The sequence below is a fragment of the Psychrobacillus psychrotolerans genome (assembly GCF_900115805.1).
In the GTDB taxonomy this organism is placed as follows: Bacteria; Bacillota; Bacilli; order Bacillales_A; family Planococcaceae; genus Psychrobacillus; species Psychrobacillus psychrotolerans.
Genome location: NZ_FOXU01000003.1, coordinates 230,687 through 288,357, shown reverse-complemented (window position 1 = coordinate 288,357; position 57,671 = coordinate 230,687). Strand labels below are relative to the sequence as shown.

58 protein-coding genes and 3 other annotated features (2 of these 61 running past the window's edge) are annotated in these 57,671 nt (G+C 36.7%); of the genes, 5 read left to right on the top strand and 53 right to left on the bottom strand.

What is annotated here, in order from left to right:
- A protein-coding gene (aspS, locus tag BM260_RS09145) for an aspartate--tRNA ligase (RefSeq protein ID WP_175496249.1) crosses the window boundary here: on the bottom strand, positions 1 to 1,003 show its 5' portion. It extends 770 nt beyond the left edge of the window; only the first 1,003 of its 1,773 coding nucleotides appear in the window; its start codon is at positions 1,001 to 1,003; the stop codon falls past the left edge of the window.
- The gene (gene hisS / locus BM260_RS09140) at positions 1,000 to 2,289 is read right to left on the bottom strand and encodes a histidine--tRNA ligase (RefSeq protein ID WP_093537084.1); all 1,290 of its coding nucleotides are present in this window, start codon (positions 2,287 to 2,289) and stop codon (positions 1,000 to 1,002) included. Before hisS ends, aspS begins: the two co-directional genes overlap by 4 nt.
- 55 nt (positions 2,290 to 2,344) lie before the next feature.
- Positions 2,345 to 2,582, bottom strand: a binding site (T-box leader).
- Between the two features lie 113 nt (positions 2,583 to 2,695).
- Between hisS and BM260_RS09135 the strand changes: the two genes are divergently transcribed.
- Positions 2,696 to 4,237: an SH3 domain-containing protein gene (locus tag BM260_RS09135; RefSeq protein WP_093537037.1), complete on the top strand. Its 1,542-nt coding sequence runs from the start codon at positions 2,696 to 2,698 to the stop codon at positions 4,235 to 4,237.
- Between the two features lie 311 nt (positions 4,238 to 4,548).
- Here BM260_RS09135 and dtd read toward each other — a convergent pair whose 3' ends face one another.
- The 7 genes from dtd to BM260_RS09100 all read right to left on the bottom strand — a co-directional run bounded on the left by dtd (position 4,549) and on the right by BM260_RS09100 (position 13,401).
- On the bottom strand, positions 4,549 to 4,986 hold the full coding sequence (gene dtd / locus BM260_RS09130) for a D-aminoacyl-tRNA deacylase (protein WP_093537036.1): 438 nt from the start codon (positions 4,984 to 4,986) through the stop codon (positions 4,549 to 4,551).
- 15 nt (positions 4,987 to 5,001) lie between these two features.
- On the bottom strand, positions 5,002 to 7,194 hold the full coding sequence (locus BM260_RS09125) for a RelA/SpoT family protein (RefSeq protein ID WP_093537035.1): 2,193 nt from the start codon (positions 7,192 to 7,194) through the stop codon (positions 5,002 to 5,004).
- 131 nt (positions 7,195 to 7,325) lie between these two features.
- Entirely contained in the window at positions 7,326 to 7,838 is a 513-nt protein-coding gene (locus tag BM260_RS09120) for an adenine phosphoribosyltransferase (protein WP_093537034.1), read from the bottom strand.
- On the bottom strand, positions 7,829 to 10,183 hold the full coding sequence (gene recJ, locus BM260_RS09115; RefSeq protein WP_093537033.1) for a single-stranded-DNA-specific exonuclease RecJ: 2,355 nt from the start codon (positions 10,181 to 10,183) through the stop codon (positions 7,829 to 7,831). Before recJ ends, BM260_RS09120 begins: the two co-directional genes overlap by 10 nt.
- A 114-nt stretch (positions 10,184 to 10,297) precedes the next feature.
- Positions 10,298 to 10,648, bottom strand: coding sequence for a LapA family protein (locus BM260_RS09110; RefSeq protein ID WP_093537032.1), 351 nt, complete (start codon positions 10,646 to 10,648; stop codon positions 10,298 to 10,300).
- A gap of 85 nt (positions 10,649 to 10,733) precedes the next feature.
- Positions 10,734 to 13,010 (bottom strand): protein translocase subunit SecDF, encoded by a 2,277-nt coding sequence (secDF, locus tag BM260_RS09105; RefSeq protein WP_093537031.1) that lies wholly within the window; start codon positions 13,008 to 13,010, stop codon positions 10,734 to 10,736.
- Positions 13,011 to 13,086: 76 nt separating this feature from the next.
- Entirely contained in the window at positions 13,087 to 13,401 is a 315-nt protein-coding gene (locus tag BM260_RS09100; RefSeq protein WP_093537030.1) for a post-transcriptional regulator, read from the bottom strand.
- Positions 13,402 to 13,493: 92 nt separating this feature from the next.
- Between BM260_RS09100 and BM260_RS09095 the strand changes: the two genes are divergently transcribed.
- A complete protein-coding gene (locus tag BM260_RS09095) occupies positions 13,494 to 15,020 on the top strand; it encodes a putative polysaccharide biosynthesis protein (protein WP_093537029.1) in 1,527 nt (508 codons plus the stop codon).
- Between the two features lie 7 nt (positions 15,021 to 15,027).
- Here the strand turns inward: BM260_RS09095 and BM260_RS09090 are convergent, their stop codons facing one another.
- The 8 genes from BM260_RS09090 to safA form a co-directional block, all read right to left on the bottom strand.
- Positions 15,028 to 15,669 carry a DUF421 domain-containing protein gene (locus tag BM260_RS09090; RefSeq protein ID WP_093537028.1) on the bottom strand — a complete coding sequence of 214 codons (642 nt, stop codon included), beginning with the start codon at positions 15,667 to 15,669 and terminating at the stop codon, positions 15,028 to 15,030.
- A gap of 241 nt (positions 15,670 to 15,910) precedes the next feature.
- The gene (gene yajC, locus BM260_RS09085) at positions 15,911 to 16,180 is read right to left on the bottom strand and encodes a preprotein translocase subunit YajC (protein WP_093537027.1); all 270 of its coding nucleotides are present in this window, start codon (positions 16,178 to 16,180) and stop codon (positions 15,911 to 15,913) included.
- 45 nt (positions 16,181 to 16,225) lie between these two features.
- Positions 16,226 to 17,365 carry a tRNA guanosine(34) transglycosylase Tgt gene (gene tgt / locus BM260_RS09080; protein ID WP_093537026.1) on the bottom strand — a complete coding sequence of 380 codons (1,140 nt, stop codon included), beginning with the start codon at positions 17,363 to 17,365 and terminating at the stop codon, positions 16,226 to 16,228.
- The gene (queA, locus tag BM260_RS09075) at positions 17,366 to 18,406 is read right to left on the bottom strand and encodes a tRNA preQ1(34) S-adenosylmethionine ribosyltransferase-isomerase QueA (RefSeq protein WP_093537025.1); all 1,041 of its coding nucleotides are present in this window, start codon (positions 18,404 to 18,406) and stop codon (positions 17,366 to 17,368) included.
- Positions 18,407 to 18,423: 17 nt separating this feature from the next.
- Positions 18,424 to 19,434: a Holliday junction branch migration DNA helicase RuvB gene (gene ruvB, locus BM260_RS09070; protein ID WP_093537024.1), complete on the bottom strand. Its 1,011-nt coding sequence runs from the start codon at positions 19,432 to 19,434 to the stop codon at positions 18,424 to 18,426.
- Between the two features lie 23 nt (positions 19,435 to 19,457).
- Positions 19,458 to 20,078, bottom strand: a complete 621-nt coding sequence (gene ruvA / locus BM260_RS09065) for a Holliday junction branch migration protein RuvA (protein ID WP_093537023.1) — start codon at positions 20,076 to 20,078, stop codon at positions 19,458 to 19,460.
- A gap of 93 nt (positions 20,079 to 20,171) precedes the next feature.
- Complete coding sequence (locus BM260_RS09060; protein WP_175496244.1) at positions 20,172 to 21,020, bottom strand: phosphotransferase; 849 nt, start codon at positions 21,018 to 21,020, stop codon at positions 20,172 to 20,174.
- Positions 21,021 to 21,023: 3 nt separating this feature from the next.
- The gene (gene safA, locus BM260_RS09055) at positions 21,024 to 21,833 is read right to left on the bottom strand and encodes a SafA/ExsA family spore coat assembly protein (RefSeq protein WP_093537021.1); all 810 of its coding nucleotides are present in this window, start codon (positions 21,831 to 21,833) and stop codon (positions 21,024 to 21,026) included.
- Positions 21,834 to 21,969: 136 nt separating this feature from the next.
- Here safA and BM260_RS09050 point away from each other — a divergent pair, with 136 nt between their 5' ends.
- Entirely contained in the window at positions 21,970 to 22,500 is a 531-nt protein-coding gene (locus BM260_RS09050) for a transcription repressor NadR (RefSeq protein ID WP_093537020.1), read from the top strand.
- A gap of 190 nt (positions 22,501 to 22,690) precedes the next feature.
- On the opposite strand, the gene pheA is transcribed toward BM260_RS09050, so the two are convergent.
- The 31 genes from pheA to BM260_RS08895 form a co-directional block, all read right to left on the bottom strand.
- Positions 22,691 to 23,569 carry a prephenate dehydratase gene (gene pheA, locus BM260_RS09045; protein WP_093537019.1) on the bottom strand — a complete coding sequence of 293 codons (879 nt, stop codon included), beginning with the start codon at positions 23,567 to 23,569 and terminating at the stop codon, positions 22,691 to 22,693.
- Between the two features lie 13 nt (positions 23,570 to 23,582).
- On the bottom strand, positions 23,583 to 24,038 hold the full coding sequence (locus BM260_RS09040; RefSeq protein ID WP_093537018.1) for an ACT domain-containing protein: 456 nt from the start codon (positions 24,036 to 24,038) through the stop codon (positions 23,583 to 23,585).
- 18 nt (positions 24,039 to 24,056) lie between these two features.
- Positions 24,057 to 25,346 carry a GTPase ObgE gene (gene obgE, locus BM260_RS09035; RefSeq protein WP_093537017.1) on the bottom strand — a complete coding sequence of 430 codons (1,290 nt, stop codon included), beginning with the start codon at positions 25,344 to 25,346 and terminating at the stop codon, positions 24,057 to 24,059.
- A 5-nt stretch (positions 25,347 to 25,351) separates the two neighbouring features.
- Entirely contained in the window at positions 25,352 to 25,885 is a 534-nt protein-coding gene (locus BM260_RS09030; RefSeq protein ID WP_175496243.1) for a Spo0B domain-containing protein, read from the bottom strand.
- 139 nt (positions 25,886 to 26,024) lie between these two features.
- Complete coding sequence (gene rpmA / locus BM260_RS09025) at positions 26,025 to 26,315, bottom strand: 50S ribosomal protein L27 (protein WP_090564003.1); 291 nt, start codon at positions 26,313 to 26,315, stop codon at positions 26,025 to 26,027.
- 12 nt (positions 26,316 to 26,327) lie between these two features.
- Positions 26,328 to 26,663 carry a ribosomal-processing cysteine protease Prp gene (locus BM260_RS09020; RefSeq protein ID WP_093537015.1) on the bottom strand — a complete coding sequence of 112 codons (336 nt, stop codon included), beginning with the start codon at positions 26,661 to 26,663 and terminating at the stop codon, positions 26,328 to 26,330.
- Position 26,664: 1 nt separating this feature from the next.
- Positions 26,665 to 26,973 carry a 50S ribosomal protein L21 gene (rplU, locus tag BM260_RS09015; protein ID WP_093060533.1) on the bottom strand — a complete coding sequence of 103 codons (309 nt, stop codon included), beginning with the start codon at positions 26,971 to 26,973 and terminating at the stop codon, positions 26,665 to 26,667.
- A 12-nt stretch (positions 26,974 to 26,985) separates the two neighbouring features.
- Positions 26,986 to 27,065, bottom strand: a sequence feature (ribosomal protein L21 leader region).
- Between the two features lie 51 nt (positions 27,066 to 27,116).
- Positions 27,117 to 27,680, bottom strand: coding sequence for a metalloprotease (locus BM260_RS09010; RefSeq protein WP_407691708.1), 564 nt, complete (start codon positions 27,678 to 27,680; stop codon positions 27,117 to 27,119).
- Between the two features lie 25 nt (positions 27,681 to 27,705).
- Positions 27,706 to 28,251, bottom strand: a complete 546-nt coding sequence (locus BM260_RS09005) for a hypothetical protein (RefSeq protein WP_093537013.1) — start codon at positions 28,249 to 28,251, stop codon at positions 27,706 to 27,708.
- 164 nt (positions 28,252 to 28,415) lie between these two features.
- A complete protein-coding gene (gene minD / locus BM260_RS09000; RefSeq protein WP_093537012.1) occupies positions 28,416 to 29,216 on the bottom strand; it encodes a septum site-determining protein MinD in 801 nt (266 codons plus the stop codon).
- Position 29,217: 1 nt separating this feature from the next.
- The gene (gene minC, locus BM260_RS08995; RefSeq protein WP_093537011.1) at positions 29,218 to 29,889 is read right to left on the bottom strand and encodes a septum site-determining protein MinC; all 672 of its coding nucleotides are present in this window, start codon (positions 29,887 to 29,889) and stop codon (positions 29,218 to 29,220) included.
- Between the two features lie 35 nt (positions 29,890 to 29,924).
- Positions 29,925 to 30,452, bottom strand: coding sequence for a rod shape-determining protein MreD (mreD, locus tag BM260_RS08990; RefSeq protein ID WP_093537010.1), 528 nt, complete (start codon positions 30,450 to 30,452; stop codon positions 29,925 to 29,927).
- Positions 30,449 to 31,351, bottom strand: a complete 903-nt coding sequence (gene mreC, locus BM260_RS08985) for a rod shape-determining protein MreC (RefSeq protein WP_093537009.1) — start codon at positions 31,349 to 31,351, stop codon at positions 30,449 to 30,451. The genes mreD and mreC overlap by 4 nt, the downstream gene beginning before the upstream one ends.
- Before the next feature lie 13 nt (positions 31,352 to 31,364).
- The gene (locus BM260_RS08980) at positions 31,365 to 32,384 is read right to left on the bottom strand and encodes a rod shape-determining protein (protein WP_093537008.1); all 1,020 of its coding nucleotides are present in this window, start codon (positions 32,382 to 32,384) and stop codon (positions 31,365 to 31,367) included.
- 95 nt (positions 32,385 to 32,479) lie between these two features.
- A complete protein-coding gene (radC, locus tag BM260_RS08975; RefSeq protein WP_093537007.1) occupies positions 32,480 to 33,178 on the bottom strand; it encodes a RadC family protein in 699 nt (232 codons plus the stop codon).
- Positions 33,175 to 33,777: a Maf family protein gene (locus BM260_RS08970; protein WP_093537006.1), complete on the bottom strand. Its 603-nt coding sequence runs from the start codon at positions 33,775 to 33,777 to the stop codon at positions 33,175 to 33,177. The genes radC and BM260_RS08970 overlap by 4 nt, the downstream gene beginning before the upstream one ends.
- A 94-nt stretch (positions 33,778 to 33,871) precedes the next feature.
- Positions 33,872 to 34,513 carry a hypothetical protein gene (locus BM260_RS08965; protein ID WP_093537005.1) on the bottom strand — a complete coding sequence of 214 codons (642 nt, stop codon included), beginning with the start codon at positions 34,511 to 34,513 and terminating at the stop codon, positions 33,872 to 33,874.
- An 85-nt stretch (positions 34,514 to 34,598) separates the two neighbouring features.
- Positions 34,599 to 35,354: a prepilin peptidase gene (locus BM260_RS08960; protein ID WP_093537004.1), complete on the bottom strand. Its 756-nt coding sequence runs from the start codon at positions 35,352 to 35,354 to the stop codon at positions 34,599 to 34,601.
- Between the two features lie 33 nt (positions 35,355 to 35,387).
- On the bottom strand, positions 35,388 to 36,074 hold the full coding sequence (locus BM260_RS08955) for a hypothetical protein (protein WP_093537003.1): 687 nt from the start codon (positions 36,072 to 36,074) through the stop codon (positions 35,388 to 35,390).
- Entirely contained in the window at positions 36,067 to 36,663 is a 597-nt protein-coding gene (locus tag BM260_RS08950) for a PilN domain-containing protein (protein ID WP_093537002.1), read from the bottom strand. The genes BM260_RS08955 and BM260_RS08950 overlap by 8 nt, the downstream gene beginning before the upstream one ends.
- Positions 36,663 to 37,637 carry a type IV pilus biogenesis protein PilM gene (gene pilM / locus BM260_RS08945; protein WP_093537001.1) on the bottom strand — a complete coding sequence of 325 codons (975 nt, stop codon included), beginning with the start codon at positions 37,635 to 37,637 and terminating at the stop codon, positions 36,663 to 36,665. The genes BM260_RS08950 and pilM overlap by 1 nt, the downstream gene beginning before the upstream one ends.
- 134 nt (positions 37,638 to 37,771) lie before the next feature.
- Entirely contained in the window at positions 37,772 to 38,305 is a 534-nt protein-coding gene (locus BM260_RS08940) for a competence type IV pilus major pilin ComGC (protein ID WP_322788072.1), read from the bottom strand.
- Positions 38,306 to 38,338: 33 nt separating this feature from the next.
- Entirely contained in the window at positions 38,339 to 39,544 is a 1,206-nt protein-coding gene (locus tag BM260_RS08935) for a type II secretion system F family protein (protein WP_093537000.1), read from the bottom strand.
- Entirely contained in the window at positions 39,544 to 40,584 is a 1,041-nt protein-coding gene (locus BM260_RS08930) for a type IV pilus twitching motility protein PilT (protein WP_093536999.1), read from the bottom strand. The genes BM260_RS08935 and BM260_RS08930 overlap by 1 nt, the downstream gene beginning before the upstream one ends.
- 12 nt (positions 40,585 to 40,596) lie before the next feature.
- Complete coding sequence (locus tag BM260_RS08925; protein ID WP_093536998.1) at positions 40,597 to 42,261, bottom strand: GspE/PulE family protein; 1,665 nt, start codon at positions 42,259 to 42,261, stop codon at positions 40,597 to 40,599.
- 21 nt (positions 42,262 to 42,282) lie between these two features.
- The gene (locus tag BM260_RS08920) at positions 42,283 to 43,650 is read right to left on the bottom strand and encodes a VanW family protein (RefSeq protein WP_175496242.1); all 1,368 of its coding nucleotides are present in this window, start codon (positions 43,648 to 43,650) and stop codon (positions 42,283 to 42,285) included.
- Positions 43,651 to 43,958: 308 nt separating this feature from the next.
- Entirely contained in the window at positions 43,959 to 45,602 is a 1,644-nt protein-coding gene (locus BM260_RS08915; RefSeq protein ID WP_093536996.1) for a PilX N-terminal domain-containing pilus assembly protein, read from the bottom strand.
- 2 nt (positions 45,603 to 45,604) lie between these two features.
- Complete coding sequence (locus BM260_RS08910) at positions 45,605 to 46,027, bottom strand: PilW family protein (protein ID WP_093536995.1); 423 nt, start codon at positions 46,025 to 46,027, stop codon at positions 45,605 to 45,607.
- A 3-nt stretch (positions 46,028 to 46,030) separates the two neighbouring features.
- Positions 46,031 to 46,519: a type IV pilus modification PilV family protein gene (locus tag BM260_RS08905; protein ID WP_139219908.1), complete on the bottom strand. Its 489-nt coding sequence runs from the start codon at positions 46,517 to 46,519 to the stop codon at positions 46,031 to 46,033.
- 81 nt (positions 46,520 to 46,600) lie between these two features.
- Positions 46,601 to 48,304 (bottom strand): sensor domain-containing diguanylate cyclase, encoded by a 1,704-nt coding sequence (locus tag BM260_RS08900; protein WP_093536993.1) that lies wholly within the window; start codon positions 48,302 to 48,304, stop codon positions 46,601 to 46,603.
- A gap of 95 nt (positions 48,305 to 48,399) precedes the next feature.
- Entirely contained in the window at positions 48,400 to 49,623 is a 1,224-nt protein-coding gene (locus BM260_RS08895; RefSeq protein WP_245762677.1) for a bifunctional folylpolyglutamate synthase/dihydrofolate synthase, read from the bottom strand.
- Between the two features lie 86 nt (positions 49,624 to 49,709).
- On the opposite strand from BM260_RS08895, the gene BM260_RS08890 reads away from it, so the two are divergent.
- Both BM260_RS08890 and BM260_RS08885 read left to right on the top strand, forming a co-directional pair.
- The gene (locus BM260_RS08890) at positions 49,710 to 50,588 is read left to right on the top strand and encodes an ATP-grasp domain-containing protein (protein ID WP_093536991.1); all 879 of its coding nucleotides are present in this window, start codon (positions 49,710 to 49,712) and stop codon (positions 50,586 to 50,588) included.
- Positions 50,585 to 51,397: an ATP-grasp domain-containing protein gene (locus BM260_RS08885; RefSeq protein ID WP_093536990.1), complete on the top strand. Its 813-nt coding sequence runs from the start codon at positions 50,585 to 50,587 to the stop codon at positions 51,395 to 51,397. The genes BM260_RS08890 and BM260_RS08885 overlap by 4 nt, the downstream gene beginning before the upstream one ends.
- Before the next feature lie 168 nt (positions 51,398 to 51,565).
- Here BM260_RS08885 and BM260_RS08880 read toward each other — a convergent pair whose 3' ends face one another.
- The 5 genes from BM260_RS08880 to BM260_RS08855 form a co-directional block, all read right to left on the bottom strand.
- Positions 51,566 to 54,208 carry a valine--tRNA ligase gene (locus tag BM260_RS08880; protein ID WP_093536989.1) on the bottom strand — a complete coding sequence of 881 codons (2,643 nt, stop codon included), beginning with the start codon at positions 54,206 to 54,208 and terminating at the stop codon, positions 51,566 to 51,568.
- Between the two features lie 45 nt (positions 54,209 to 54,253).
- Positions 54,254 to 54,479: a binding site (T-box leader), on the bottom strand.
- 223 nt (positions 54,480 to 54,702) lie between these two features.
- Positions 54,703 to 55,293, bottom strand: coding sequence for a hypothetical protein (locus BM260_RS08870; protein WP_093536987.1), 591 nt, complete (start codon positions 55,291 to 55,293; stop codon positions 54,703 to 54,705).
- Positions 55,294 to 55,361: 68 nt separating this feature from the next.
- Positions 55,362 to 55,940, bottom strand: coding sequence for a 5' nucleotidase, NT5C type (locus BM260_RS08865; RefSeq protein ID WP_093536986.1), 579 nt, complete (start codon positions 55,938 to 55,940; stop codon positions 55,362 to 55,364).
- Positions 55,941 to 55,964: 24 nt separating this feature from the next.
- Positions 55,965 to 57,056: a bifunctional diaminohydroxyphosphoribosylaminopyrimidine deaminase/5-amino-6-(5-phosphoribosylamino)uracil reductase RibD gene (ribD, locus tag BM260_RS08860; protein ID WP_093536985.1), complete on the bottom strand. Its 1,092-nt coding sequence runs from the start codon at positions 57,054 to 57,056 to the stop codon at positions 55,965 to 55,967.
- Positions 57,049 to 57,671: the 3' portion of a GTP cyclohydrolase II gene (locus BM260_RS08855; RefSeq protein WP_093536984.1), read on the bottom strand. It continues 136 nt past the right edge of the window; the window shows 623 of its 759 coding nt (coding positions 137-759); its start codon lies beyond the right edge, outside the window; the stop codon is at positions 57,049 to 57,051. Before BM260_RS08855 ends, ribD begins: the two co-directional genes overlap by 8 nt.

Here is a 57,671-nt window from a genome sequence, read left to right as displayed (position 1 = left end):
AATTTGCTGCAGCACCTTTAACATTTATCGCTTTTACTTGTCCTCCTGTTTCCACGGCGGATGAGAACACTTTGAACGAACTATCTTTCACTATTTCCGAAAGATCTACTAGTTCTAGACCAAAACGAACATCGGGTTTGTCTGATCCAAAGCGATTAATCGCCTCATCATAATTCATCCGATTGAACGGGATAGTAACATCAACGTTTTTAACGTCCTTCATAATTTTTTTCATCATACGTTCGTTCATTTCCAATATTTCATCCATTGATAGGAAACTCATTTCCATATCAATTTGTGTGAATTCTGGTTGACGATCCGCACGTAAATCCTCATCACGGAAACAGCGAGCAATTTGATAGTATTTTTCAAATCCACCAACCATTAATAGCTGTTTAAATAGCTGTGGTGATTGAGGAAGCGCGTAAAATTCTCCATCATGGACACGACTTGGCACTAAATAGTCACGTGCTCCTTCAGGGGTAGATTTAGTTAAAATTGGTGTTTCTACTTCTAAAAATCCTTCTTCGTCTAAGAAGCGTCTTACTGTTTTAGTAATATCTGAGCGCATTTTGAATGTATCATACATTACCGGTCTTCTTAAGTCTAAGTAGCGATATTTTAAACGGATATCTTCACCGACGTCCGTTTGGTTCTCTATCGCAAAAGGAGGGTTTTTTGATTCATTAATGATGCGAGCTTCCGTTGCATGTACTTCAATTGCCCCGGAAGAAATATTTTTGTTTACTTGATTGGCTGCTCTAGCAACTACTGCACCTGTAATTTCAACGATAAATTCATTACGCAATTTATCTGCAATTTGAATAGCTGATTCGGAAATCTCAGGATTGAAGACCACTTGTACTAGCCCTGTACGATCACGTAGATCCACAAATATTAATCCACCTAAATCTCTTCGTTTTTGTACCCATCCGATTAGTTGGACTGTTTCACCGATTTGTTGTTCGTTTAGTTGCCCACTTGTATGTGTTCTTTTCATTATTCCTCTGCCTCCAACTGTGTTGAACTAGTTTTGATTTGATCTATTAATGAACTCAAAGGAATTAAGTTTTGAGTACCAGTTGCCAGATCCTTTAACATAACACTTTCTTTTTCTAATTCATCATCACCAATTACAATTACATATTTTGCTCTTAAGCGATCAGCAGACTTCATTTGTGTTTTCATTTTACGGTCTAAATAATCCATCTCAGCTGTGATTTTTTTCTGTCTTAGTTGATAAGTCAATTCGACTGCTTTTTTCTTAGCAGCTTCCCCTAATCCAATCACATATACGTCTAGAGTCGATTGTTCAGACCACTCATTGTTTTCTGCCTCAATAGCTAACAACAGTCTCTCAATACTCATAGCAAATCCGATGCCAGGAGCATTTGGTCCACCTAACTCTTCTACAAGTCCGTTGTATCTTCCGCCACCTGCTAGTGTAGTGATTGCCCCAAATCCTTCGGCCGCGCTCATAATTTCAAATGCCGTGTGGTTATAATAATCCAAACCACGTACCAAGTTAGGATCTATTTCAAATGGGATATTTAAGATTGATAAGTATTCCTTCACTTTATCGAAGTAAGCAGCAGATTCTTCATTTAGAAAATCTGCCAAAGAAGGGGCTGTTTCCATTAACGGATGATTTCGATCTACTTTACAATCCAATATTCGAAGTGGATTTTTTTGTAATCTATTTTGACAATCTGAACAAAACTCTGCTATATGTGGCTCGAAGTGACTAACTAGTGCAGTTTTATGTGACACTCTGCTATCTGTATCTCCAAGTGAATTAATCACTAACTTAAGCTTTTTTAAACCTGCATTTTGATAGACAGACATTGCCAATGAAATAACTTCCGCATCAATTGCAGGATCTGCACTTCCTATTGCTTCTATTCCAAACTGTACAAATTGGCGATATCTTCCTGCCTGTTGTCGTTCATAACGGAACATTGGTCCCATATAGTAAAGTTTCACTGGCTGATCTGCGTAACCAAACATTTTATGTTCTACAAATGCTCTTACCGCAGACGCTGTACCTTCTGGTCGCAATGTAAGCGATCGATTCCCTCTGTCTTGGAATGTATACATTTCTTTTTGAACGATATCCGTTGTATCTCCAACACTTCTAGTAAATAATTCAGTATGTTCAAAAACAGGGGTTCTAATCTCTTTATACTGATACATTCTACATTGTTCTCTAATTAGTTCTTCAACTGCTTGCCACTTGCCTGTTTCTGATGGCAAGATGTCTTGTGTTCCTCTTGGTACTTTAATATCCATGGTAACTGCCCCTTTCAATAACATATAAAAAAGCCCTCATCCCCTGCTAAAAATAGCAAGGGACGAGAGCTTATATAAGCTTCCGCGGTTCCACCCTAGTTGGTCAAAAATATTGACCCTCTCAATTCTGGATAACGACCAGTTCCGTTTCTGCCTACTAAAGAAAAATCTCTTTCGACAAAAATCCTCTCGAATGTTGTTCACTGAATGCGTATGTAGGAAAGATTTCAGCCACGTCTTTCCTTCTCTTGTCATCCGTTTTAGACAGCTACTTTTTCGGTCATCGGTTTGTTTTAGTTTTTGATTATACTTTATCTTAATGACGTACGACAAATAAGTCAACCCTTTTGAAGAAAAGGTAGAATTTTTAGCTAAGACTATTTACAATGGGTATAGAGGTGATCCAATGAACACTAAAATAATACATAGAATAACTGTTATTTTTTTATCTACATTACTACTTCTACCATACGTACAAGCTGATGCACAGGAGAATGAAGTGACTGTTAATGTCGCATCTTTAAAAGTACGAACAGGTCCGGGTCTTACATATGACACTATTGGTACTGTTACAAAAAACGACAAGTTAGACATAATAGGTAAAGAAAATGATTGGCTTCAAATTAATTTTGGAGGCACTACTGGATGGGTTGCTAGTTGGTACACAACGAAAGAATCGCTTAAATTAAGTAATAAGCAGATTGTGTCTAAAGTAAATCAATTGAATGTCCGTACCGAACCTACTACTTCTTCTGCAGTTATTGGTCAATTAAAAGAAGGTGATACTTCAAATGCATATCAATCTCAAGAGGATTGGGTAGAAATAGACTATCAGGGTCAAAAAGGCTGGGTCAATCAATCCTATATTACTGTTACGGAGCAAACGATAAAAGAAGATACGCCCTTGCCTTCTGGCAAAAACATATTTGAGGTTTCAGTCAATACCTTAAACGTTCGTTCAAAAGCAGATTTAACATCAAAAACAATTGGCCAGGTTAATAAAGGAGACCAATTTGCAGTTATTAACTCTGATCATAACTGGGTGCAAGTAGAACTGAAAAATGGCGATAAAGGTTGGTTGTATAGTTTTTATGGGACTTTCTCTAGTTCAGCAACAACTGGAACCGAGAAAGAAAATGGCACTATTACTATTCTCTATAACGGGACAAACCTTCGTTCTGATAGTACTACTAGTAGTGAGGTAGTCACCAGGGCCGATGCTGGTACGACATTTCCAGTAGCTGAAAAAACCAATGATTGGTATAAAGTTATGGTAGGTGATCAAACTGCGTATGTTGCAAGCTGGGTAGTTTCAGCGTCATCCACCACATCTAATCTGAAGAAGGATCCCGAAAACAAAGTCAAAACGGATAAAAAGAAAGCTGATCGTAAAAAAGGTACATTAAAAGGTCTGACTATTGTAGTCGATGCTGGCCATGGCGGGAATGATCGCGGGACAACCGGGGCACTTGGAACGGATGAAAAAGATATTACGTTGATGACTTCAGAGTTATTATCATCCAAATTACAAGCAGCTGGCGCTAATGTAATTTTAACAAGGGAATCAGACGAATATGTAGATCTTCGAAAACGAGTTTCAATTGGTCATCAAGTAGATGCAGATGCATTTATTAGCTTACACTATGATGCTATCGATAATAGTTCGATTAGGGGCTTCACGACCTATTATATGCATAGTTATCAAAAAGAATTGGCTACGTATGTCCATGATGGACTTGGTAATATGATTTCCTTAAAGGATAGAGGGACCCAGCCGGGTGACTATTTAGTATTACGTGAAAACAAGCAAAAAGCTATATTAATAGAATTAGGTTATTTGAGTAACGCTTCTGAAGAACGGAATGTCACTACACAAAACTATAGAGAACAAGCGACACACGGCATTTATAATGGCATCATTAATTACTTTAATGCTCAGTTGGATTAACTCTTAGGTCATAAACTGTTTCTATCGTTTTAGATGAGCTTTGGACAGACGTTTTGCTATATGATTACCGAGTGATTTTAAAGTGCTATTGGTTGTGACGTTCGTTTGCCACAACCAATAGCACTTTTGTTCTGTAATCAGTTGAGCTATCACAACGACGAGTTAGTGACGGCGATAGCTCATCGCTCACCCCAGGAAAGCGTCAACCTTTAACAGTAATCACAATGTTATTCATTATATACTTTCTAATTCTTAAAAAAAGTTGTACAAATTACTCCTAGTTAGAGTAATTTATACAACTTTTTTGTTTTTTAAGCTTCTAACATAATCGTTACTGGACCATCATTCGTAAACGTGACGTCCATCATTGCGCCAAATACGCCCGTTTCTACTTTTAGCCCTTTTGCTAGTAGTTTGTTATTGAAAAGTTCCCATAATGGTTTTGCCATTTCAGGTCGAGCTGCATCGGTAAAGCTTGGTCTTCTGCCTTTTCTTGTGTCCGCATATAAAGTGAACTGGGAAACTGACAAAATACTTCCTTGTACTTGTTCTATAGAGTGATTCATTTTACCTTCGGCATCCTCAAATAAACGGAGACCTACCACTTTCTCCACTAAATAATTTATTTCTTTTTCAGTGTCTGTTGTAGTAATACCAACTAACAATAAATAACCGTTTTCTATCTTTCCAGTAACTTGTCCATCTACAGTCACACTTGCATTTTTGCAACGCTGCAACAATACCTTCATGAAAATAAACTCCCTTTAATTGATAATTCTTTGCACCGAATATATATCAGGCAATTGTTTTATACGATCGGCTACCCTATTTAAGTGGGCCGTATTGGAAATTAGGATGGTTAAATGAATAATTGCAATATCATTTTCTGATTTACCGTTCACTGCTGCAATATTCGTTTTAGATTCATTTACCACTTGTAATACCTCATTCAACAAGCCTGAGCGGTCGTATGCCGACACTTCTATGTCCACTTGATACTCTTTTTTCATTGGAGAGTCAGATTTTACCCATTCTACTTCAATGATACGGGAAACTGTGTCATCGTTGTGTACATTTGGACAATCCGCACGATGGACCGAAACCCCACGACCTTTCGTGATAAATCCGACGATATCATCACCTGGAACTGGGCTACAGCATCTGGATAAGCGAATGAGCATATTCTCAATTCCCTTAACAATCACACCTGATTCTGTTGTTTTGTTAACCGTTGGTGTTTGCATTTCAGTTGTTATTTTCTCTAAAGCTTCTTCTTGATCACGAATTTTCCGCATTTTTTCTGCTAGACGATTCACCACTTGCTGTGCAGTAATACCATTAAAGCCAACAGCTGCATATAAATCTTCTTCGCCAGCAAATGCGTATTTATCACATACACGCTTTATGTTTTCAGCTGTTAGTACTTCTTTTAGATCAAATTCTTGTGATTTAATCTCTTTCTCTACTTGTTCTTTTCCTTTAATAACATTCTCATCACGCAATTGTTTCTTAAAGAACTGCTTGATCTTATTTTTCGCTTGCGATGATTGAGCAATTTTAATCCAGTCTCTACTTGGACCAAAGGACTGTTTGGAAGTTAGAACTTCGATGATATCGCCTGTTTTTAGTTTCGTGTCTAGTGGCACCATTTTACCATTCACTTTTGCACCAATAGTTTTGTTTCCAACTTCTGAATGCACTCGATAAGCAAAATCTATTGGAACCGAACTAGCCGGAAGCTCTACTACGTCCCCTTTTGGTGTGAAAACATAGACCATATCAGAGAATAGGTCAAACTTTAAAGATTCCATAAATTCTTCTGCATTCGAAGATTCATGTTGATATTCTAAAATTTCTCTAAACCATGTTAATTGTGAATCAATTGTCTTTTTATCAGCTTCTACTTTTTTACCTTCTTTATAAGCCCAGTGAGCAGCCACACCGAATTCTGCAATATTATGCATTTCTTCTGTGCGGATTTGAACTTCTAAAGGCTCTCCGTTCGGGCCAATGACAGTCGTATGTAATGATTGATATAAATTTTGTTTAGGCATAGCAATATAGTCTTTAAAACGACCAGGCATTGGTTTCCACAGCGTATGAATAACTCCTAGAACAGCATAACAATCTTTAATACTATCTACAATAATACGCATAGCAAGTAAATCATATATTTCATTGAATTGTTTGTTTTGAACGACCATTTTCCGATAAATACTATAAATATGCTTTGGACGACCAGAAATATCAGCTTCCACTTCCATTTCAGCTAACTGTTTACTAATATCTTCCATGACATTACTTAAATAAGATTCCCGCTCCGTACGTTTTTTCTTCATAAAATTAACAATACGATAATATTGTTGAGGATTTAAATACCGTAAAGAAGTATCTTCTAGCTCCCATTTCACAGCGGAAATTCCCAATCTGTGCGCTAAAGGTGCAAAAATTTCTAAAGTTTCGTTGGAGATTCTACGTTGTTTTTCTTCTGGGAGATGTTTCAAAGTACGCATATTATGTAAACGATCCGCAAGCTTAATAAGAATAATACGAATGTCCTGTGCCATCGCTATGAACATTTTTCGATGATTTTCAGCTTGTTGTTCTTCTTTGGACATGTACTTAATCTTACCTAATTTAGTAACGCCCTCTACTAACAAAGCGACTTCTTCGTTAAATTGCTCCACAATATCATCACGTGTATATTCTGTATCTTCTACGACATCATGTAAAAAACCAGCAGCAACGGTTTCTGGATCCATTTGAAGATCAGCAAGAATACCAGCTACTTGAATAGGATGCAGAATATATGGTTCACCCGAATTTCGGAATTGTTCTCTATGAGCATGCTCTGCTAATTCGTAAGCTTTCTTTACAAAGTTCACATGCTCTTCATTCATATAAGTAAAGAGTGTTTCAAACACATCTTCTGCTGTCTTCACTTGATCTTTTGCCATGCCAATTCACCTGATTTCGTTTTATATTTCTAAAATAGTTTATAAGCTATATTGTATAAAAAAAAAGAGGGACTTGTAAAGTCCACCCTAAATAAGCTTGCCTGATGCAAACATATATATTCACAAAATGATCAATATTGCATCAATGTGCAAATATCATAATTCTCTAATTTGTTGCGACCTTCTAAGTATGTAAGTTCTATTAAAAATGCACAACCTACAACTAAACCGCCTAATTCTTCTACTAATCGAATTGTAGCATCTATTGTACCGCCTGTCGCTAATAAATCATCAACGATTAACACACGTTGTCCTGGTTTTACAGCGTCCTTATGCATAGTTAGAACATCTTTTCCATACTCTAAGCCATATTCTGCACGGATTACTTCACGAGGAAGCTTCCCCTCTTTACGAACAGGTGCAAACCCAACGCCAAGTGCATAAGCAACTGGACAGCCAGTGATAAATCCACGTGCTTCAGGTCCTACGATAACTTCAGCATTCACTTTTTTTGCATATTCAACAATTTGATCCGTTGCGTATTTATATGCCTCTCCATTATCCATAATTGAAGTAATATCTTTAAAACTAATACCTGGCTTCGGCCAATCTTCAACTGTTGTTACATACTGCTTCAAATCCATACTTGCTCCTCCTCAGGAACGGTTTGTACTGCTATTCGCTCTTCAAACCATTGTTTCAGCTCCACATATGGCGCATATAATAATTTTTGTTCTAGATCCATCTGTTTCTCACGCTGTTTGTATGAAGGCGCCTCAGATAAATCCTTTTTCACTGGACTTTCATTGAGCACCATCATCCCATTGTCTATTCTAACAAAACTAAGTTCAAAAAACACCCTCGACATAAAATTAAATGTATTTTGACTCCATCCTGTATGTTTAGACAATTCATGAATATGCTGTTTCAATGCAAATGTTTTTCTTTTTGTAAGGAAAGAAAAATACCATTTAAATTGATCTCTCGTCGGTAAGCCTTCAAAGTACGAAGACTCGTTCGTAAAGAAGTGTGCATATATTCTTTTCCACGAATGAGATTGGATTAGTTTGACCAGTGATTCTTCCTCTTCCGGTAAATCTAAGAGCACTACATATTTCGCTTGTACCGGCTGCTCCAGTATTTCACTCATCAGATATAATCTATGATCAATGATTGTACTAAAGTGCTTAATCGTATCCTCATTAAAAGCAACATATACGGTATCCTCTAAAGGAATAAGGGGTTGCCATCGAGTCACCTGGCGAATACCTCTAATATCAAAAAGCTGCCACTCATCTGTTTTTATATCCTGTATCATCAATTGCGCTTTTTTACGTCCATTCCATTCATTGATCTGTAAATCCCCAATAAAAGAAAGTTTAGTCGTTGGAGCTATTTCGTCCGCTAATTGCCCTTTTCCAAATCCAATTGCATCTAAAAGGATAGCACCTTGTTTTAATTCCATTTTCAAATGATTTTGTGCTGAGCCTATTTTCCGCACAGTTGAAACTTCTACATTTTCTATGCAGTAGACTGGTTTTGCAAAACCCATTCCGAATGGAGCTAGTTTTTTTAGAGACTCAATGGATTCTGTCGATATTTCATCCATTTCTAATGGAACATCAATGGAAATAGTTGGTATTAATTCATCTTCCGATAAACTTACTTTCGCTTGTTCGTTTAATCTTAAACGAAACTCTTCCACATTTTCTAAAGGTAATGTCATACCGGCTGCCATAGGATGTCCACCAAAATGAGAGACAATATCTTGGTTTTTAGCAAGCTCTTTATACATATGGAATCCTTCAATACTGCGTGCTGACCCTTTAGCAATCTTTTTATCTTCATCAAATCCTAGCACTATAGCAGGTCTATAATACTTCTCCACTAATTTGGAAGCAACAATACCTAAGACACCAGGATTCCATCCTATTTTCCCTACTACTATGACACTTGCTCCATCCAGAGGGGGAAATAGTTCAAGTTGCTCCATTGCTTCATCTGTAATTTGCTTGACGATTGTTTGACGTTCTTTATTTTTTTCATTGAGCATATTAGCCATCGCTAGTGCATGATTAGGATTTTCAGTTAAAAACATATCTACACCAGGCGCTGCTTCACCTAGTCGTCCTACTGCATTAATACGTGGCCCAAACATAAATCCTACTGTTTCTTCATCGATTGAACGAAGATCTACTCCACTTACATTTGCCAAAGCTTCAATGGCTACAGAGTCTGTATGTTGCATCTGTTTTAAGCCTTGTTGAACTAAATAACGATTTTCTCCTGTCAATGAAACAAGGTCCGCTATTGTGCCAATGGCTACTAGATAATAGAATTCCTTAGGAATTTCCCCTAGTAAAGCATGAGCTACTTTAAAGGCTACACCTACTCCTGCTAAATGTGGGAAAGGATAGGTTGTCTCCTTTAAACTCGGATGTATTATAATATCTGCTATTGGCAAAATCTCACCAGGTTCATGGTGGTCAGTAACAATAACATCCATCCCTAATCCTTTTGCAAACTCAATAGGTTGTATACCTGAAATACCATTATCAACAGTAATGATTAGTTTTACACCTTCATCATATGCTTCTTGGAACAAACGCTCACTTGGTCCATAGCCATCTATAAATCTATTTGGAATCTTATAGATGACATCAGCACCTAGTGACTCTAGCGCTTTAACCATGATCGTTGTGCTAGTAATACCGTCCGCATCATAATCACCATAGACCATTATACGTTCTTCTGATTCCACTGATTGATGAACACGTGCTACTAACGCTTCCATGCCTGGAAACAAAAATGGATTGTGTAATTGGTTTTCCGATACTTGTAAAAATGATTTTGCATCTTCTATATTTTCAAACCCTCTAGAGGCTAATACTTTTGCACAAACACTCGGTATAGAAAGCTCTTTTTCTAACATTTCTACTACTTCTATATTAGGCCTTGAAACTTGCCATATTTTCTGAGATTCGATCATATTATTCACTTCCTTATAATCTATTATACCTCATCTGAGGTATATACGTTGTGAAAAAGGTGTTTGCAAGGATCTAAAGAAAAACCTTCTGACAGATGTCAAAAGGTTTTAGAGTTATATAGTTGAATTTTCATCTTTCACTGTCACTGGCTCTTCAAAAAACTCAACTGGCTTTTCTTTGTAAGCTACTACCTCATTTTGTAAAACACCGATGGTAGCATCTTTCTTTTCAATATCCTTCTCCAAGTGCTTCACTTGCCGCGATAATATGAACGACCGATAAATGGCAACGGACCCACTTAGTAACGCTCCTAATAATGCTGAGCCTAAAATCACAAGGATAAGTGGCCATTGTGCTGTTCCAAAAACATAGTTGACTGGAACAGTGTCGACATTGTATATAGCAAATAAGGCAATAATAATAGCGAATATTAAACCGAATAATAATGACCATTGAAATTTCATATTGACCCTCCTTTTTTTACTCATTTATAAAAAAATGGAACAGAGTATAGTAAAGTTATACCCTGCTCCATATTATACTAAAACATTAAACGATAGGCTCATCAGAACCCCATTTTTTCTCTTCTTTTTTCACTTCTATGCCGCCACTTTTACGCATTTCTTTCACTTTCAAATCAAACCAGATTTGCACAGCAATGTAGATAGAAGAATATGTTCCAGCTAGTAAGCCGATTAATAGAGCGATGGAGAAATTGCGAATCCCTTCCGCACCGAATATCAATAGAGCTACAACTACTAAAATTACAGTAAGCACTGTATTTACAGAACGTCCAAGAGTTTGTCGTAGTGATTTATTGACAATCGTTGCAAGTTCATCTTCTGATGTAATCTTTTCATGACGGTGTAGGTTTTCTCGAATACGGTCAAATGTAACAATCGTATCGTTTATTGAATAACCAACAATTGTTAATACCGCTGCGATAAATGTAATATCTACCTCTAAACGAAGGATACTAAATATAGCAACCATTAAGAATGCATCATGTAATAAAGATACAATCGAGGCTACACCCATTCTCCACTCAAAACGGAAAGCAACATAAATGATAATTCCAAGAGCAGCAAACATTAATGCTTTTAACGCATTTTTGACAAGCTCTTGACCAACAGTAGGTGAAACCGTACTCACTGATGGTTCCTTACCAAACTGCTCATTCATCTCTATTTTTAGTGTTTTAATTTCTTCTTGTGTAAAGTCATCTTTGTATCTTACTACTGCACTATCCCCATTTTCCCCAGAGATGACAATATCATCTGATGGTAAACCAATGCTTTCAATTTTCTCTTCTACTAGCTCTTGAGTTAAAGGCTGCGTTGACTCAATTTGAACACGAGTACCAGAAGAAAAATCTATACCAAGATTTAACTTGAAAACACTCAAAATGATAATACCAGCAATAGTCAATGTTATAGAAGCAATATAGAAGATTTTACGACTATGAACAAAATCAAAACGGTCAAATTTTGTTGTTAAGTCAAGTGTATCCACTTCTTCTTCTGGAGCATGCATTCTTTTCTTCGGAATACCAAACCAACCTGGTTTATTATCGAAGTAACCACTATGAACTAGTAAACCTAGTAACACTCGAGAAGCCCAAACCGCTGTGATAAAGATAACTAAAATACTAATTATTAACAGTGTCGCAAATCCTTTTACAGAACTTGTACCAAAGATGAATAATACCGACGCTGCTAATAATGTAGTAATATTAGCATCGAAAATCGCGGTAAAGGATTCTTTTGCACCCGCATCAAATGCTTTCTTCACTGATTTACCAACACGTAATTCTTCTCTTACCCGCTCATAGGTTAGGATATTGGCATCTACCGCCATACCTACCCCTAGTACAATTGCCGCGATTCCTGGAAGTGTTAACACACCATTAATCCAGTCAAAAATAACAAGGATTAAGAAAATGTATACTACTAAAGATATAACCGCAATAACACCAGGTAAACGATAATACCCAATCATGAAGATGAAAATTGCCGCAATACCAATAATACTCGCTAAAATGGTACTTTTTAATGCTTCTTCCCCGAATTGTGCACCTACTGAAGTAGAGTAGATTTCTTCAAGTTCAACCGGAAGAGCACCAGCATTTAAAATTCCTGATAAATGTTTTGTTTCATCAACTGTAAAAGCACCTGAAATTTCTACACTATCTGAGCTGATACGTTGGGATACTCGTGGAGCTGAAGTGAACTTTTGTTCTTTTTCAGGCTTCAATGCTTCCGCTTTGTACGAGTCCACACCTTCTTCAAAGTCTAACCAAATAACTAATACATTATCAGGTGCTGGCTTAGCAGCAATTTCTGAAGTAATTTCTGCAAATTTATTTGCATCTTTTAATTCTAGCGTAACAATAGGTTGTCCTTGCTGATCGAAAGCTGCCTTTGCTCCGCTTTCTTTCAAGTCCATCCCGTCTAGCATTATATTATCATCTGAATCTCGGAACGTTAAATTCGCTTGTGTAGAAAGTAAATCTCTGGCTGAGTTTTGATCTTCCACCCCAGCAAGCTGGACACGAATTCTGTTGCCATCTTCAATTTGAATACTAGGTTCACTTACACCTAATACATCAATACGACTTGTAAGTGCTGAAGCTGTATCTGCTACAACATCTTCCGTTATTTCTTGCCCGTCTTTTAATTCGTTTACTTGATAAAGAACTTCAAAACCACCCTGAAGATCTAAACCGAGTTTAATATTGTTCAAAACCCCTGTAACTGTTGGACTGATTGTACCTGCAAAAATAACAAGTAGTAATAAAAACGCAACTATGCGCCCTCTAGTTTTCATATGTAAATTTCCTCCTCAAAAAAAGCAACAACTTTATTATGAAACACGTTGCGCTTACTGTCAAATACCCGTCCATTTACTTTTCTTCAAAATCTGAATTTAATAACATTCGTAATTCATCTTGATTAATCTCAGCAAACCAATTAGAAGTCCGCTGATTATCAATTTGTTCAAATGTCATAAACTCTGCCGGAGAAATAGTTAGAATATCATTGATGATCTGATATAAAGGCAATAAAGATATATCCTTCTTCCTCCACTTCTTCGTCACACAATATTTCCAAATATCTTTTTCCGAAACTGTTTCGTATTGATACACGAAAAACTCATTTCTTTTACTTTCTATAGCTGGTAGTACGTGCGCAAATATTTCTTCATAATTATTTTCCATAATATCGCACCTCTTTTATAGAATAATGTACTAAGCAATAAGCATATTGTTATTGTATACGAAGTTCCTGTATTTGAGAAGGAAGTGTTTAATTGTCTACATTTTTAAAAGGTTCAATTTTGCTGATGATTTCCATTTTTTTGTCCAAGTTTTTAGGTTTTATTTACCGTATGCAGTTTGTTCGCTTAACTGGTGAAGAAACAGTTGGTATTTATATGACTGCATATCCAGCTTTTATTTTTTTCCTTTCTTTGGTACAACTTGGTATTCCGATTGCTATGGCTAAAATTATTGCAGAGCTCCGCGCAAGAAATGCCACAAAAGATTATTTCGCCGTTATGCGAACATCTGTTATTGTCACAGTAATTTCCATCTTAATATTCACACCACTATTTATTTTTGTCACTCCTTATATTTCGGGTAACTTATTAAAAAATGATGCAATTACTATGACATTATTCGTATCCATCGCAATAGTTCCGATTGCTGCCGCTGGCGGAATATTAAAAGGGTTTTTCCAAGGGATTGCTCGATTAGAAGAAACAGCTGTGGCCCAATTAATGGAGCAAATCGTTCGAATTGTTTTAATCAGTTTTGCGCTTCCCTTCTTTTTAACTGCTGCTTCACCACAAGAAGCTTCTGCTTATGCAATGCTCTTAGCTCTTATCGCAGAACTTATCGCACTGCTCTATTTGAAATGGAAGTATGACAGATGGAAATCTAAACAAAATACTACGAAATCTTCTAAAACGTATCCATTGTCTCCACTCTTTGCAATTGCCTTACCGTCTTCTGGTAGTCGACTATTCGGATCTTTCACATGGTTTTTAGAACCAATTATTTTTATCAAAGCTTTAGCTATTACTGGAGTTACAGCAGTGGCCGCCACTACTCTTTACGGTGTCATTTCAGGTGTTTTAGTCCCTTTGCTATTGTTTCCTTCTTTCATCCCGTACGCACTTTCTATTGTTCTAATACCAGCTGTTAGTGATGCATTTGCTCGGGGTAATTTTAAACTATTAAAAGAAAGAATTCATCTGTCCTTAAAGTTTTCTACTTTAACTGGCTGTTATGCAGCTACACTATTTTATCTACATGGTGGTGAACTGGTAGAGGCATTATTTCATGTTGAAAATGCTACTGTTTATATGAAAATTCTATCTCCAATTTTTTTCTTTTATTATATTCAAAGTCCTTTGTTTTCAATTTTGCAGGCATTAGACAATTCAAAGGCCGCATTTCTCAATTCTCTTTATGGTGGTGTAGGGAAACTACTACTACTATTTTTTCTTGCTTCTCAAGTTGCTATTCAAGAAAAAGGTGCGATTGTTGCGATTGGATTTGGAGTATTAATTACTTCCTTTTTACATATCGCTTCTTTAAAAGAAAAAAAAGAAGCACAAATTGGCTTCTCATTTTTTGTCATTCCTTACGCTGTGTTTTTGTTGACGATCATTTCCAGACCGTTAATATATTCTATTGGAAGTCGACCTTTACTTATCGATTGCCTAATTACTATGCTATATTTAACAATCGCTTTAGTACTGTTTAGACAGATAAAACGTAAAGAATTAAGTGTTATTTTCAAGATTGCCAAAAGTTCTAAAAATAGATTTTGATAAATCGCTATTTAAATGAAGTTTTAAGCTGAATATAGAGCTCTTCGTTTTCATAACTACAGTAAAATATTTTTTTATAACTCATAATTTGCAGTTGTTCAAGTTGTTGGATTAACCATTTTTCATTTTTCCCAATATGCTCTAAATGTCTCTGTTGTATTTCGCCATCGATGATGAGCGGAAATACATATTGTTCCCCTTCTTTTTTAAAGACGGATAAGTTCCCTGATGACTCCAGAAATGCATAGGAGACAGTCTGAATAGATCCAATTTGTTGTTCTCGTAATTGTTGAAGGAGATCATCCAAATTATAGCGTTGTTTTCTCATTTCTTTTTCAACAATTATTCCCTCTCGTATAAGAATGGAAGGTTCACCTTCCATGACATCACGAAATTTCTTACTTTTTAATGAAAAGTAGGAAACGCCCATCTGGATGAAAAATAGCATAAGTACCGGGACAATTGCATTAATAAAACTACTGTGAGGATCATCCAATGAAAAGCCTGCAACCTCAGCTATTAAAAGAAAAACAACTAAGTCAAAAATACTTAACTCACCAACTTCTCGTTTTCCCATCAAACGAAAAATCAGTAAAATAAACCAATACAAAATAAATGTCCGAATTATAATTATGAGTATGTCCTGCACATAATCACCTCATTATTACCTTGCCCAAAGAAAAAGAACTTACTCATAAAAATGAGTAAGTTCTTTTTTTATGTATTTTAGTAAAGATAAGCAATTAAGTATCTAAGCCTAGAATACTGCGAATTTATGTGGTGTATTCAGGCATTGCAGCATTTGTTTAGTGCTTCAGGATTTTGAGTAAACAAGGTACTCTTTTACTCAAAATCCTTCCAGTGCCTATCATAGACCGATTCACTATTTATTATACTTTCGACTCTGAAACTACTCGTCCTACTGCTACGCGCTCAAATTGTAAACGCGTTCCATCTGCAACTGTAACGAAGATCGTTTGATCATCTACTGCATCAACTTTTGCGTGTAACCCACCAACTGTAATGATATCGTCTCCACGTTTAAGATTGTTTTGCATTTGTGAAGTTGTTTTTTGGCGCTTTTGTGCTGGACGAATGATGAAGAACCACATTACTGCGAACATAGCAATAATTGGTAACAAACCTACTAATGTATCCATGTATTTATTTCCCCCCTTTTAACTCTATCTTCTAGTATACAAGAATCAGAAGTTTTTTGCATTTGGTTTGTTATACCCATATTCTTCAAAAAATTCTTCTTTAAAATCTAGAAGACGGTCCTCTCGTATTGCCTGTCTTACATTCTCCATTAATTTCATTAGGAAATGCAGGTTATGATACGATGCTAGACGCAATCCGAATGTTTCATCCGCTTTAAATAAATGGCGAATATAAGCACGCGAATAATTTTTACATGTGTAGCAATCGCATTTTTCATCGATCGGTCCAAAATCGCGAGCGAACTTAGCACCTTTAATAACTAAACGACCTTGATGAGTAAAGAATGTACCATTTCTTGCAATACGAGTTGGTAACACACAGTCAAACATATCCACACCATGAATGGACCCATCGATTAATGAATCGGGAGAACCAACTCCCATCAAATAACGAGGTTTATTTTCAGGCATCATTGGCGTAGTAAATTCAAGGACACGATTCATCACATCTTTTGGTTCTCCAACCGATAATCCACCAATGGCATACCCAGGGAAATCAAGAGAAACTAAATCTTTTGCAGATTGACGGCGTAATTCTTCAAATTCTCCACCTTGAATAATTCCAAATAGCCCTTGCTTGTCTGTATTCGTATGCGCAGTTAAACAACGCTCTGCCCAACGTGATGTACGCTCCACAGATGCTTTCATGTATTCAAACGATGCAGGAAAAGGTGGACATTCATCAAAGGCCATCATAATATCAGAACCTAAATCATTTTGAATTTCCATGGACTTTTCAGGACTCAAGAACAATTTGTCGCCGTTCAGGTGATTGCGGAAATGAACGCCTTCCTCTTCAATTTTACGCATATCACTTAAACTAAATACCTGGAATCCACCGGAATCTGTAAGAATTGCACGGTCCCAGTTCATAAATTTATGAAGTCCGCCTGCCTCACGAATAATTTCGTTTCCTGGACGCAACCATAGGTGATAGGTGTTACTTAGAATAATTCCAGCATTCATCTCTTTAATCTCTTCTGGAGCCATTGTTTTTACTGTTGCTTGTGTACCCACTGGCATAAATGCAGGAGTCTCAAATGATCCGTGAGGTGTGTGTACGACGCCTAATCGAGCACCTGTTTGTTTGTCTTTTTTTATAAGTTCATACGTAACTGCTGTCATTTAATAATTCCTTCCTTTTATAAACATTGCATCTCCAAAACTGAAAAAGCGATACTTTAAGTCAACGGCTTCTTTATAGGCACTTAACATAAACTCTCTAGAAGTAAGTGCACTAACAAGCATGACTAAAGTAGATTTAGGTAAGTGGAAATTCGTAATCATTCCATCTATACATTTAAAGTCATAACCAGGATAAATGAAAATCGACGTCCAGCCACTATCAGCTTGAAGTTGTCCTTCAAATTTAGTTGCTACTGTTTCCAATGTTCTCGTCGAGGTAGTTCCGACTGCTACAATCTTTCCACCTGCGGCTTTCACTTGGTTAATAGTATCTGCTGTTTCCCCAGTAATTCGATAAAACTCCGAATGCATTTCATGATCATCGATTGAATCTACGCTAACTGGTCGGAAAGTTCCGAGACCAACATGTAATGTCACAAAGGCTATTTTAACACCTTTTGAGCGAATGTCATCCAATAATGCATCGGTAAAATGTAAGCCCGCAGTTGGAGCTGCAGCAGAACCTTGCTCTTTTGCATAGACCGTTTGATATCGATCCTTGTTTTCCAACTTTTCATGAATATACGGGGGAAGCGGCATTTCTCCTAATTGATCTAATACCTCAAAAAACACACCTGTATATTCAAAACGGAAAATTCGGCCACCATGATCTTTTATATCTGTACAAATCGCTTTTAACAATCCGTCACCGAAAGTGATTTCTGTTCCGACTTTTACCCGTTTAGCAGGTTTCACAAGTGTTTCCCAGTGATCGCCTTCTATTTGTGTTAATAATAGAACTTCTATATTGGCACCTGTTTCTTTTTTCATCCCCATCAGACGAGCAGGCATTACCTTCGTGTCATTCAACACGAGGCAATCGCCTTCCTGTAATTCGTCTAATATGTCTTTAAAATGTGTATGTGTATATGACTGTTTTACGAAGTCTGCTATCAATAGCTTGCTACTTGTTCTGTCCAAAAGTGGTGTTTGGGCAATTAATTCTTCTGGCAATTCAAAATCAAAATCTTCTACTCTCATAATTAGGACATCCTTTTTTAGTCTTTTCTTTCTACTGGAAATGGAATTCCAAAATGTTCATAAGCAAGGGCTGTAACAATCCTTCCTCTTGGAGATCGTTGGATAAATCCAATTTGCAGTAGATATGGTTCATAGACATCTTCAATTGTCGTTGACTCTTCCCCAATACTTGCTGCAATAGTATCTAATCCAACAGGACCACCTCTAAAACGTTCGATCATGGACATAATTAGTTTATGGTCAATATGATCTAATCCACGAGGATCGACTTGTAGAAGCTCTAGAGCTTCTCTAGCAATTTCAAGTGAAATATAGCCATTCCCACGAACCTGCGCATAATCCCGTACTCTTTTTAACAATCGGTTCGCTATTCGCGGAGTTCCTCGAGATCTTCTAGCTATTTCTCCAGCAGACTCATGGTCAATGGAAGCATTAAATAAATCTGCACTGCGAACCACAATAGAGGTCAATGCATCTTCCTCATAATAATCCAGTCGCAATAATACTCCAAAACGATCACGTAATGGGGCTGATAATGCACCGGCTCTAGTAGTGGCGCCTATTAATGTAAATGGGGGCAAGTCTAGACGCACACTTCTTGCAGCTGGTCCTTTTCCTACTACGATATCCAAGCAAAAGTCTTCCATTGCCGGATAAAGGACTTCCTCAATCGAACGATTCAACCGATGAATTTCATCTATAAATAATACATCTCCAGGTTCAAGTGAACTAACAATTGCCGCTAAGTCTCCCGGACGCTCGATAGCTGGTCCACTTGTCATTCGAATTTGTACATCCATTTCATTTGCAATTACAGCAGCAAGTGTTGTTTTACCAAGTCCAGGAGGTCCGTATAATAGACAGTGATCTAAACTTTCACTTCTCATTTTGGCTGCTTCTATAAATATCTCTAAATTATGCTTAATCTTATCTTGCCCAATATATTGTTTAAGAAACTGAGGACGAAGTGATTGCTCGAAAGGTTCATCAAAATTTGAAATTTCGCTGGAAATTACACGTTCATCCATAGCAAGAACCTCCTTTCTTTTGTTTATTTACCTGAAAATAATAGCTGTAAGGCTTTTTTCATAAATTGATCGGTTGTTTGAAGTTCCGCTTCCGCTTTAAGGAGTGGGCGAATTTTAGCTAACTCTCTTTCGGAATATCCTAATGCTGTTAATGCTAGCATCGCTTCTTCTAGTTCGTGAGCAGCTTCTCCATTATCGAATAAGTTTGGCCCTTCATCCTCGTATTCTAGTTGTTCAAAATCTATTAAATCGTTTAGTTTTCCTTTTAAATCTAATATCATTTGACGAGCAGTTTTCTTTCCTACACCAGGAAATTTCACTAAGAAGGTTTCATCTTCTCGCTCGATTGCTTGAATAACATGAGTTGGCTCCCCACTAGCTAATATAGCCAAGGCACCCTTTGGTCCAATGCCCGAAACTAAAATAAGCTTACGAAATAATTCCCTCTGCGCTAGGCTAGGAAATCCCATTAGCTGTTGTGCATCTTCCCGAACATGAAAATGCGTATATACTTGGACCATTTCCTCACTTTTTCTGAAGGCAAACGGATTGGGAGTAAAGAGTTGGTAACCTATTCCCTGCTGTTCCACTACTACGTATTCTGGAGTAACTCGAGTTACTTGTCCTTTTATGTAATCATACATCCTTAAATCCCTCACAATTCATACTGTCCATTATAGCATAACAAACAAAGATGGCCGCTCAAATCTCGAGCGACCAACTCCTAAAAAGAACGATTAAAGTTTACTTAAAGTATAGCATAAATTGGGCCATTCTGTTAACGCTTTGTTCGTATAAGGTATTAACTGCTCGATAAATTTCTGTTTTCGCTCTTTCGGCAATGAGTACGCATATAACCACTCACGGTATAGTTCATTTGGATACATCATTGCTTCTTTATAGCGTCGAACTACTTTTTCAAGATGCGGAAATTCATGGATGAGCAACCGAATATCATAATTTATCTCTGGGAGGACCCGGTGCATCCATAGTATGTTTTCCATTTCCCTTGGACCTATCACTGCGAGATCAAAATCAATTATTTTGTAATCTGAGCTGTCTGATAAAAAATTATGATGAACAACATCCCCGTGTAACAAGGTGCGCTTTTCCATATTAAATGGTTTCATATTACGTAAAGCGATATCACCACAAAGCAAAAGAAATTTTGTCTGCTCCCAACCTATATGTGACTCGATGAAAAAGGAGATTTCGTTCATCTTCCATTTCCGATTCTGCCATTTAGAAATAAGGTTAAAAGAATAAAATAGATTACTATCTTCCCAGTCAACCAATTTATTTGTATCATGAATTTGACTTAGGAGTAAATGGACTGCTTTTCTGTCTTCCTTGAACCGATAGGAAACCGTATGATCCCCTTTATACCAGGGTTGAATAATAAAGTCTTCTTGGGTCGATTCTATAATAGGAAGTATAAAAGGTTTTTCCATGTATTCTAGTTCTTTATGAATTAGGCGAATTTTTTCTGCCTGCTCAACAGTCGGATATTTTTTTACAGAGAATATGCCGTTTTCATTTTTCCATTTCCATACATTTTTCTTGATTTGCCGTATATACGTACTCACGTTTTAATAATGTGGGTAGGGATATGGAGGACATGGATATACAGGAACGTAACATATCTGTACACAAGGATGCCCTCCGTACTCTGCTTGGTGGTGCATGTATGGATATGGCTGTACTGGTGGGCATGGATACATTACCGGGTATGATGGTGATGGTTCGAATGTTGGTGAAGCTTCTTGTGCTATTGGGCTTGTTAGCTGCGGTGTTGGTTGAATAGGTATTGGCTGGACAGGCTGCGGTGTTGGTTGTGCTTGCGGTGCTGTTTCCATCTCTATATCAAAATTTTGGATATGGTTGTGTATATGAATAGATGTAGACTCCATTAATCTCCAACCTTGTGGAGACGGTGTCATATCAATATCTGGGACAGGCATGATATGGAATGGGAATGTATAAGCAGGTGGTTGCATTGGTTGCTGTGGCTGCTGTGGAAGCGGTTGTGGCATTTGTTGCTGCTTTGGTTGTTGTTTGGGTTGCTGCGGCATCTGATACGTGGGTGCAACAGGTTGAGTAGGCATTCTCGGTGGTGCAGGTTGCATTTTCGTTTTGTCCATAGGTTGCTGGATTTTCACTTCCTCCTTTTTCATCATTTCTTTATTCACCATTTCTTGCTTTACTGGTCGATTATCACTGTACGGATGAGTAGTCGATTCCATTTTTTTCGTGTTTGGTATAAATATTTTCATGCCAGGCACTATATATTCGGGATTGGCCAAATGCGCATTTACTTTCTTTAATTCCTCAAAAGAAACACCGTAATTTCTGGAGATTTTCCATAGAGTGTCCCCTTTTACAACAATATGAGTTTGCACAGTCTTCCTCCTTCCTTCTCCTTTAAATTATGTCTACCATCTTAAAATGGTCACAGATTTTAAACAAACAACCACCCCTTCATGATAAACTTATGAATAGCAACCAAGTCATTATGCAAGTTTGGAGGAGTTAATCGTGAAAAAGTTAAAAGGCGAGGAACGTAGGAATTGGATTTTCTCCTATTTAAAGGAACAACATGTACCCGTGACTGGCAATCAGTTAGCAAAGCTCGCTAATGTCAGCAGACAGGTTATTGTGAATGATATAACCTTATTAAAGGCAACGAATGCTGCTATTGTCTCTACTAGTCAAGGTTATATAGCTCTTCCGGATAAAGAAAGTACCCCTTATGTTCAGCAACGAGTAGCTTGCAATCATCAATCTACTCATTCCGAGGATGAGCTCTTAGCTTTAGTAGATGCAGGAGTCACTGTAGAGAATGTTACGATTGAACATCCTGTATACGGAGAAATCACGTCTTCCATTATGGTTTCCAATCGTCACGACGTTGAAATGTTTTTGAAGAAAGTGCGAGATACAGACGCTCCGTTTTTACTGGAGCTCACTGCGGGAATTCATTTACATTTGTTATCCGCACCAACCGAAGAAATTTTAAATAGAGGTATTCATGCAATTAGGGAAAAAGGTTATTTATTAGAAGGATAATTTCAAATATGGGGTTGGGGAAATGATGACATTCCGGTGATTCATCATTACTTTCTGGTGATTCCTAAGCTCATTCAGGTGATTCTCTCCTACATTCGAGTGTTTTTTTAAAACATTCAGGTGATCCTTTGAAACATTCGGGTGTTTCTACACTTTTAAACAGCAGACATAAAAAACGAAGCGAATCCATTTATGAACGGATCGCTTCGTTTTTTGTTTCGTATGTATAATACGAGCCTAATGATTTTACGCCACAGCCTAGTGACTTTAACTCTTCTATAGCACCAATCATCATTGGCTTCTTTTCATCCTCAAGCACATCTATGATAAAGAAATATTGCCCTAAACCTGTTTTTAATGGTCGTGACTCAATTTTACTTAAATTGAGTTGTCTCCATGCAAAGACCGATAACACTTGATGCAATGCACCAGAGCGATCATCTTTAGGTAATGTAATCATAACAGTAGTTTTCACTTGATCGGTATGACCATCTCGGACAATACAATCATTCTTTTTAGAAATCACAAAAAATCTAGTGTGATTAAAATGAAAATCATGTATATTGTGCTCCACAATCTTTAATCCATATTCCGTTGCAGCTGAAGTATTTCCAATCGCAGCAATACATAAATCTTCGTTTTCCGAAACGTATTTAGCTGCTGCTGCAGTTGATGAAGATTGTTCTAATGGCACTTTCCCAAATCGATAATACAAATATTTATGGCATTGTGCTAAAGCATGTGGATGGGAGTACACAGTTGTCATTTCTTCCCATCGTTCCTCATTACTTGGGTGAACCATTAAATGTTGCTCAATCGGAGATATTAGCTCAGCAGTCACGAACAGCTCTGCTTCATGGAACAAATAGTCGATTGTTAACGGAACTGTACCCTCTAATGCATTTTCTAGTGGAACGACCGCTATATCGACTTCTCCATTTGCAACTGCTTCAATACACTCGGGTATAGTCCGTATTGGTACTAATACATCCTCTTGAAATAATGATTTAGTTGCTAAATGTGTAAAAGAAGCTTCTGGTCCTAAAAAAGCAATTCGTTTGGTTGTCATTAGAAAAACCTCCTTATAGAGCACCAGAGCTAATCACTTCTGCAGATTCTACAAAATCAAGTCGTTTCATTTCATTCAAAAAATCTTCTAATTCCTTGTTCATCGCTGTTACATCAAGTGATAATGTTACACTTGCTCTTCCTTGAATCGGTATTGTTTGATGGATTGTCAACACATTACATGCGTAATTAGCCACCAATTGCAATAACCTAGCAAGTGTACCTTCTCTATCTTCTAATTGAAGAAAGACCGTTAAAATCCGTTCTTGAACAATCGAATGGAATGGAAAAACCGCATCACGATATTTATAAAAAGCACTGCGAGATAAATCTACTTCTTTTACGGCATCCCAAATCGAAGATGCCTTTCCAGATTGAAGGAGATGTTTTGCATCCAAGGTTTTTTGCATTGCCTCTGTTAGCACATCCTCCCGTACTAAAAAAAATCTCTGGCTTGTTACATCTTTCATGCGGTTCCCTACTTTCCTCTATTCGATAAATTCAAACTCAAATCTTAGTAATCGTACTATGTCGCCATCTTTAGCTCCGCGCTGACGAAGTGCATCATCAATACCCATCCCACGAAGTTGTCTAGAGAATCTACGAATAGAGTCTTCTCTACTGAAATCAGTCATTTTAAATAATCTTTCCACTGATCCGCCAGCAAGTACAAACGCTCCATCATCATCTCTAGTAACAGTAAAGTCGTCTTCTTTGGCTTGATATTTGTACATTACAGACGTTTCTGTTTCTTCTTCCACTAATTCTTCTAATGGGAATTCTGGTGCCACCTCTAACATGTCTGCTACTGCAAATAATAATTCTTGTAAACCTTGACGAGAAATAGCAGAAACAGGGAATACTTTCATATCTGCTCCAACTTTTTCTTTAAAGATTTTTAAATTATCTTCCGAGTCTGGCATGTCCATTTTATTGGCTACAATAATTTGTGGTCTTTCTGTTAAACGAAGATTGTATTGTTTTAATTCATCATTAATAGTCAAATAATCTTCGTAAGGATCGCGACCTTCCATTCCAGACATATCGATTACATGTACAATTACACGTGTACGTTCGATATGACGTAGGAACTGATGCCCTAGCCCTATTCCTTCATGAGCACCTTCAATTAGGCCCGGTAAATCGGCCATTGCAAAGCTACGGTGATCTTCTGTTTCTACCATTCCTAAGTTCGGAACAATTGTTGTAAAGTGGTATGGAGCAATTTTAGGCTTAGCTGCTGATACAACCGATAATAGTGTAGATTTTCCGACACTTGGGAACCCAACTAAACCAACGTCTGCTAAAACTTTCAACTCTAACTCTACATTTAACTCAAAACCTGGCTCTCCTTTTTCAGAAAGCTCTGGAGCCGGATTTGCAGGTGTTGCAAAGCGAGAGTTACCTCTACCACCACGTCCACCTCTTGCAATTACAGCTTGTTGTCCATGCTCTACTAAATCAGCAATTACTTCGCCAGTTTCTTCGTTTTTAACAACAGTACCAGGTGGTACTTTAATGATTAAATCATCTGCATTGGCACCATGCATATTCTTACTACCACCATGAACTCCTCTAGTCGCTTTAAAAATACGCTTATAGCGGAAATCCATTAATGTACGAAGACCCTCTTCTACTTCGAAGATAACGTCTCCACCATTTCCTCCGTCCCCACCTGCAGGACCTCCTAAAGGAACATACTTCTCACGACGGAATCCAACCATACCATCTCCGCCGTCACCACCCTTGACATAAACTTTCACGTGATCTACAAACATTTACTTCACTCCAATCTTCCACTTGCAATTAGTTTTACTGTTATCGAATTGTTGGTTGCTTCTAATATTTCCAGCTGAAATAAATCTCCAATTAGTTCATCTCGCCATTTATTATTAGACCAATCTCCCCGAATATCTATTAGTATTTCCAAAAATTCATCTGAAATGATATGAAGTTTCAGGAACTGCTCTTGATATCCTCTAAAATGTGGGTATATAGCTTGTACGAATCTACTTAAATAATCTTTTAAGGCTTCATCGTACATACTTGCTTTTCTATTTAGAAGAGATGTTTGAACATCTAAAGTTAATTGATTATATTTAATACTAAATGTTTGTAGCCATTCATTTGTTTTATATAAACCAATATTATTTATATCAAAAAATTGGTTGCATTTTTGGGAATATTTTTTTATTAAAGCCTTAGCTTCCTCTGTTTTACCCATATCTAAGTTCATTTGCAAAAGATGCATATTATTTAAATAATCATGCATTGTATGACGAAGTATTTCATTTAAAGTAATCTCGTTATGATCCATGTAAGTTACACATCCCAACATTTACTATCCTTTACTAGTATAACAGGAATAGTTCTTTTATGCTCCCGGAGTATAGCCTACTTACACGAAATTTTTGAAATCAAAAAGGACTGCATAAATGCAGTCCTTTTATTATTCATTAAGCTTCTTGAGCTACAGGATATACACTTACTTTTTTCTTGTCGCGGCCGAAACGCTCAAAGCGCACTACACCGTCAACTTTCGCAAAAAGTGTGTCATCTCCACCACGTCCAACGTTTTCACCTGGATGAATTTTAGTCCCGCGTTGACGGTATAAAATTGATCCACCTGATACGAATTGTCCGTCAGCACGTTTAGCGCCTAGACGTTTCGATTGAGAGTCACGACCGTTACGAGTCGAACCTACTCCCTTTTTGGATGCGAAAAACTGAAGATTTAATTTTAACATATGTTCCACCTCCTACTTTTTGAAGGTTATTTTTATATACTTGGCATAATCTTGCTCAATCGTTTGTAAAGAGACAATCATCGCTTCCAAAATAAGCTGTATTTGAGCAGCTTTTTCTAGATTAGATATGCTTGGAACCTCGACGTATAAATAGCCTCCGTCCCCTTTTTGCGTAATTATAGGTGTGATTCCTGTAAGTGCGATCACCGCGTTCACTGCACCAAATGATACAGCAGAAGCTCCTGCACAGACTAAATCTTTTCCATGTTCCGCAAAATCAGCATGGCCTTTCATCTCGAAAGAATGTATATGACCGGATTGATCTTTTGTTATAATCACTTTAATCATCTTATAAACTAATAGATTCTACTACTAATTTAGTGTATGGCTGTCTGTGACCTTGTTTTTTGTGATAGTTCTTTTTCGCTTTGTATTTGAAGACTGTAATTTTTTTAGCTTTGCCATTTTTTACAACTTTCGCTGTAACTGTAGCACCTTCCACGAATGGAGCGCCAACTTTTACATCTTCTCCACCTACGAATAAAACTTTTTCAAAAGTTACAACTTCATCAGCATTAGCATCTAATTTTTCAATGTAGATTTCTTGCCCTTGTTCAACTTTGATTTGTTTACCACCAGTTTCAATAATTGCGTACATACTTGCACCTCCTCTTAGACTAAGACTCGCCTTCCAAAAGGTGATTCAAAACTCGAATACTTATAACCTTTTCAGAGCGGTTGTAGCAACGGGTGCTGCTACAAATCATAACATTAAAATATTATCACATATATTATTCTTAGTCAAGCGCTTTTCGTTATCCAATCAAATGCGAGCTTATACTTACGAAATCTCCAATAAGAAAGATTTTGAAAAGCAAGAAATAAAAATATAATGGAGATAACCAAAGCCACAGGAAAATAAAACAAACTAACCACAAAAATAATAACACAAATACATCCCGAAAAGCCGATCAGCTCCTCATACAACTTCGGAAAAATAGAATGTATGATTCGCCCACCGTCTAACGGGAATATTGGTAATAGATTTAAGCCGAAAATTGATAACTGAATCATTATAAATATATTCGATTGAGGAAAGTCTATAAGCATGCCAAATAAGAGCAAAAGAAGCGTACATAATGGTCCACCTAAGATTATACACACCTGTATCCTCTTAGGTTGCTTCGAGAATTGTTCCATCTTTATCTCTCCACCATAGGGCAAAATAGTACAAGATTGAACTTTAGCACCCATCCAAATCGCGACTAATAGATGACCTAACTCATGAACCAATAGCGATCCAAACACGAGTGCATACATAGCTATTTCTCCTGATAAATAAAAGAATAGAAAAAAAGGAATCATTATGGGGTGTACACGAAACAGTCGTTTATTCATAGAAGACGGCAAGCCACTCAATGAGCTCTTCGGTATCTAACATCTCTCCATCTTTTTCCACCTGGACATATAGCATGTCATTTTCAACAGAGGCAAATATATCTCCCGCGTTTACAGTCGTATATGGCAATTGATGAAAATCATCTACAAAACCGTATGTAGCAGTTTCTCCCGTATCATATAAAATAGATAACGTTTTACCAGTTTTCTTTCGATGACCAGTATAAATAATAAGTCCATCTTCAGATGCATACAGGTCTTGGGATTTATCAATGGACAAAATTGCACCATCTTCTAAAGGCTGAATGGATTTATATTCAATTAAAGGAGGACTAGATACAGGCGCACTTACACTGATTAAGTCATCTGTTCGAGTAATCCAAGCAACTACATCCTCATAAATTTCTGTTGGTTTTTGTGGCTCTAATAGTAGGCTGGCATAATTGGTTGAGAGAGTACTATTACCCTCTAACTTTGCTAATAAAATAAATGAAAGTACAAATAGAAATGAAAGAACCCATTTTCTTTTTGAAAGCATAACATTCCCCCTAAGAAGAATATATGAAGGTTGAGGTTGTTTAATGAATTAGTTTTTGAAGTGTTGTAAGGAGTATAACTTGCTATCACGGAACCTATTAAGCCTTTTTTAAGTGAAACAAAAATAAACCGACTACCTCAAAACTGGGCAGTCGGTCTCCATTCTTATTTAGAAAAAATAGATTTGATTTTAGAAAAAACGCCAACTTTAGGAAGGTCCATGGACATTAATGGTACCGACTCTCCTAAAATACGTCTCGCAATGTTACGGTATCCAAGGGCCGCTCTGTTAGAAGGATCCATAACAACCGGTTCACCTTTATTAGATGAAGTTATAACACTTTCATCATCCGCGATAATTCCCAATAGATCAATAGATAAGTGAGTGGTAATCTCATTTATATCCAGTGCATCACCTTGGTTCATCAGATGCTGACGAATTCGGTTGATGATTAACTTAGGAGGATCTATTGTGCCTTCTTGCTCTAATAAGCCAATAATACGATCCGCATCACGTACAGCGGAAATTTCCGGTGTAGTAACTACGATTGCTTTATCTGCACCTGCAATGGCATTTTTATAGCCTTGTTCAATTCCAGCAGGGCAATCAATTAAGACATAATCATATTCGCGTTTTAACTCTAAAACAAGTTCTTTCATTTGTTCAGGATTAACAGCATTTTTGTCTACAGTTTGAGCTGCAGGAAGTAAATACAGTCTATCCTCGAAGCGTTTATCTTTCACAAGCGCTTGATGTATTTTACAACGTCCTTCGATAACATCTACTAAATCGTAGATAATTCTATTTTCCAGACCTAGCACTACATCCAAGTTACGTAAACCAATATCCGTATCCATTAAACAAACTTTTTTCCCTTGCAGGGCCAATGCAGTTCCAAGGTTAGCTGTTGTAGTCGTTTTACCGACCCCACCTTTACCTGAAGTTATAACGATTGCTTCTCCCACATTAGCTTCCTCCTTTAAATGTTGATAAATTTGGTCTTAACAGACGAAGATCTTGTAAACGATCAATTGCGATAGAACCATTTGTATGTAAATAAGCACATTCCATTTCAGGTTGCTCAGAAAGAACGGTCAACTCATCTGTCATCGTTTCAACCACACTATCGATGATTAAATGCGTAGCCTCTAGCCAAGATGCCGCAATAACTGCATCCTTGTTTCCAGATGAACCTGCATGAGCAATTCCTTTAAGTCTTCCAAGGACAAAAATATTCCCACCTGCAACGACTCTACCATTGGGATTCACATCGCCAACAACTACTAAATCTCCCAAAGCAGTAATAACTTGTCCTGACCGAACAATACCTACATAAGTCTCTGACTGGTTTTCTAGTAATCTTCTATTACAATCTTCCACCGTCATAACTTCACTTTGAATTTTAGTCACACGCAGATGTTCTGTTTGCTGAACGCAAGAAATAATCTCTTTCGTCTGCTCATCGTTACAGTAACGATAACCTAAATGTAATAATACCTCCGCTTGACCTTCAAAACCTTCATCAGAAACCTTTTTCGCTAATTCATCTAAAAGCTCTGTATATGAACACTGATCGTCTAGGCGTAATACAAGGCCCTCTTTCGTTCCTTTGATAAATATTAACTGCTTCTTTGTCAATCAAGTCACCTCAGATTTACTGTTAAATCAACAAGCTATTTTTGAAGCAATAAAGCTTTTTGATTAAACCGATTTAGAAGAATATATTTAAATGCCCATCCGAACATCAATAAAAATACAGCATTTGCAATCATTGTAGGAATGAGATTATGTTGATAAAAATAAGTAAATGTCATCGTTTTAATACCGATGGACGTATAAAATAAGAATAATAACAACTCTACCCCTGCTACTAGAAGCAAGGTAAGAATAGTAGAAACCAACAGATGTTGGTGAATGTATTTAACCGTAAAGCTTGCGACTAAACACATGAGAGGATATATAAAAGAATATAATCCAATAATATCAATGAAAAAGACATCATACAAGAGCCCAAAAAACAAACCATAAAGCATCGCTCGTTTTCTGTCATAATAAACGGCTACAAAAATCAGATATATAATGAGAAAACGTGGTACTAGTACATAAAAATCAGTATTTAATTCAATTGGCGAAAAAAGACCAAAAATCGGTTCTAAATAGAATAATAGAACCGAAATGGCAATCACTAGAATACGAGTCATGAGCCGTCCCCTGCACCTTCTGTAAGATCAGCATCCGTATTTCCTCCGTCTGTACCATCTACATTAGTAATGGTGCGCTTAGAAACAATTACGTGATCTAAAATAGAGAAACTTGCAGCAGGTTTAACATACGCCAACTTAGTTAAGCCGTAGTCATCCGTTGTGACTTCCGTAACTTCACCGATTAATATACCTTTCGGGAAAATTCCACCTAAACCAGAAGTTGTTACTTTTTGACCTTTTTTCACTTCATACTCAGAATCAATTCTTTTTAGTATTAGTTCTTTACGTTTTTCATCATATCCTTCAATTAATCCAAAAACTTCTTTCCCTTCAGCAATTACAGCCGAAACTCGATAATTTGGATTTTGAGTAGACAAAAGTTCCACAGTAGATGTATAAGGTGTGGTCAAGGTTACTTTTCCAATTAACCCTTGAGCAGTCATCACAGCCATATTTACCTCTATCCCGTGAATCTCCCCTTTATCAATAATAATTTTTTCTTCCCATTGGTCGGGATTTCTAGCAATAACGGTTGCTTGGATAGGATTATACGCGCGAAGATCCTCTTCCTTATCAACAATTTTGCGTAGCTCATCATTTTCAAGACGTAGATCATTTACAGAAGCTTGAAGTGCTACATAATCTTCTAATCTTACTTTTAGTCGTTTATTTTCATCATATGTATTAAGTAAGGATTCTACATTATCAAATACACCCGTTATATATTGGGTCGGTTTGGAAAATATAGATTGTCCAAACCCGACCACATCTTTAATAACCTGTTCAGGTAAGGATGCATGATTTCGATCTCGCAAAGAAAAGCTGATGAGCGCCACAAGAAAAATCATCCCTACAAGCAGCAATATTAATCGCTTATTCGAAAAAAATTGTGGCATATCACACTTCTCCTTAGTGTTTTGTTTGTTGGCGTTTCAGTACATTCATATGATCTAACGCTTTCCCAGTACCAATTGCAACACAATCCAGTGGATTTTCTGCAATAAATACAGGTATATTCGTTTGATCGCTAATAACTTTGTCTAAATTTTTCAGTAATGCTCCACCGCCAGTTAACATGATTCCGCGCTCCATTACATCTGCAGATAATTCAGGTGGAGTTTGTTCTAATGTCTTCTTCACACCATCAATAATAGCGGAAATCGACTCACGTAATGCATTTGAAATTTCTTTAGAAGTAATTTCAATCGTTTTTGGCAGTCCAGTTACTAAATCACGTCCGCGAATATCCATTTTTTCTTCTTCATCGGATACTCTTGCAGAGCCAATCTCAATTTTAATTGCTTCTGCCGTACGTTCACCAATCGTTAAGTTATACGTTTTACGGATATATGCAGTAATGGCATGATCCATAGAATCTCCAGCAACGCGGACTGATTCACTTGTTACAATTCCACCAAGTGATATAACGGCAACCTCTGTCGTACCCCCACCTATATCAACGACCATACTACCAGTAGGTTCCCACACAGGTAAATTTGCTCCAATTGCAGCTGCAAAAGGCTCTTCTATTGTTAAAGCTTCTCGTGCACCAGCCTGCTTCGCAGCATCAATTACAGCACGTTGCTCTACAGAAGTAATACCAAATGGGACACAAATCATGACATTTGGTTTGCTCCATGACATTCCAGAAGCTTTCATCGCATTTTTCAAATAATACTCTATCATTGCAGAAGTTGTATCAAAATCCGCGATAACTCCATCCTTCATAGGACGAATTGCAACGATTGAACCAGGCGTACGACCGATCATATTTTTTGCATCGTTTCCTACTGCCACAATAGCTCCATTTTGTACATTTTTCGCTACAACCGATGGCTCTCTAAGTACAATACCTTTTCCTTTGATGAAAACTAGCGTATTCGCTGTCCCTAAATCTATTCCCAAATCTCTTGATCCAAATCCAAACACTATTATTTACTCCCTTTCTATCTCAAACAAGTTTTACTTCGTTGTCATAAAGTCATAACTCTCATTATAACTGATAGAACGGAAATTGCACAGTGTCACATATACCCTTTTTCTTTTAAGCTTATAAACTGGTGATCACCAATGATCACATGATCCAGGAGTTCAATGCCCATAAGTTGGCCTGCCTCAAATAGTCTTTTCGTCACATCAATATCTTCTGTGGACGGTGCGGGATTACCAGAGGGATGATTATGTGCGCAAATTATCGAGGCAGCTGAACGTTTTACAGCTTCGCGGAAGATTTCCCTCGGGTGCACAATAGAGGCATTAAGTGAGCCGATAAATATTGTTTGTTTATGAAGGATTTGATTTTTGACATTAAGGAAAAGTGCTACGAAATGCTCTTGGTTCAATGAGGTCATATCTGCCATTAAGTAGGTAGCAGCGTCTTTCGGGGATCGTATAGTAAACTTGTCGTCTGTCTTTTGTTGAGATAGACGTTTACCAAGTTCGACTGCCGCAAGTAGTTGGACAGCTTTAGCTTGGCCAATACCTTTAACAGCAGTTATTTCTTCGATGGAAGCATTTTTTAATTCTTGGATTTGTTCAAAATAATTGAGGACACGATTGGCGAGGTGAAGAACCGATTCCTGCTTCGTTCCGGTACGAAGCAGGATTGCGATCAATTCTTGGTTAGACAAACTGGAAGCGCCTTGTCTAACTAGTCTTTCTCTAGGACGATCAGATACATGAACATCACGTATCATCAAAGAAGGTGGTAATTTAGTATTCATGTATTCACCACACGCTCCACTTCTATCAAGCGTAGTGACAATAACGCTCTAAACAAGCGACTGATCGGAAGTCCAATGACATTATTATAATCTCCCTGGATACTTTCAACGAACAATCCACCCATCGTTTGAATTCCATACCCCCCTGCTTTATCTAAAGAATCTCCCGTTGCCACATAAGCATCTATTTGATCTTCAGAGAGTTCAAAAAACTTTACAGAAGTAGTTTCAGCAAAGCTTACAGAAATATTTCCCCCATAAATAGCAACTCCTGTTGTCACTTGATGGGTATTTCCAGATAGTTTTTGAAGAAAGGTTTTTGCTTCCGCATTATCTTTCGGTTTCATCAAAAACTCATTTTCAAAGCTTACAATTGTATCCGCAGCTATGACAATTGCGCTGGGATTCTCCTTTAGGATTGCAGTTGTTTTGCTAATGGCGATATTCCTAGCCACTTCTTCTACCGAAAGATTTTTTTCCACTATTTCCACCGCTCCTGAAGCTATCACTTCAAATGGAATGCCGAATTTAGCAAAAAGCTCCTTTCTCCTAGGTGACTCACTAGCTAAAATAAAATGGTGATCAGATGTTAGTTTCATTTTATATTCCCCCTTTTCAATAGCATACAAAACTATTGAAAAAATGGAAATTGTGTATAAAAAACAGCAATTCAATTCTTCCCCTAAAAAGGCATTAAAAATTCAATTTTATGCAATTGTTCGTCGAAGCATAATGGGAAAAAACATGCATTCTCAGAATAGATGGAGAGTCCGAAAACGCTGATATAGCTTGCACTATCTCCATTAAATCAGCTGGATAATCTTCTTTTTTAGCAATAGACTCAAAGAAATTTTTAGTCAAATTCTCTTGTTGTATTAAATCTATCACTTTTTTCACTTTAGGATCATCACACGTATTCGTTGAAACATACAAACTTTTCACAAAGGTAGGCAGCACCTCTGCTTCTTGCGTCGGTATCGTCGTAACATACAAATCACTCCACACAAAAAACTCATTCCCTACCTGAAAAACACTTGCTTTAGCAAGAGAGGGCTGAGAACCGATGAAGGACATCGCGCTATCTTTGGAAGTGAACATGCCATATTGTTTCGCTTGAAACGGAAGAGATTTCCCCTCTACTTCACTTGTGGCCTCCACCTTATCTTTCTCATCGGTTGGAGTCGTAACTTTGACTTCTTCACTTTTTACTTTCTTATCATTCGCTAAGTTTAATATTAATCCGAACAATAGTACTCCAACAACGCCAATGATCAACCCTTGCACCCCTGCTAGTATTACTTTTTTTCGCGTATTACTGCGTCTACCAATTGGCATAGAATCACCTCTTTTTCATAACCTTATCACGAAGATTATAAAAAAAGACGAGACCCATGTCGGCTCGTCCAAAAAAGTTATCGAGTTAAAAAAACAAATTCACATACCAATCGACAAGCGACTCACCATAAAAATAAGCAATAATAGCGGCTATCGCTATCGATGGTCCAAATGGAATCGGTGTTTTTCTACCTTGTTTCGTTCGTCTCAAAGAAATAACACCAATAACCGTACCGATAATAGAAGCAAGGAATAGAGTTAGTAAAGTCGGAACCCATCCTAACACCAAGCCAATAACAAAGAATAACTTAATATCGCCTCCGCCCATGCCACCTTTAGACACAATCGCAATGAGGAATAAAACCCCAAACCCTACAACCGCACCAACAATACTATCCCACCAAGGACTAAGTGGTTCAAATACTCGCAACACGATTAAAGGAATCAAAAAGAATAATAGAATTTTATCCGGTATAAGCATATACGCAATATCCGACACTGTAATAATAACTAAGAGAGAAATAAACAATAGCGCAACTACTAACTCCAATGTGAAGCCTAGCTGATAATAAGCAAAAGCAAATAATAGTCCAGTGGCTAGTTCCATTACCGGATACACCCAATGAATCTTCGTCCCACACCCGCGGCACTTTCCTTTTAAAAATACATAGGAAAAGACAGGCACCAAGTCTTTAACCGTCAAATTACGATCACAAACCGTACAATGGGAAGGTGGCCGAACAATCGATTCTCTTTTCGGAACGCGTAAACCTGCCACGTTAAAGAAAGAACCGAAAACTAGTCCGTATATGAAAAATAAACACAAAATTACAAACTCCATCTAAACACCTAATTTCTTGCTTTTTGAACAATTTTATTCATCATAAAAGAACGTAGTTACTTGAATTCTAGCTGATATAACATCTTTAAATTCTACGTCCAAGAGTGACTCTTCACCAGGTATTAAAAGCTCAATTTGATCAATTCTTTTAATACGCTCGATAGACTCCAACTCTTTAATAAATATATTTAAGTGATCGTAATCCTTTGTCAAAATATTTATATTAAAAGTGATGAGTTTTAATTGAGGTGGCAAAGTACTATTAGCTACTGGTGATACGGGAGTTTCTGCAGGTTGTTCACCTTCAGTTTCTTCCGTAGTAGCGTCATTTGTTTCAGGAGAAGCCTCTTCTTCACTAGAAACCAACGTTGAATCTGCAACAATTTCATCGTAATTATTAAATTCTATTGACTCAATTTTTGCTTCACTAACTAAATCTACTTCCTCAATGGACTTTATCAGCATGTCTAACTCCCGAGTTAGAGGAACTTTTTTCTCTAACTGAAATGAGTTTTTGTCTTCGCCCTCTTCGACAGGAGCAGTTAACTGGCTATCCAGTAATGCAATTTCACTTCTGACCGTGCTTATAGTAACTTCTTTTGAATTCTTTTCCTCACTCATCGGATAAACTAGAAAATAATAAATTGCCCCTAACAATACAGCTATCAGCGCACTAACCACCAGATAACCCGTTTGTTTGTTGCTAAATAAGTCATTCATTAACGGGTCCCCCTTCACTTAAATAGGTTTCATTGATATCTAGTTGGATTGTTGCTGTATAACGCCATTGCACATCAAAGTTAACCTCATTTTCCACTTCTGTATCTTGTTCATTAACTGGCTCGAAGCTTTTCAGAGTTTCTACTTTAATATCACTAAAATAACTACTGTTTAATAACCTCTCAATAAATGAAGAAACATCCGTCATCGTTTCAAAATCTGCTGTAAGGAGTATCCCAGTCTCGTCAAATAAGTAGGTGCGTAAATAACTATTTGCTTCAACTAAAGAGTATATTTCATCTATTAAAGGACTAACTGGGTAAGAAACACTTTCTACAAAAGCAACTGAAGAGGAATGACTGCCTTGGTCACCATTATCTAGTGTCGAAACTTCAGCACTTAACAAATCCCGCTCTCCAACCAGTTGAGTCTCTTCCGACTCTAAACTCTTTATTTCTTTTTTCAAAGTGAAAAATTGAAAACATAGAAATACTAACAGTAACCCAATTAAAATACCACTAACGATAAACAATAGTTTACTAGATTTACGTCTTTCAATTTGAGGCAATAAATTAATTTCTGGAACCACTAAAATGCCTCCTTCAAAACTAGTCCAATAAGCGGTATGTATTTTGCATTTAAATGAGGATAGGAATTTTGAACTGTGCTATCATCTATAAATTGTATGGGCGTATCGTAAGTTGAACGCATTTCATTCACAATATAATCCATTTCAGGAGAGTCTCCTAAAATAATTATTTCATCCACCGCTTTTTCTCCTTTATATAGAGAAAAACGATAAAAGTTTAGAATTCGATCAATTTCTGCTATTTGATCAATTAAACGCAAACGATAATCGTCCATTTCTCCTACATTAGAAAATTCCACATCTGACTCAGTACTCTCTTGTGACTTCCAATCTAATCTATTCGTTTCAATAGATTGATAACGCAAAAATTCAAGTTTTCCAGGTGTATAGATACTAATAGACAATCCATTAATTGACCAGTCCGTTATTAAATAACTCTTATTAGGCACAAAGGTCTTCACATGTTCTAAGTAACGGATCGTTGAAAGTGCTCGAACATCCGAATGAGTTGGATGGAGAGACAAGTCGTCTAAAACCCCGGCCATTTTAGTAATTTCTTCAGCAGGAGCGGCAAAAAGTGTTGCTTCTCCATCATTCTGTTTTTCATCATATACATCAATGAGCGGGTTTGAAAAAGGCAGATGTATTGTTCGGCCAAGCTCCATCTCCACATACCCCTTTAGCATAGATGATTCTATGTCTCGAGGATGTTCAAATGTCTTCATCATAACGGTACTATCAGGCACAAAAAAACGAACATCGGACTTTTTAATTCCCCATTTTAAGATTAGTTCTTTTAGCGTTTCAAATAAAGCCATCTCATCTTTGACTAAATCTCCCTCGATAACCCCAGCTGGTAAAGAATGTTCAAAAATTGTAGCCTCATTGATATCAGGGTTATTCATCACAATAGCTCTTATTAAATACTCATTAACCTCTAAAACGACAAATCGATTCTTTTTCTTTTTAAACATTTTGGTCAATCCCCCATAGACTTGCTCATTAGTTTCACTTTTCAACAAACGAATTATTGTCGTTTGCTCAAAGGTGAAATAATATTTAAAGAGATACAGCAGACTGGGTCTGCTGTATACTTATTCTAGTTATTTTACTCAGTAACTGTCTCGTCAGTAGCCTTAGTTATAGCAGTTATACTAGCAGCACTACCTTTTTGTTTATCTTCAGTAATTCCTTTTAAAGTAGCAGCAGTAAACGCAACTGTTTTATCGCCAGAGTAAATAATATCACCTGTAGTTATTGTAAGTGGCTTAGTCCTCTTAACAGTAGTAGTTACAGGAATTTCTCCTTCAGATTCTAAATATCCCTCACTTTTCAATTCTTCGACTGTTACTTCGATATCCAAGACTTTAGTTGTATCGTCGATAGGATCTTCGATAAAGTACAGTTGAGCAGCATTCAGTACATTTGTAGCATCAGCTTTCACTGCATTGTATCTACTATTCTCGATAATATTACCAATTGATGGAACAGCAATCGCAGCTACAATGGCAAGTATTACAATAACTGCTAAAAGCTCGACTAATGTAAGACCTTTTTCATTTTTTAATATATGTTTCATTTTTTTCATTTTAATTTCCCCTTTGTTTGTTTGATCATTTATTTCAATCATGTCTTTGTTCATGACTTTCTCACCTCCTTTAAATGAGATAACTTTTTAAATCTGTTCATACATACTAAACATTGGAACCATAATGGCCATAACGATTGTTCCAACAACGGTAGCTAAGAAGACAATCATGAGTGGTTCTATTAGAGATTTAAGTGTATCAACAGTTCGATCCACATCATCTTCATAGAAGTCTGCAATTTTCTCTAACATATAATCAAGGGAACCAGTTGACTCACCTATTGCTGTCATTTGAGTTACTAATGGTGGAAATATCCAGCTTTTTTCTAGTGGTGCTGAAAGTGTACTTCCAGATTCAAGACTGGATCTAGATTCTCGTACTACTTTAGCAACAACAGGATTTCCAATTACATTCTCAACTATTGTCAGTGCCTGTAATATTGGTACTGAACTACTAAATAGTGAAGCAAGAGTTCTAGTCATTCTTGCGATAGCTGATTTTTGAAGTAATTTTCCAAAAACAGGTATTCTTAATAGTAATACATTGAATGAGTAGTTAAAAGATTCATTCTTTGTATATAACAAGTTAAAACCAATGACTAAAATAAGTATAAGGCCCAAAAAGATATACCAGGAAGATTGTAAGGAATTACTTAAGCCCATAACTAATTTCGTTATAAGCGGAAGTTCTGCACCCATTTCCTCGAACATCGTAACAAATTGAGGTACGATCGTTAACATTAAAAATCCAGCAACAAAAACAGTCATGACGAGTAATATGATGGGATAAGCCATAGTGGATTGAACTTTCTTTTTTAAGTTAAATTGCTTTTCATATGAAAAAGCTAATCTTTCTAATGATTCATCTAGATTACCTGTCGCTTCGCCTGCTCGGATCATATTTACAAATAGTGCAGGAAATACTTTGGGATATTTGGCAGCTGCATTTGAAAAAGACAAACCAGAACGAACATCCTCTTCTACGTCCATTAACCCTTTTTTCAAAGGCTTACTTGAAGTTTGCTCACTTAATATCTTGGTAGACTCTAAGATAGAAACACCCGCCCGAATTAACGTAGCAAACTGGCGACAGTATATAACAAAATGTTCATTTTTCACTTTGCCACCAAGTGTTAACTCCTTATGGAGAATACTATTAGATTCCTCTAACTCCCTTGGATTAATCCCCTGAGCTCGGAGTTTAACAATTGCTGTTTGTTTGTTTGTCGCATCAATTGTCCCTTTTTTTAAGGATCCTTGCGCAGATCGACCACTATATTTAAATATAACCACTAGTAATCACCTACATTTAAAAATGGTTTGGCAGATTCAAGTGAAATTTTTCCACTGGTGAGTAGTTGTTGAACAGAAGATTCCAATGTATGCATTCCAAGCGCTCGACTAGTTTGCATGACATTTTGTAATTGGTGCACTTTTTCATTTCTAATAAGATTTGCTACTGATGGTGTTTGTATTAATACTTCCGTTGCTGCTAATCTACCTTTAGAATCACTTTGCACAAATAATCTTTGTGAAACAATTCCTTGTAACACATTTGCCAATTGAATACGTATTTGACTTTGCTGATGTGGTGGAAATACATCTATAATCCTATCGATTGTAGTAGGAGCACTACTTGTATGTAGTGTTGCCATCACTAAGTGACCTGTTTCTGCTGCAGTAATGGCAGTCGAAATTGTTTCTAAGTCTCTCATTTCTCCTACAAGGATAACATCTGGATCTTGGCGTAATGCTGCTCTTAAACCATTAGCAAAACTTAATGTATCCGAGCCAACTTCCCGTTGATTAACAACCGACTTTTTATGTGTATGCACATATTCAATAGGATCTTCTAAAGTAATAATATGCTTTGCTTTTGTTGTATTAATATAGTCTATCATCGATGCTAGGGTAGTCGATTTACCAGAACCCGTAGGTCCAGTTACAAGTATTAAACCATGTGGCTTGTCTGCTAATGTATATAAAACATTCGGCATTCCTAACTGTTCGATTGCAGGAATTTTAGATTCAATCATCCGAACTGCAATTGATACTTGCCCCTGTTGATGATAGGCATTAATCCTAAATCTACATAATCCTGGCAATTCATAACTAAAATCAATTTCGCCATTTGCTTCAAATTCTTCAAGCTTATCGAGCTCTACTATTCCTTGAAGCATTTCTTTAGTATCTTCTGGACTTAAATTCACTTCACCAGATGAAATCAACGAACCATTTTTACGAAAAACTGGTGGTAAACCAACCGTAATATGAAGATCCGAAGCCTTTTCTTCAAAACTCTGTTCAAGCAATTGAATTATTGATTTTTTCATTTTTATTTCACCTCAATCAGCAGTAGCCACACGAAGCACTTCTTCTGTAGTTGTAATGCCAGCTTTAACTTTTAAAAGGCCATCTTCTAGTAAGCTAGAAAACCCAGTTTTTTTCATATAATCTCTCAGCAGAGAAGGTCCTTTAGAAGTTAAAATAATATCCTTTACAAAGTCATCGACAACTAATACTTCATGTATAGCAAGACGGCCCCTATATCCTGTGTGATTACAAGCCGGACAACCTCTACCTTTGCGAACTTCTTCTATAACAATTCCATGTTCTGCAAAGATTTCTTTTTCTCTTTCATTCGGAATTGTGGCTTCTCCACAGTCCCGACAAACTTTTCGCACTAAACGTTGTGCAACAATACCAACTAGTGAGGAGGATAATAGAAATGATTCAACCCCCATATCCTTTAACCGCGAGACAGATTCCACAGCACTATTCGTATGTAGTGTACTCAATACAAGATGTCCAGTTAATGATGCTCTTACAGCAATCTGTGCTGTTTCTAAATCACGAATTTCTCCGATCATTACAATGTCAGGATCTTGTCGTAAAATTGAACGTAACCCAGTAGCAAAGGTTAATCCAACTTCTTCTCGTACTTGAATTTGGTTAATACCATCTAATTGATACTCTACAGGGTCTTCAACTGTAATAATATTCACATTTTCATCGTTTAATTGGTTAAGTGCAGCGTAGAGTGTGGAAGATTTACCAGATCCAGTAGGTCCAGTTAACAACACTATTCCATTTGGATGCTGAATCATTTTACTAAAAGCATTTAAGTTGGTTTCATTAAAATCTAACTTATTGATACTATTCAATGCACTGCTTAGATCCAGAATACGCATTACGACCTTTTCTCCATAAATAGTAGGAAGAGTGGAAAGACGAATATCAATATCCTTCATATTAATCCTTAATTTAATACGCCCATCTTGAGGCAGTCTATTCTCGGTTATATTCAAGTAGCCCATAATCTTAATACGAGCTAATATGACGTTTTGCATATACTTTGGCAAAGAACGCTCAGACTTTAACATTCCATCTACCCTATAACGAACACGCAGATCATTTTCTTGTGGGTCAAAGTGAATATCACTGGCACGCTGAGCTACACCGTTTGCTATTATTTGGTTGACTAAACGCACTATTGGAGAGTCTTCATCCGTAATTTGTGTATCATTTTCTATTTCATTAGGCGACATATCTATCAAAGCTTGATCCATAGATTCTTGCAAATCATAATACTTCGTTATTGTTCTAAAAACATCGTCCTTAGCAGCAATACTCGTTTCTATTTGACAACCAGTAGCCATACGTACTTCTTCAATAGCAAAATAATCCATTGGATCAGCCATAGCAATCATCAATTTATTTCGATCCTTTTTGATAGGCATGATATTAGCACGTTTCGCTAACTCTTTTGGTACAAGCTGGATCAATTCTGGATCAATCGAATATTGATTTAAACTAACATGAGGAATCCCTAATTGAAATTCGAGTACTTCTATTAATTGTTGCTCAGTTAGTAAATTTTCTCTTATTAGAAAATCTCCAAGCTTTTCATCACGACTTTTGTTTGAGAGTGCATAATTTAATTGCTCATCAGTTATAACGAGAGATTCAACTAGTAAATCCCCTAATCGTTTGCGTGCATTACTCTTCATCAAAATCACCCCAGCCTGTACTTATTTTGATCCGTCTATGATGTTACCTGCTTTGTCATAATAACTGCCCTCTGGCAATTCATCAGAATCCTCTTCGCCTGCTGTAGGTACTGTATTTGACTGTTCCTTCTCGCTATCCCCTGCTAGATTAGGGTTATTCGTATTGGAAGTCTCTTCGTTTACATCTGACAAGCCATCTCCATTCATGTCCACTGCAAGATCGGGATCTGGAGTGGAGGAAATTTCAGGTGCTAAAGAAGATTTTAAAATCACTCTATGGACGGGCGGATAATAATCCTCGCTTATAAGCTCTTCTTTTTCAAATGGTCCTGCTTTGTCTGAAGTTTGACGATATACAGATACTCTCAAACCCGGTTTACCTTCTTGTAAAAGCTGTTCTTTATTGGGAGCTAATTCATTTGAATATCTATAAATAGTTCTAGGCAAAACTTCTTGTTTATCTCTTACTTGGTACTTAGTTTCAGTATCCAAGGGTATCGAATATATTTCTATCAATAAACTTGTATCTTTTGTACTAACTTTTAAAGTTGCAGGAGAATTATTGGTATTGATAAATTTCAAATCTTTGGTGGTATTAATATTGGCTTCTATTCCCGGTTCAAGATAGCTAGTTACCTCTCCTTGTGAATGTCGTTCCAATATCTCAAAATTCGTTTGAAGTATTGTACTATAAATCAAAGAAGCTACAAAATTAATTGTTTCATTGGATGCTCCGAGGTTTATACCTTCCATATGCTGATTTAATGAGAAGATCTCCCCACTACCTATTACTTTTTCATTTAAAGCTGACATAATTTCAGTTAAACTGGCTGCATTAATGGAGATTTCTTCAATATCAAAAGCAATTCTGTCTGCTTGAAACAAGGACATGTCTAGTGCAACAGTCTCAATTGGTTCAATAGATAACACTTCTACATGATTCTTAATTATTTGAAGAGTGGCTTCTATATCCAAATGGCTATTCTCTTCAATTATTGCAGTCAGTTCCGGACTCATTTCGACTTGTAAAGGAAGTTGAACAGTTGGTTCAGACTCCCAAAATGCGTACCAGGGTGTACTAACTTGATTTTCAAATTGGTCTACGGTTGACTCTACATTAAATGTGAACCACTCAGAATTTAGCGTAATGTCAGTATTGTTTCCAGTTAATAGAATAGGATTTTGCTTCCATTCCAATATTTTTGAATTTAAGAGAGAAATAATTTCTTCTCTATCAAGAGATTCCACTTGTTGTCCACCAATGCTAGAACCTGAATCTTTACTTTCTGCACTAACTTGTTGTTGCAAAAGGGGGAAATTACCAGACCATAAATAAAAAAGAAATGATGTTAATACAACTAGTACTATTGTTTTCCTAATTTCCCTCATAAATGCACCTCCTAAAGCTAACATTGCATAAATCTCATTTAAAAACCAATTTAATGAGCATTAAGTATTATTTTCATTCACTTAAATACAGTATTTAAGTTTCATCATTTTTTGTTTTTTTATTTCGACATTATTTTCGTTGATTCTTTTTACTTATTTATATATTATTAGGCACAGAATTACAAGAGGGTTATAAAAGAAAAGAAATTTAATTTCGAGGATATACATATTTTTCGAATTTAAAAGATAGATAACTTCTTCTTTTCACTAAAGAAACTTGCCTAATCGACAAGTTTCAACAGAACTAACTAGTTTTCAATCAAAGGTCCTCTTTTAGTTAAGTTCGGGTTAACGGCCTCTGTTGGTGGAGTTCCTGGTGTACTAGGTTTACTAGGTATGCCTGGAAACCATTTATTAAATTGTGGTTCACCATAATGTACTTCCCCCATTCCCGTCACACTAATGGATTTACCAATTATCGTCCCTAATACTTTTCCACTGCCACTAACTTCAAAATGAGCATTGGGAGCAAAGTAAAGAGAGGGCAATACGTCCCCATGTCCTGTCACCTTAAATGATTTGCCTCCTGATAGAATATTACCATGGATTTCCGTCGATCCAGCAATTTTTACATCTGCTGTTTCGGCATATATCGATGCATATATTTTTGTGTGTCCTCCTATATTCCCTTCTCCTAATACACCACTTCCAGAATAAAAAACTTCTATATTATTACTAGGAGATCCAAAATGGCTAGTGGTAACGTTAAATGTTTTTTTCACATGTAAAGTTAACTTTCCTGTTCCTTTAATAATTACTTTTGCGTCACCTGAAATATTAAATTCATCTAGCACCAGTTCTTTATCTGTTTCACCTACGTCTATTGTTAATGTTCTACTTCCCGAAATATCTAGTTTTTTTATATAACTATTCTCTTTTAGTATAAACGGTGGAGCAGAACCATCTCCTTTTTCTGAAATGCTATCTATAATTTTATAACTTGGCGGTATTGGAAAATCAGGTAATTTTGGTATATCTCCAATTTTTACTCCTGTTATTGGAGGGATAGAACCAAGGTGCTCTGGTTTTTTCAAAGCAATTGATTCCGATCCATTTGGAACAAAAAACGAAATATTATCAGTATTATTCCAACCAATTTCTATACTTCCTGCTTTCCGGTCCAATGTTGCAATATTACCAGTTACCTGTGGGCTTAAGATTTTTATTTTCTCCATTACAAAGATAGCTACGTCTTGCGGCAAACCTTCCACTGGTCCTCCACCATTTCCAGGAGTTTCTGGAGTTCCAGGTATTTCTGGAGTTCCAGGGTCTCCTAAGTTCCCCACATCTAGTTTGACGATTAGTTTTTGAGAAACAGTTCGCTCCTTGTTGCCAATTTTACCAACTGATTCGATTTTATATTCAAATCCTTCTCCACTTTCCATTACTCTAGTGACGGTTACTGTTGCAATCGGGGTAGTTTTAATATTATCTTCACTATAATTAGATTCAAAATTAAATTTTTCTTTAAAGCTAGGGCTATCAGATTGCACTTTCCATTCTTTAGGTAAGTCAGTTTTCACTTTATTTAAGTAGTAATTTTCTAGAATTCCTGCAAAGTCAAACACAAACCCAGTTTGCTCTTTTAGGGGGCGTCTATAATATGCCTCTTCCGCTTTTTTATAGTCTTCTTTTGTCTTACTATAAGCTAGTCCGTAAGCAGATTGTAATTTATCTTCCATATCTTTTCTAGTTACAACAATTCCCGATTCAGCTATATAAAAAGTGGATTGATCGGTACGTTCATTTGCTGATAATCTCAGACTATTACTAGTTACTGTTAATATACTTACACCTAAGACAGTGATAATAACTACTAATATTAATACACTTAAAAGCGTAAAACCACTAGCATCTAAAAGTCTTGGCATTTTCACATTTTTCGACTTCAAATTTATTCATCTCCTGTCCTTAGGTAAATTTCTGTCTTTTTGATTCCTTTTTGTTCAGAACTTTTTATTTCTATAATCCATTTACCATCATCTTCTTTAATATCAAACCTCTCAACCGAGCTAGCAATTACCACACCATTTCTAGTAATGTTATCTCCACTTTTAGAATAGTTATTTCCATTTAAATTTATTTCACTATTGCTGATTAATTGTGGATTTTCGGTTTTTCTTATATCTCTTGTAATTACTTTTAACACATACGAAATATCTGTTAATTGATTGTTTTTTTCTAGTTGGTTTTTGTACTGTTTGGTACCAGTCATCAACACACTATAAACTAACAACATTACTATACTAGCGAGGGCAAGTGCTGCAACAAGCTCAACTAGAGTGATACCTTTTTCAGTATTCCAGTGCTTCCGCATGAATTATGACCTCCATTCTAAAATTGTTTCCATTTTAGCTCTAGGCCGCGTTTCCTTCTCTAACTCAAAATCCTGCTCAAAAACTTCTATTACTAATTTTACTAGACCGGACATTTCGGGTTCTGAATATAGTTTAAAATGTAGCTTAACATAGGAACCATCTATCTTCTTTGTAAATATATATTTATTCGGATCATCTTGGACATACTCCTTCACTAATTCATTAATAACATCTTTTACATCTCCATTTCTACTTAATTCATATATTTTCTCCATCTTTATTTGAGCATATATTTTCTCCATCTCTACTTGTGCTAAATAGGTTGCATCCACTACTTCTTCCGAAGTTTTACCCGTTTTTGCTGATTGAATAAAGAATGAAAAAAAAGCAGACAAAATTATTGTAACTAAGATGATAGATGCTAATATTTCTATAAGTGTTAACCCTTTTTCACTTAAATTTTTACTTACTTTATTTATCATTTTTTTCATTCCCTTTTCCTATCATTTCTCTAATCGAGTATAAAAAAAACCAATTAGCATAATCTAATTGGTTCTAAATCACTATAACATTTACCTCACATACTCCGCAACCCGATTCCTACCCGCCTGCTTCGCTCCAATATACAATGCCCTATCGGCATTACGAAGTAGAGACATTCCTTCGTCACTGTCTTCTGGTGCTGTAGAGACTCCAATACTTGCAGTAATGAATATTATTTCATCTCTTGTTATTTCGCCTAAATCGAGTGGTACGATAAATGGCGTTTGTTCGATTTTCCGACGTAATTGCTCGGCAACATTTAATGCCTGTAATTTCGAATAATTTGGTAAGAGAACTACGAATTCTTCTCCTCCATACCTTCCTACTGTTCCGTTTGAACCAATTTCCTGTTTAATAATATTTGCAAATTCTTGTAGGATAATATTTCCGCTATGATGGCCATACGTATCATTAACACCTTTAAACTTATCAATATCCATCATGATTAAAGACACGGTCCTATATGCTCCGCTATTTAGCTTTGATATATCGGATTTTAATTGGTTATCTAAGTATCTATAATTATAAATCTTCGTTAATTCACAGATTTCACTTTTTTCAACTGCTTCTCTTACATATCTGGCTTTCTCTAAGGAAACGGCAAAATATGAGCACAGCAAGTGAATAATTTTAAGTTGATATGGTTCAAATGCAAACTTGTCCCTTGCAGCTAATATTAGAACTCCCTCAATTTTCTGATTTCTGTAGATAGGTACACACATTACACTCTCCATATCATCAGCTAAAAAAGGAGGTCGCATATGATTCCACTCAGTCTGCTTGTTATAGAGAATTGGTTCACCCTTTTCATATACTTTACCAGCTAAGCTATATTTTATATCTTCATGCCCAAATTCCAACTCTTTGTTTTGTCCATCTTCTCTAGCTCGTAGTACAAAAAAGTTATCTTCTATATTATCTACAATATATCCAGCGTTTAATGGGAACATATTAGATAATCTTTTCAAGAACATATCTAAAATTTCATTCGTCGTCATGCGATCCGCAAGTTGATGACCAAACTCACTTGCCTCATTTAAATCCGCATTTACTTTTTCGGAATCACTATACATTCTTATCAACAATGTAATCGATAACAAAGGTAAACCTAATAACCACAAGGCAGTTGTGCCTGTTGTGTTTTCAAACAGATACAAACCTAAACCAAAAGGTAATGTTATAAACAGACATGCAAATTCCCAGTATAAATCCTTCGAGAAAAATACAGGATTCATATTACATAAATATTCTCTCATAAAGAGGAAAAGATGATTAATAATTAAATAAGAGATAGCAAAAATAGATCCATATACAATTACATCTTTTAACATAATACTACCAGTTTCATAGCCTAAATAAATAACTAAAGAACCACTTAAAATAGAAAGAGAAAAGAACATAAACGAATTATAAAAATACTTAAATAAGGTATCTCTAGATATTTTCAAATGATAAACTAATGGAATCATACATATCTGCATAGAAATTAGCTCTGCTAAAATCCCATATTTTAAAAAGATGGCTATTTGAACCCATATTACTAAAATAAATGTAGTTCCTGCTATGAAAAACGGAAAAATACTCGACAATAACGCTAACAGTAAAAAAGCCCCGTAACCTTCCCAATCACCAGGCTTAGTGGGGGAATATAAATACACTAAGAGAGTTCCAGCTGGAACAAATAATAGCCACAAAGCAAACATAATTCTTTGTGCTTTTTTCGAAAAATTCATCTGACTATTAATCTCCTTTCCTACTAAATAACCACTACTAAGTTCTCATTATACTTAAATTATTATATCACTAATTACTCTGAATGTTTCAATTACTAAATTCCTGTTTTTTCTTTTAACTCAGCGATGAAATAAAAAGAACCAGTGACAATTGTAATAGAATCTTCAGAATTCTCGTTAAAGTCCACTTCGTTCGCATCTTTTTTCAATACTTTAGAACTATTATTACATAATTCATATAAAACGATTGCATCTAAAGCTCTCTCATGTTGGAAGTTAACGAATTCAAAAGAACTACCAATTTCCTCTAACTTCCTTAACATAACACTATATTCCTTATCTTTCAATATACCTACGATAAAATGGATTTGCTTATCTGGAAATCTCTCTTTTAACGCTTCTACTAGAGCATCCATACTTGCCCTATTATGAGCCCCATCCATATATAGATTATCTCTTATTTTCTCCATTCTTCCCGGCAATCTTGCATTTTTCACAGCTACTTGGACTTGTGATACTACTAGATCAAAACCACTTATAAGCAATGATGTTATAGCCAATGCCATATTTGATTGTTGGTGCTCCCCTATCATTTGGGGATTTAAATTTGCAAATGAATATTCTTTATATGTATACCGTTCTTTCACCACTCGAAAATCTTTGTCGTACTCTATTACAGTCGCATTTTTCTCTTCTGCTTCTTTGTACATGATTTTTTTCGCTGGTTCTAATAAGGACCCTATTACTAATTGGCTATTGGCCTTTAATATCCCTGCTTTATGCCAACTAATTTTTTCAATTGTATCTCCCAAGAAATTTGTATGGTCAATGGAAATGCTAGGTATAACAGCTATTGAGTTTTTCATGACGTTCGTACTATCCAAACGTCCTCCCATGCCTGCTTCAATGAATAAAACATCTAATTCTACCTTCTCAAATATTAAAAAGGCTGCAACTGTTAGTAATTCGAAATCCGTTAACATACCACTTATCCCTCTTTTTTGCATAAGGGCAAAAGCGTTATCCATTTCTTTTTCTGTAACAGGCATACTGTTTATCTGAATTTGATCATGTACATCGATTATACTTGGGCTTGTAAAGGATCCATAACTCAAGCCATGTTCACTTGCTAAAGCTGTCAAGAAAGCGATTGTAGAGCCTTTTCCATTTGTCCCAGCTACATGAATAACTTTATGCTTGTCCTGGGGATTGCCTAGTTTCTGCAGGGCTGACTGGATCAGCTCCAGTCCTGGTTTAATAATTGTTTCACTTTCTATATGCCATTTTGTTTTATATTTATTAAAATTTTTTATTTCCACGTAGTTCACCCTATTCCGTCTGATTAAATTTCGTGCTAAACTTCTTGTGAACACATTATAACACGTACTAGTGGAGGTCATTCATTATGCAAACATGTTGGATCGTATACAACGGTAGTCTTACACATGATAAATTTATCGATCAAGCTCTTCTGTTAAAGGAAGCGGCGGATAGACATGATATTCATGCCATTTTAGTGAAAAATTATGAAGTGCTGATGAATGTCCAGCAAAGGTTACATGCTAAACCAGATTTTGTCGTGTTTTTAGACAAAGATATTTTGCTTGCCCAGTATTTAAAAAATGAGGGTATTCCAGTATTTAATGATCCAAATGTTATTGAAATTTGTGATAATAAAGCAAGGCAATACATGATGTTGGCAAATGCCGGAGTGCCAATGCCAATTACCATCGTAGCACCTAAAGTATATCCAGGATTTTCTATACAAGAATCAGGTTACTTCGAACAAGTGTTGCAAGTAATTCCATTACCTATGATTATTAAAGAAGCACATGGCTCATTTGGTATGAAGGTCTATTTAATAGAAACTAGAGAACAATTCTTTGCAAAAATAGAGGAACTTGCAGGAATCGAATATGTCTTTCAACAATTTATCGCAAATAGTAGAGGTAGAGACATCCGTGTAAATGTAGTAGGCGGCCAAGTCGTTGCCTGTATGTTTCGCGAATCTCAAACAGATTTCCGTGCCAATATAACAAACGGCGGCTCCGCCTCCCCTATTATTCTCACGTCCCGACAAATGGAAGTGGCAATCCAAGCTGCAGAAGCTTTAGGTGCAGAGTTCGCAGGGGTAGATTTGTTGTTTGGGGACAATGAAGAACCACTCGTTTGCGAAGTAAATGGCGTTGCACATATTCGTAATATCTTTAATGTGACTGGCATAAATGTTGGGGATGCTATGATCGAATATATTCAATCTAAAATAGGAGCTGCTGTTGTATGAATGGATTGCTCATTTACGAAAAAGCCGAAATAGAACGTAACCGAAGCTTCATTGATCGATTAATAAATGCTTCGAGTCAATATTCATTAACATTAACAGTAGTAGATGATCAAAGTCCCATCCCAGAAGCAGACTTTATATTCTTTCGTTCCAGAAACCCGCAACTTGCCAAACAATTAGAACAACGCAATATACCAATGTTCAATCGGGCAGAGGTAAATGTTATTGCCAATGACAAATTAAAAGCAATACAGCTTGTACAGCTTCTTGGAATTGCAACTGTTCCAACTAAAAAAATAGTAACTGATACTGAGATAAATGAATACCCAATTATACTAAAAACAATCGACGGGCACGGCGGGAAACAAGTGGAATTAGTTAAAACCCAAAAAGAAGCCACTTCCTTCCTAAATACGTTTTCCGAAAACACGATTATCGCCCAGCAGTATATTGAAACAAATGCTACTGATGTACGTGTATTTATGCTTGGTGAAGAAGTAGTGGGTGCTGTAAAAAGAATTGGACCAACAGATAGTTTTAAATCTAATTTCACATTAGGTGGCACAGTAGAAAAATATATTCTAGACTCACAACAACGTGCAGAAGTAGAGAAAATAGCTAAAGCGCTTAAAAGTGATTATATTGGTATTGATTTTCTTCTATTACCAGAAGAAACCTGGCTTTTCAATGAAATCGAGGATCCCGTTGGCGCAAGATCCTATTACGAAACAACTAAAGAAGATATTGCAGAGCCTATAATGGAATACATTCATAAGAAACTCACAAAAAAAGAGAGAGACGAGATTTAATCGTCCTCTCTCTTTTTTTGGCGTTTGAATGGAAACACAGGAAAGTAGCGGAGAATCACCTGTATATAAAGAAGAATCACCCGAATGTCACGTAAAACCACCGGAATCTGGAGAACTCTTCTCCGCAAAAAAGCATGCACCCAAATCATTGGGTGCACGCTCAAATTTTTATAGATTATTTAATTCTTCCATACGCTTCAATACAGATGCGTGTTTCTCTAGATAGTCTGCTTCTTTTGCACGTTCTTCTGCAACTACTGCCTCTGGTGCTTTCGAAACAAAGCGTTCATTAGATAGTTTTCCTTGAACTAATTTCACTTCTTTAGCCCATTTTTCTAGCTCTTTTGTTAAACGAGCTTTCTCGGCATCAATATCGATTAACCCTTGTAGCGGAAGATATAAAACCGCTCCCGTAACTACAGCAGACATTGATTGACTAGGTGCTTCTAATTCTAATCCTATTACAAGTGGTTCTGGATTACAGAAACGCTCCAAATACTTAGCATTTGCTTCTAATACGGCTAATGTATTTGCATCCTTCGCGGAAACATATAAAGGAACTTTTTTGCTCATTGGCGTTTGTACTTCTGAACGAATATTACGAACCGAGCGGATAATTTCAGAAAGTAACTTCATATTGTCCGCTTCTTCTTTGTTTGAAAGTGCTTCGTTTACAGTCGGCCAAGCAGCAACTGTAATCGACTCGCCTTCATGCGGAAGGTTTTGCCAAATTTCTTCTGTAATGAATGGCATAAATGGATGCAATAGACGCATAGTATTGTCTAAAACATAAGCTAGTACGGACCGTGTCATTTTTTTCGCTTCTTCATCTTCCCCGTTAAGTGGAAGTTTTGCCATTTCAATATACCAGTCACAGAAATCATCCCAGATGAAGTTATAAAGCGCACGACCAACTTCACCAAATTCATAACGATCTGAAAGTCTTGTTACTTGCTCAATCGTTTCATTTAAACGTGTAAGAATCCATGCATCCGCAACCGATTTTTTACCATCTAAATTTATCTCTTCAAATTTCAAGCCATCCATATTCATTAATGCAAAACGAGATGCATTCCAAATTTTGTTGGCAAAGTTCCAAACAGCTTCTACTTTTTCTGTTGAGAAACGTAAATCTTGCCCAGGTGATGATCCAGTACTTAGGAAGTAACGTAACGAATCTGCTCCGTATTGATCAATAATATCCATTGGATCAATACCATTTCCTAGCGATTTAGACATCTTACGACCGTCTTCCGCACGTACCAGACCGTGTATTAGAACATCATCAAAAGGACGAGTACCAGTAAATTCTATCCCTTGGAAAATCATACGAGAAACCCAAAAGAATATAATGTCATAACCAGTTACGAGCGCATTTGTAGGATAATACTTTTTGAACTCTTCGTTTTCTGCATCTGGCCAACCTAATGTAGAAAACGGCCATAATGCCGAGGAGAACCAAGTATCTAAGACATCGTTATCTTGATTCCAGTTTTCTGGATCAGCTGGTGCTTCGTTCCCAACATAAATTTCTCCAGTTTCTTTATGATACCAAGCTGGAATACGATGTCCCCACCATAATTGACGTGATATACACCAGTCATGAATATTTTCCATCCAACGCAAATACGTTTTTTCAAAACGATCTGGTACAAAATTCACTTTTCCTTCTGCTTCTTGAAGTTTGATAGCTTCTTTCGCAAGTGGTTGCATTTTAACAAACCATTGAGTAGATAGATATGGTTCAACTACTGCTCCACTTCGTTCAGAATGTCCTACTGAATGTGCATGTTCTTCGATTTTGAATAGAACTCCTGCATCTTGTAAATCTTTAACGATTTGTTTACGACATTCAAATCGGTCCATTCCATTATAAGTAGCTGCATTCCCATTCATCGTACCGTCTTCATTCATTACTAAAATACGTTGTAAGTTGTGACGGTTCCCGATTTCAAAGTCATTCGGGTCATGTGCAGGCGTAATTTTCACTGCTCCACTTCCAAACTCCATATCTACGTAATCATCTCCAACAATCGGTATTTCACGACCAATAATCGGAAGTTTTACTGTTTTTCCGATTAAATGCTTATAACGATCATCTTCTGGATGTACTGCTACTGCGGTATCCCCAAGCATTGTTTCTGGTCTAGTAGTCGCAACATCGATTGATCCAGTACCATCTGCAAGTGGGTAATGCATATGATAGAATGCACCCTGTACATCTTTGTGGATTACTTCAATATCGGAAAGTGCCGTTTTAGTTGCTGGATCCCAGTTGATAATGTATTCGCCACGGTAGATTAAACCTTTGTTATACAGCTTAACGAATACTTCTTTCACTGCATTTGATAATCCTTCATCTAAAGTAAAGCGCTCACGCGAATAGTCTAAACCAAGTCCAAGTTTCGACCATTGTGCACGGATATGGCCAGCGTATTCTTCTTTCCACTTCCATGTTTCTTCGACAAACTTTTCACGGCCCAAATCATATCTTGTAATATTATCAGCACGCAGTTTTTCCTCTACTTTTGCTTGTGTTGCGATACCTGCATGATCCATACCCGGAAGCCATAAAGCATCATATCCTTGCATACGTTTCATACGAACAATAATATCTTGTAATGTAGTATCCCATGCGTGACCTAAATGTAGTTTGCCGGTAACATTCGGTGGTGGAATTACGATTGTATAAGGTTCTTTATCGCTTTCTGGATGAGCTTCGAAGTATTTTCCTTCTAACCACCATTCATACCGTCCTTTTTCAATCGACTGCGGATCATACTTTGTGGACATCGTTGTTTCGTTTGTCATTGTCTGTTCCTCCTAAAAAAGAATATAAAAAAACTCCTATCGTCATTAAAGGACGAAGGAGTTTGTTCGCGGTACCACCTTTATTCGCGAATGCTAAAAAACGCATCACGCTCTCAATTCGATAACGGCTTCAAACCGGCATTTGCTACTTACGTTCACAAATACTGCTCGTGGGCTACCTTCAAATGGCGGTTAACAGAAACATTTCAGCAAATTGTTTCCTTTCTTTTGAGAACCAAATCATTCTACTCTTCCCATTCATTGCATCTCTATTCATTTGTTCCATTGTAAAGGATATTATTATATGCCGTCAAGTCTAGTATGGTGAAAGGAGAATTACAATGAGAAAAGGATATAACCCATATTTATTGCCCGATTGGTTACGTAAAACACGTTTCTATTGTAAGCATGTAAGTATTCCCATTTGTACTTTCCAATTAATACGAGTACTAATCGTGCCTACCACATGGGATTTCCTCTTATTGGTACTATTACTACTCATCTGTTTTTTGTTTTACAAGAACATTATTTGATGGGAATGTCAGCTTTGAATATCCATCATCCAAATCTAAAATGAATTGAAGCTCGAACTCCTCGCCTTGCGGTATTTTCACTTCCACTGGTTCAGCAGGGTTTGGTGCTTCTACTTCTGCAACTGGTTTAACTGGAACGGGTACAGGAGCTTCCTCGTATTCACAGTGTACAGTCCACCCAACTTCAATTGCCGCTTGCTCTGTTGGTTTCGAGTTAATATGGTTCACTTGAACTGTTGGCTTGGAACCTTCTTTTAATTTGTCTTTACCGAACTCGATACTCATTGGTACTGCATATTCAAAATAGCCGACCTCACCTTGCAGATCTAAGTCTTCAATCTCGGTGAATTCGCTCGTAGCATGATGCTCCTCTTCACCTTCCTCAAACTTAACGTGGCAGGTGATGTGGTATATACCTACTATTTGAATAATATTCTCCTTCTCAGTGACTTCGCATTGAGGAGTTACTGCAACATTTTTAATTTCTTTTGGAACCCCAAAGCTTGGTGGAAAACGAAATTGTTCTTTTACATCCCAGGTTTTTGTCGTCATAAGTCATCCTCCTTCTATAGGACAACTTATGAATAGAACAAAAGGGATAGAACATATTTCACTTAGAATTACTTTTTGTCGTTGTTTTTATCCACAATCTGCTTTAGTTCTAACCAATTTGTTAACCTTGGAATTGTAAGATGTTGGTTATACGATTGCGTTTTCACATAAACTTGTAATGTATCATCTGTTAATGTGTTTAATACGTCTGGCTTATCGTCGAAATAATAATCTAACTGTAAGTCCCGAATAATATTTACCTTCGCTTGGTCCTTCATGCCACAAAAGAATTTTTCTTCTGTGACTGGGAATCCTTGTTCCATTAACCAATTCATCGTTCTTTCACGATGTTCTGCTGGTCTAGCCGTAATATAGTATACCTCATGTCCCTGTTGTTGTAGATTTACTAACGTTTCTACAGCATCTGGGTATGCCGGACAATTAGTATAATATATTTGTTCCAATGTATCATTCCACATTTTAGAGCCCGCTTCATCGGACATTCCGAATAATTCATGTATTTCAACTCTATCTAACGCATGAAATTTATCTAACTCCACTTGTTGTCCTAACTTTTCGTTATAGATATGAAAAGCATGTTCTCTTAAATTGATCAATGTATCATCAATATCAAATCCAAATTTCATCTAATATGCCACATCCATTACATCTTATTTGTAAGTTGGATAACCAACAAACTTAAAGTCTTTCCCTATTTTTTGAATTTCCGTATCGATTAGCTCAACTGCATCACTCATTAAGTCAATACCGCTACCCTCCATAAAGGTCGGAGCATTTTTACCACCTATTAACTTAGGTGCAATATAAATAACTGCTTTATCAATTAATTTATTTTCCAAAAATGCTGCATTGATCGTCCCTCCACCTTCAATTAACAAAGAGGAGATAGAATTTTCACCTAATATTCGAACGACTTCTTGTACATCTACATGGATAGTTCCAGTTGTATGGAACACTTGAACGCCTTGATTGATTAGCTTCTCTTTTTTATCATGGTCATAATTTACACTTGTAAAAATCCACGTCTGCGCTAATTGATCGGTTACAAGCTTGGCATCTAAAGGAATTTTCAATGTTGAGTCTAAAACGATACGAATCGGATTACGACCATTTTCAATACGAGTAGTTAGTTCGGGATTATCTTCCATAACAGTATTAACACCGACTAAAATGGCCAAATGCTCATTCCTAAGATGATGAACATCCTCTCGTGCATCTGCAGACGTAATCCATTTACTATGAGCAGAGTGTGTGGCAATTTTACCGTCTAACGTTATCCCCGATTTTAATGTCACAAAAGGCTTCTCTGTTACGATAAACTTGTTGAATACTTCATTCATCCTTTTAGAGGCTTCCTCTAGAATACCGGTAATCACATTTATCCCAGCATCCTCTAGAATTTTGACTCCTCGCCCTGATACGATTGGATTTGGGTCGAGCGTTGCAATGACAACAGTTTTAATACCAGCTGCAACAATTGCTTCAGCACAAGGACCGGTTCTTCCGTGATGGGAACATGGTTCCAGTGTGACATAAATCGTAGCACCTTTTGCATGCTCCCCTGCCATTCTAATAGCATGAATTTCTGCATGAGGCTCTCCAGGTTTCATATGCGCACCAATACCAACGATACGATTATTATTTACAATCACTGCTCCTACTAAGGGATTCGGATCCGTTTGTCCTTTCATTGCTCTCGCATTTTGCAGGGCAAGATCCATATAAAATGCGTGATTAGTCATTTTGAAAAGTACCTTCTTCCTCCATATGACCTGAACGATTTATTTTCGTGTGTAAGTATTTTTCATTGTATTCCGAAACGTCCCCCCATAATGGAGTACGCCCCGCTACAGCCAAACCTGCATCCTTTAATGCTTTTACTTTCTTTGGATTGTTCGTTATCAATGTAACAGGTTTCGAACGCAATACTTTTAAGACTTCGATCGCATCTCCATAATTTCTAGAATCGTCTACAAAGCCTAGTTTTTCATTAGCCTCTACCGTATCCGAACCATTTTCTTGTAGAATATAGGCCATTGCTTTACTAAATAGACCAATGCCTCTGCCTTCATGATTTGCTAAATAAAATAAAGCACCAGCTCCGTTGTTAACGATCATTTGCATAGACTGTTTTAATTGGAAACCACAATCACAACGCTTACTCCCGAAAATGTCCCCCGTATGGCAGATGGAGTGCATGCGGATTAGTGACTCCTCGGTCTCTTTAAAGTCTCCGTATACTAACACGCTGGATTGTTGGTATTCAGCTAAGTTAGAGGAGGATAAATTACTTATTATTTGATTGATATCTTCTGTGTATTCATCACTATTTAACCAGCTATACCACTGAAATATAA

Coding starts and splice junctions, on each gene's coding strand:
- BM260_RS09010 (WP_407691708.1), bottom strand. CDS start 27,680: ATGATTCCTTTTTTTCTATTCTTTTATTTATCAGGAGAAATAGCTATG.
- BM260_RS09020 (WP_093537015.1), bottom strand. CDS start 26,663: ATGATTAAAGTGATTATAACAAAAGATCAATCCGGTCATATACATTCT.
- BM260_RS09005 (WP_093537013.1), bottom strand. CDS start 28,251: ATGCTTTCAAAAAGAAAATGGGTTCTTTCATTTCTATTTGTACTTTCA.
- dtd (WP_093537036.1), bottom strand. CDS start 4,986: ATGAAGGTATTGTTGCAGCGTTGCAAAAATGCAAGTGTGACTGTAGAT.
- BM260_RS08890 (WP_093536991.1), top strand. CDS start 49,710: ATGCAAACATGTTGGATCGTATACAACGGTAGTCTTACACATGATAAA.
- BM260_RS09110 (WP_093537032.1), bottom strand. CDS start 10,648: ATGAAATTTCAATGGTCATTATTATTCGGTTTAATATTCGCTATTATT.
- recJ (WP_093537033.1), bottom strand. CDS start 10,183: ATGATCGAATCTCAGAAAATATGGCAAGTTTCAAGGCCTAATATAGAA.
- BM260_RS08925 (WP_093536998.1), bottom strand. CDS start 42,261: ATGAAGAGTAATGCACGCAAACGATTAGGGGATTTACTAGTTGAATCT.
- ribD (WP_093536985.1), bottom strand. CDS start 57,056: ATGACTAATCACGCATTTTATATGGATCTTGCCCTGCAAAATGCGAGA.
- obgE (WP_093537017.1), bottom strand. CDS start 25,346: ATGTTTGTAGATCACGTGAAAGTTTATGTCAAGGGTGGTGACGGCGGA.
- BM260_RS08940 (WP_322788072.1), bottom strand. CDS start 38,305: ATGAACAAAGACATGATTGAAATAAATGATCAAACAAACAAAGGGGAA.
- pheA (WP_093537019.1), bottom strand. CDS start 23,569: ATGACAACCAAACGAATTGCTTTTTTAGGACCAGAAGCTTCTTTTACA.
- BM260_RS08910 (WP_093536995.1), bottom strand. CDS start 46,027: ATGCGGAAGCACTGGAATACTGAAAAAGGTATCACTCTAGTTGAGCTT.
- BM260_RS08920 (WP_175496242.1), bottom strand. CDS start 43,650: ATGAGGGAAATTAGGAAAACAATAGTACTAGTTGTATTAACATCATTT.
- queA (WP_093537025.1), bottom strand. CDS start 18,406: ATGAGAGTAGAAGATTTTGATTTTGAATTGCCAGAAGAATTAATTGCC.
- hisS (WP_093537084.1), bottom strand. CDS start 2,289: ATGGATATTAAAGTACCAAGAGGAACACAAGACATCTTGCCATCAGAA.
- BM260_RS09100 (WP_093537030.1), bottom strand. CDS start 13,401: ATGGAAAATAATTATGAAGAAATATTTGCGCACGTACTACCAGCTATA.
- BM260_RS09040 (WP_093537018.1), bottom strand. CDS start 24,038: ATGAAAGATGTAACAAGCCAGAGATTTTTTTTAGTACGGGAGGATGTG.
- BM260_RS08880 (WP_093536989.1), bottom strand. CDS start 54,208: ATGACAAACGAAACAACGATGTCCACAAAGTATGATCCGCAGTCGATT.
- yajC (WP_093537027.1), bottom strand. CDS start 16,180: ATGGATACATTAGTAGGTTTGTTACCAATTATTGCTATGTTCGCAGTA.
- ruvB (WP_093537024.1), bottom strand. CDS start 19,434: ATGGATGAACGTGTAATTTCCAGCGAAATTTCAAATTTTGATGAACCT.
- BM260_RS09030 (WP_175496243.1), bottom strand. CDS start 25,885: ATGGATCATAACGAGATTACTTTAAATGAAATACTTCGTCATACAATG.
- BM260_RS08930 (WP_093536999.1), bottom strand. CDS start 40,584: ATGAAAAAATCAATAATTCAATTGCTTGAACAGAGTTTTGAAGAAAAG.
- rpmA (WP_090564003.1), bottom strand. CDS start 26,315: ATGTTAAAATTAAATCTTCAGTTTTTCGCATCCAAAAAGGGAGTAGGT.
- BM260_RS09135 (WP_093537037.1), top strand. CDS start 2,696: ATGAACACTAAAATAATACATAGAATAACTGTTATTTTTTTATCTACA.
- BM260_RS08970 (WP_093537006.1), bottom strand. CDS start 33,777: ATGAAACTAACATCTGATCACCATTTTATTTTAGCTAGTGAGTCACCT.
- tgt (WP_093537026.1), bottom strand. CDS start 17,365: ATGACAGCAGTTACGTATGAACTTATAAAAAAAGACAAACAAACAGGT.
- BM260_RS08960 (WP_093537004.1), bottom strand. CDS start 35,354: ATGGAGTTTGTAATTTTGTGTTTATTTTTCATATACGGACTAGTTTTC.
- radC (WP_093537007.1), bottom strand. CDS start 33,178: ATGAATACTAAATTACCACCTTCTTTGATGATACGTGATGTTCATGTA.
- mreD (WP_093537010.1), bottom strand. CDS start 30,452: ATGACTCGTATTCTAGTGATTGCCATTTCGGTTCTATTATTCTATTTA.
- BM260_RS08900 (WP_093536993.1), bottom strand. CDS start 48,304: ATGAATTTTTCGAAAAAAGCACAAAGAATTATGTTTGCTTTGTGGCTA.
- BM260_RS08885 (WP_093536990.1), top strand. CDS start 50,585: ATGAATGGATTGCTCATTTACGAAAAAGCCGAAATAGAACGTAACCGA.
- BM260_RS08965 (WP_093537005.1), bottom strand. CDS start 34,513: ATGCCAATTGGTAGACGCAGTAATACGCGAAAAAAAGTAATACTAGCA.
- secDF (WP_093537031.1), bottom strand. CDS start 13,010: ATGAAAACTAGAGGGCGCATAGTTGCGTTTTTATTACTACTTGTTATT.
- BM260_RS09125 (WP_093537035.1), bottom strand. CDS start 7,194: ATGGCAAAAGATCAAGTGAAGACAGCAGAAGATGTGTTTGAAACACTC.
- mreC (WP_093537009.1), bottom strand. CDS start 31,351: ATGCCACAATTTTTTTCGAATAAGCGATTAATATTGCTGCTTGTAGGG.
- BM260_RS09120 (WP_093537034.1), bottom strand. CDS start 7,838: ATGGATTTGAAGCAGTATGTAACAACAGTTGAAGATTGGCCGAAGCCA.
- BM260_RS08905 (WP_139219908.1), bottom strand. CDS start 46,519: ATGAAAAAAATGATAAATAAAGTAAGTAAAAATTTAAGTGAAAAAGGG.
- BM260_RS08865 (WP_093536986.1), bottom strand. CDS start 55,940: ATGAAATTTGGATTTGATATTGATGATACATTGATCAATTTAAGAGAA.
- BM260_RS08870 (WP_093536987.1), bottom strand. CDS start 55,293: ATGACGACAAAAACCTGGGATGTAAAAGAACAATTTCGTTTTCCACCA.
- BM260_RS08955 (WP_093537003.1), bottom strand. CDS start 36,074: ATGAATGACTTATTTAGCAACAAACAAACGGGTTATCTGGTGGTTAGT.
- pilM (WP_093537001.1), bottom strand. CDS start 37,637: ATGTTTAAAAAGAAAAAGAATCGATTTGTCGTTTTAGAGGTTAATGAG.
- rplU (WP_093060533.1), bottom strand. CDS start 26,973: ATGTACGCAATTATTGAAACTGGTGGTAAACAAATCAAAGTTGAACAA.
- ruvA (WP_093537023.1), bottom strand. CDS start 20,078: ATGTATGATTACATAAAAGGACAAGTAACTCGAGTTACTCCAGAATAC.